Origin of the sequence: Janthinobacterium aquaticum, from assembly GCF_009208565.1 — a bacterium.
GTDB lineage: Bacteria > Pseudomonadota > Gammaproteobacteria > Burkholderiales > Burkholderiaceae_D > Janthinobacterium.
The window spans coordinates 1-54,363 of the sequence record NZ_WFLK01000012.1 but is presented as its reverse complement, the minus strand read 5'-3'; the positions used below and the strand labels follow the sequence as shown (position 1 = coordinate 54,363).

General features: G+C 62.4%; 61 protein-coding genes (1 of these 61 only partly in view). 21 read left to right on the top strand and 40 right to left on the bottom strand.

The annotated features are described in order from the left end of the window. From GCM43_RS18245 to GCM43_RS18220, 6 genes are all read left to right on the top strand, one after another. A protein-coding gene (locus GCM43_RS18245) for an HNH endonuclease (RefSeq protein WP_152246897.1) crosses the window boundary here: on the top strand, window positions 1-13 show its 3' portion. The gene continues 290 nt to the left of window position 1, outside the view; the window shows 13 of its 303 coding nt (coding positions 291-303); its start codon lies beyond the left edge, outside the window; the stop codon is at window positions 11-13. A 249-nt stretch (window positions 14-262) separates the two neighbouring features. Next, window positions 263-634, top strand: coding sequence for a c-type cytochrome (locus GCM43_RS18240; protein WP_152246895.1), 372 nt, complete (start codon window positions 263-265; stop codon window positions 632-634). 264 nt (window positions 635-898) lie between these two features. Next, complete coding sequence (locus GCM43_RS18235) at window positions 899-1,408, top strand: hypothetical protein (RefSeq protein WP_152246893.1); 510 nt, start codon at window positions 899-901, stop codon at window positions 1,406-1,408. Next, window positions 1,408-1,791 (top strand): hypothetical protein, encoded by a 384-nt coding sequence (locus tag GCM43_RS18230; RefSeq protein WP_152246891.1) that lies wholly within the window; start codon window positions 1,408-1,410, stop codon window positions 1,789-1,791. Before GCM43_RS18235 ends, GCM43_RS18230 begins: the two co-directional genes overlap by 1 nt. Window positions 1,792-1,818: 27 nt before the next feature. Further along, the gene (locus tag GCM43_RS18225) at window positions 1,819-2,229 is read left to right on the top strand and encodes a hypothetical protein (protein WP_152246889.1); all 411 of its coding nucleotides are present in this window, start codon (window positions 1,819-1,821) and stop codon (window positions 2,227-2,229) included. 206 nt (window positions 2,230-2,435) lie between these two features. Further along, complete coding sequence (locus GCM43_RS18220) at window positions 2,436-3,281, top strand: hypothetical protein (protein WP_152246886.1); 846 nt, start codon at window positions 2,436-2,438, stop codon at window positions 3,279-3,281. Between the two features lie 12 nt (window positions 3,282-3,293). Here the strand turns inward: GCM43_RS18220 and GCM43_RS18215 are convergent, their stop codons facing one another. Beyond that, window positions 3,294-4,118: a hypothetical protein gene (locus GCM43_RS18215; RefSeq protein ID WP_152246884.1), complete on the bottom strand. Its 825-nt coding sequence runs from the start codon at window positions 4,116-4,118 to the stop codon at window positions 3,294-3,296. Window positions 4,119-4,236: 118 nt separating this feature from the next. After that, on the bottom strand, window positions 4,237-4,491 hold the full coding sequence (locus GCM43_RS18210; protein WP_152246883.1) for a hypothetical protein: 255 nt from the start codon (window positions 4,489-4,491) through the stop codon (window positions 4,237-4,239). Between the two features lie 198 nt (window positions 4,492-4,689). Between GCM43_RS18210 and GCM43_RS18205 the strand changes: the two genes are divergently transcribed. After that, window positions 4,690-5,646, top strand: coding sequence for an SMP-30/gluconolactonase/LRE family protein (locus GCM43_RS18205; RefSeq protein ID WP_152246881.1), 957 nt, complete (start codon window positions 4,690-4,692; stop codon window positions 5,644-5,646). A gap of 95 nt (window positions 5,647-5,741) precedes the next feature. Here GCM43_RS18205 and GCM43_RS18200 read toward each other — a convergent pair whose 3' ends face one another. After that, window positions 5,742-6,806 (bottom strand): SDR family oxidoreductase, encoded by a 1,065-nt coding sequence (locus GCM43_RS18200; RefSeq protein WP_152246879.1) that lies wholly within the window; start codon window positions 6,804-6,806, stop codon window positions 5,742-5,744. A gap of 99 nt (window positions 6,807-6,905) precedes the next feature. Between GCM43_RS18200 and GCM43_RS18195 the strand changes: the two genes are divergently transcribed. Beyond that, window positions 6,906-7,820, top strand: a complete 915-nt coding sequence (locus GCM43_RS18195) for a LysR family transcriptional regulator (RefSeq protein ID WP_152246877.1) — start codon at window positions 6,906-6,908, stop codon at window positions 7,818-7,820. On the opposite strand, the gene GCM43_RS18190 is transcribed toward GCM43_RS18195, so the two are convergent. From GCM43_RS18190 to GCM43_RS18130, 13 genes are all read right to left on the bottom strand, one after another. Further along, window positions 7,817-8,725, bottom strand: coding sequence for an ABC transporter substrate-binding protein (locus GCM43_RS18190; protein ID WP_413770966.1), 909 nt, complete (start codon window positions 8,723-8,725; stop codon window positions 7,817-7,819). The two genes, GCM43_RS18195 and GCM43_RS18190, sit on opposite strands and share 4 nt — an antisense overlap. Before the next feature lie 162 nt (window positions 8,726-8,887). Then, complete coding sequence (locus GCM43_RS18185) at window positions 8,888-9,868, bottom strand: ABC transporter permease (RefSeq protein WP_413770965.1); 981 nt, start codon at window positions 9,866-9,868, stop codon at window positions 8,888-8,890. A gap of 22 nt (window positions 9,869-9,890) precedes the next feature. Next, a complete protein-coding gene (locus tag GCM43_RS18180; RefSeq protein ID WP_152246871.1) occupies window positions 9,891-11,441 on the bottom strand; it encodes a sugar ABC transporter ATP-binding protein in 1,551 nt (516 codons plus the stop codon). Between the two features lie 77 nt (window positions 11,442-11,518). Then, window positions 11,519-12,385, bottom strand: a complete 867-nt coding sequence (locus tag GCM43_RS18175; protein WP_152246869.1) for a fumarylacetoacetate hydrolase family protein — start codon at window positions 12,383-12,385, stop codon at window positions 11,519-11,521. A 21-nt stretch (window positions 12,386-12,406) separates the two neighbouring features. Further along, window positions 12,407-13,162, bottom strand: coding sequence for an SDR family oxidoreductase (locus GCM43_RS18170; RefSeq protein ID WP_152246867.1), 756 nt, complete (start codon window positions 13,160-13,162; stop codon window positions 12,407-12,409). A 59-nt stretch (window positions 13,163-13,221) separates the two neighbouring features. Then, entirely contained in the window at window positions 13,222-13,551 is a 330-nt protein-coding gene (locus GCM43_RS18165) for an L-rhamnose mutarotase (RefSeq protein WP_152246865.1), read from the bottom strand. Between the two features lie 135 nt (window positions 13,552-13,686). After that, window positions 13,687-14,517 carry an amidohydrolase family protein gene (locus GCM43_RS18160; RefSeq protein ID WP_226929547.1) on the bottom strand — a complete coding sequence of 277 codons (831 nt, stop codon included), beginning with the start codon at window positions 14,515-14,517 and terminating at the stop codon, window positions 13,687-13,689. Then, window positions 14,514-15,542, bottom strand: a complete 1,029-nt coding sequence (locus GCM43_RS18155; RefSeq protein ID WP_152246863.1) for an aldo/keto reductase — start codon at window positions 15,540-15,542, stop codon at window positions 14,514-14,516. Before GCM43_RS18155 ends, GCM43_RS18160 begins: the two co-directional genes overlap by 4 nt. An 11-nt stretch (window positions 15,543-15,553) precedes the next feature. Next, window positions 15,554-16,807, bottom strand: coding sequence for a UxaA family hydrolase (locus tag GCM43_RS18150; protein ID WP_193315670.1), 1,254 nt, complete (start codon window positions 16,805-16,807; stop codon window positions 15,554-15,556). Further along, on the bottom strand, window positions 16,807-17,139 hold the full coding sequence (locus GCM43_RS18145; protein WP_152246861.1) for a UxaA family hydrolase: 333 nt from the start codon (window positions 17,137-17,139) through the stop codon (window positions 16,807-16,809). The genes GCM43_RS18150 and GCM43_RS18145 overlap by 1 nt, the downstream gene beginning before the upstream one ends. 43 nt (window positions 17,140-17,182) lie before the next feature. Next, window positions 17,183-18,109 (bottom strand): GntR family transcriptional regulator, encoded by a 927-nt coding sequence (locus GCM43_RS18140; protein ID WP_152246859.1) that lies wholly within the window; start codon window positions 18,107-18,109, stop codon window positions 17,183-17,185. A gap of 123 nt (window positions 18,110-18,232) precedes the next feature. Next, entirely contained in the window at window positions 18,233-19,375 is a 1,143-nt protein-coding gene (locus tag GCM43_RS18135) for a mannitol dehydrogenase family protein (protein WP_152246857.1), read from the bottom strand. Between the two features lies 1 nt (window position 19,376). Continuing rightward, entirely contained in the window at window positions 19,377-20,387 is a 1,011-nt protein-coding gene (locus GCM43_RS18130) for a zinc-binding alcohol dehydrogenase family protein (RefSeq protein WP_152247167.1), read from the bottom strand. A gap of 405 nt (window positions 20,388-20,792) precedes the next feature. Here GCM43_RS18130 and GCM43_RS18125 point away from each other — a divergent pair, with 405 nt between their 5' ends. After that, window positions 20,793-21,815 carry a MerR family transcriptional regulator gene (locus GCM43_RS18125; protein ID WP_152246855.1) on the top strand — a complete coding sequence of 341 codons (1,023 nt, stop codon included), beginning with the start codon at window positions 20,793-20,795 and terminating at the stop codon, window positions 21,813-21,815. A gap of 48 nt (window positions 21,816-21,863) precedes the next feature. Beyond that, window positions 21,864-22,931: a hypothetical protein gene (locus GCM43_RS18120; RefSeq protein WP_152246847.1), complete on the top strand. Its 1,068-nt coding sequence runs from the start codon at window positions 21,864-21,866 to the stop codon at window positions 22,929-22,931. A gap of 574 nt (window positions 22,932-23,505) precedes the next feature. On the opposite strand, the gene GCM43_RS18115 is transcribed toward GCM43_RS18120, so the two are convergent. Continuing rightward, complete coding sequence (locus tag GCM43_RS18115; protein ID WP_152246845.1) at window positions 23,506-24,708, bottom strand: D-amino acid dehydrogenase; 1,203 nt, start codon at window positions 24,706-24,708, stop codon at window positions 23,506-23,508. Continuing rightward, entirely contained in the window at window positions 24,705-25,154 is a 450-nt protein-coding gene (locus GCM43_RS18110) for a winged helix-turn-helix transcriptional regulator (RefSeq protein ID WP_193315669.1), read from the bottom strand. The genes GCM43_RS18115 and GCM43_RS18110 overlap by 4 nt, the downstream gene beginning before the upstream one ends. Before the next feature lie 88 nt (window positions 25,155-25,242). On the opposite strand from GCM43_RS18110, the gene GCM43_RS18105 reads away from it, so the two are divergent. Continuing rightward, window positions 25,243-26,424, top strand: a complete 1,182-nt coding sequence (locus GCM43_RS18105) for an MFS transporter (RefSeq protein ID WP_152246841.1) — start codon at window positions 25,243-25,245, stop codon at window positions 26,422-26,424. Between the two features lie 202 nt (window positions 26,425-26,626). Here the strand turns inward: GCM43_RS18105 and GCM43_RS18100 are convergent, their stop codons facing one another. The 4 genes from GCM43_RS18100 to GCM43_RS18085 all read right to left on the bottom strand — a co-directional run bounded on the left by GCM43_RS18100 (window position 26,627) and on the right by GCM43_RS18085 (window position 30,048). Continuing rightward, window positions 26,627-27,322, bottom strand: a complete 696-nt coding sequence (locus GCM43_RS18100; RefSeq protein WP_152246839.1) for a Crp/Fnr family transcriptional regulator — start codon at window positions 27,320-27,322, stop codon at window positions 26,627-26,629. Window positions 27,323-27,487: 165 nt separating this feature from the next. After that, window positions 27,488-28,135 (bottom strand): response regulator, encoded by a 648-nt coding sequence (locus GCM43_RS18095; RefSeq protein WP_152246837.1) that lies wholly within the window; start codon window positions 28,133-28,135, stop codon window positions 27,488-27,490. Window positions 28,136-28,170: 35 nt separating this feature from the next. Further along, window positions 28,171-29,403: a GAF domain-containing sensor histidine kinase gene (locus tag GCM43_RS18090; protein ID WP_152246835.1), complete on the bottom strand. Its 1,233-nt coding sequence runs from the start codon at window positions 29,401-29,403 to the stop codon at window positions 28,171-28,173. A 63-nt stretch (window positions 29,404-29,466) separates the two neighbouring features. Continuing rightward, window positions 29,467-30,048 carry a DJ-1/PfpI family protein gene (locus tag GCM43_RS18085; RefSeq protein WP_152246833.1) on the bottom strand — a complete coding sequence of 194 codons (582 nt, stop codon included), beginning with the start codon at window positions 30,046-30,048 and terminating at the stop codon, window positions 29,467-29,469. Between the two features lie 205 nt (window positions 30,049-30,253). Here GCM43_RS18085 and GCM43_RS18080 point away from each other — a divergent pair, with 205 nt between their 5' ends. Further along, window positions 30,254-30,553: an antibiotic biosynthesis monooxygenase family protein gene (locus tag GCM43_RS18080; RefSeq protein WP_152246831.1), complete on the top strand. Its 300-nt coding sequence runs from the start codon at window positions 30,254-30,256 to the stop codon at window positions 30,551-30,553. A gap of 23 nt (window positions 30,554-30,576) precedes the next feature. On the opposite strand, the gene pncB is transcribed toward GCM43_RS18080, so the two are convergent. Together pncB and GCM43_RS18070 are read right to left on the bottom strand one after the other, a co-directional pair. Then, entirely contained in the window at window positions 30,577-31,767 is a 1,191-nt protein-coding gene (pncB, locus tag GCM43_RS18075; RefSeq protein ID WP_152246829.1) for a nicotinate phosphoribosyltransferase, read from the bottom strand. A gap of 85 nt (window positions 31,768-31,852) precedes the next feature. Further along, window positions 31,853-32,716 (bottom strand): cysteine hydrolase family protein, encoded by an 864-nt coding sequence (locus tag GCM43_RS18070; protein WP_152246827.1) that lies wholly within the window; start codon window positions 32,714-32,716, stop codon window positions 31,853-31,855. Between the two features lie 73 nt (window positions 32,717-32,789). Here GCM43_RS18070 and GCM43_RS18065 point away from each other — a divergent pair, with 73 nt between their 5' ends. Then, entirely contained in the window at window positions 32,790-33,026 is a 237-nt protein-coding gene (locus GCM43_RS18065) for a TIGR02450 family Trp-rich protein (RefSeq protein ID WP_193315668.1), read from the top strand. A 19-nt stretch (window positions 33,027-33,045) separates the two neighbouring features. Here GCM43_RS18065 and GCM43_RS18060 read toward each other — a convergent pair whose 3' ends face one another. Then, the gene (locus GCM43_RS18060) at window positions 33,046-33,300 is read right to left on the bottom strand and encodes a hypothetical protein (RefSeq protein ID WP_152246825.1); all 255 of its coding nucleotides are present in this window, start codon (window positions 33,298-33,300) and stop codon (window positions 33,046-33,048) included. Window positions 33,301-33,611: 311 nt separating this feature from the next. Further along, window positions 33,612-34,217 (bottom strand): FMN-dependent NADH-azoreductase, encoded by a 606-nt coding sequence (locus GCM43_RS18055; RefSeq protein WP_152246823.1) that lies wholly within the window; start codon window positions 34,215-34,217, stop codon window positions 33,612-33,614. 127 nt (window positions 34,218-34,344) lie between these two features. Here GCM43_RS18055 and GCM43_RS18050 point away from each other — a divergent pair, with 127 nt between their 5' ends. Together GCM43_RS18050 and GCM43_RS18045 are read left to right on the top strand one after the other, a co-directional pair. Next, on the top strand, window positions 34,345-35,298 hold the full coding sequence (locus GCM43_RS18050; RefSeq protein WP_152246821.1) for a LysR family transcriptional regulator: 954 nt from the start codon (window positions 34,345-34,347) through the stop codon (window positions 35,296-35,298). Between the two features lie 10 nt (window positions 35,299-35,308). Continuing rightward, window positions 35,309-35,536, top strand: a complete 228-nt coding sequence (locus GCM43_RS18045) for a hypothetical protein (protein WP_152246819.1) — start codon at window positions 35,309-35,311, stop codon at window positions 35,534-35,536. A gap of 4 nt (window positions 35,537-35,540) precedes the next feature. Here GCM43_RS18045 and GCM43_RS18040 read toward each other — a convergent pair whose 3' ends face one another. The 4 genes from GCM43_RS18040 to GCM43_RS18025 form a co-directional block, all read right to left on the bottom strand. Continuing rightward, window positions 35,541-35,855: a MerR family transcriptional regulator gene (locus GCM43_RS18040; protein ID WP_413770964.1), complete on the bottom strand. Its 315-nt coding sequence runs from the start codon at window positions 35,853-35,855 to the stop codon at window positions 35,541-35,543. A 2-nt stretch (window positions 35,856-35,857) separates the two neighbouring features. After that, window positions 35,858-36,781: a DnaJ C-terminal domain-containing protein gene (locus GCM43_RS18035; protein ID WP_152246817.1), complete on the bottom strand. Its 924-nt coding sequence runs from the start codon at window positions 36,779-36,781 to the stop codon at window positions 35,858-35,860. Between the two features lie 132 nt (window positions 36,782-36,913). Next, window positions 36,914-37,561 carry a beta/gamma crystallin-related protein gene (locus tag GCM43_RS18030; RefSeq protein ID WP_193315666.1) on the bottom strand — a complete coding sequence of 216 codons (648 nt, stop codon included), beginning with the start codon at window positions 37,559-37,561 and terminating at the stop codon, window positions 36,914-36,916. Window positions 37,562-37,666: 105 nt separating this feature from the next. After that, window positions 37,667-38,641: a beta/gamma crystallin-related protein gene (locus tag GCM43_RS18025; RefSeq protein WP_152246813.1), complete on the bottom strand. Its 975-nt coding sequence runs from the start codon at window positions 38,639-38,641 to the stop codon at window positions 37,667-37,669. Window positions 38,642-38,817: 176 nt separating this feature from the next. On the opposite strand from GCM43_RS18025, the gene GCM43_RS18020 reads away from it, so the two are divergent. Continuing rightward, window positions 38,818-40,206 carry an MATE family efflux transporter gene (locus GCM43_RS18020; RefSeq protein ID WP_152246811.1) on the top strand — a complete coding sequence of 463 codons (1,389 nt, stop codon included), beginning with the start codon at window positions 38,818-38,820 and terminating at the stop codon, window positions 40,204-40,206. 154 nt (window positions 40,207-40,360) lie between these two features. Further along, on the top strand, window positions 40,361-42,577 hold the full coding sequence (locus tag GCM43_RS18015; protein ID WP_152246809.1) for a S9 family peptidase: 2,217 nt from the start codon (window positions 40,361-40,363) through the stop codon (window positions 42,575-42,577). Between the two features lie 88 nt (window positions 42,578-42,665). Here the strand turns inward: GCM43_RS18015 and GCM43_RS18010 are convergent, their stop codons facing one another. The 3 genes from GCM43_RS18010 to GCM43_RS18000 form a co-directional block, all read right to left on the bottom strand. Continuing rightward, window positions 42,666-42,851 (bottom strand): CsbD family protein, encoded by a 186-nt coding sequence (locus tag GCM43_RS18010; protein WP_152246807.1) that lies wholly within the window; start codon window positions 42,849-42,851, stop codon window positions 42,666-42,668. Between the two features lie 179 nt (window positions 42,852-43,030). Continuing rightward, window positions 43,031-43,669, bottom strand: a complete 639-nt coding sequence (locus GCM43_RS18005; RefSeq protein WP_152246805.1) for a class I SAM-dependent methyltransferase — start codon at window positions 43,667-43,669, stop codon at window positions 43,031-43,033. A 6-nt stretch (window positions 43,670-43,675) separates the two neighbouring features. Beyond that, on the bottom strand, window positions 43,676-45,742 hold the full coding sequence (locus GCM43_RS18000; protein ID WP_152246804.1) for a M13 family metallopeptidase: 2,067 nt from the start codon (window positions 45,740-45,742) through the stop codon (window positions 43,676-43,678). 196 nt (window positions 45,743-45,938) lie between these two features. Between GCM43_RS18000 and GCM43_RS17995 the strand changes: the two genes are divergently transcribed. Next, the gene (locus tag GCM43_RS17995; RefSeq protein WP_152246803.1) at window positions 45,939-46,235 is read left to right on the top strand and encodes a flagellar protein FliT; all 297 of its coding nucleotides are present in this window, start codon (window positions 45,939-45,941) and stop codon (window positions 46,233-46,235) included. 377 nt (window positions 46,236-46,612) lie between these two features. Here GCM43_RS17995 and GCM43_RS17990 read toward each other — a convergent pair whose 3' ends face one another. Continuing rightward, entirely contained in the window at window positions 46,613-47,686 is a 1,074-nt protein-coding gene (locus GCM43_RS17990) for a type IV pilus assembly protein FimV (RefSeq protein ID WP_152246802.1), read from the bottom strand. A gap of 143 nt (window positions 47,687-47,829) precedes the next feature. On the opposite strand from GCM43_RS17990, the gene fumC reads away from it, so the two are divergent. The 3 genes from fumC to GCM43_RS17975 all read left to right on the top strand — a co-directional run bounded on the left by fumC (window position 47,830) and on the right by GCM43_RS17975 (window position 49,940). Beyond that, window positions 47,830-49,224: a class II fumarate hydratase gene (gene fumC, locus GCM43_RS17985; RefSeq protein ID WP_152246801.1), complete on the top strand. Its 1,395-nt coding sequence runs from the start codon at window positions 47,830-47,832 to the stop codon at window positions 49,222-49,224. Window positions 49,225-49,320: 96 nt separating this feature from the next. Further along, a complete protein-coding gene (locus GCM43_RS17980; protein ID WP_152246800.1) occupies window positions 49,321-49,542 on the top strand; it encodes an RNA-binding S4 domain-containing protein in 222 nt (73 codons plus the stop codon). Window positions 49,543-49,643: 101 nt separating this feature from the next. Further along, window positions 49,644-49,940: a hypothetical protein gene (locus GCM43_RS17975; protein WP_152246798.1), complete on the top strand. Its 297-nt coding sequence runs from the start codon at window positions 49,644-49,646 to the stop codon at window positions 49,938-49,940. Here GCM43_RS17975 and bufB read toward each other — a convergent pair. The 6 genes from bufB to GCM43_RS17945 form a co-directional block, all read right to left on the bottom strand. Further along, the gene (bufB, locus tag GCM43_RS17970) at window positions 49,937-51,574 is read right to left on the bottom strand and encodes an MNIO family bufferin maturase (RefSeq protein WP_152246796.1); all 1,638 of its coding nucleotides are present in this window, start codon (window positions 51,572-51,574) and stop codon (window positions 49,937-49,939) included. The genes GCM43_RS17975 and bufB overlap by 4 nt on opposite strands. Before the next feature lie 20 nt (window positions 51,575-51,594). Then, window positions 51,595-51,897 (bottom strand): BufA1 family periplasmic bufferin-type metallophore, encoded by a 303-nt coding sequence (locus tag GCM43_RS17965; RefSeq protein ID WP_152246794.1) that lies wholly within the window; start codon window positions 51,895-51,897, stop codon window positions 51,595-51,597. A 370-nt stretch (window positions 51,898-52,267) separates the two neighbouring features. Beyond that, window positions 52,268-52,468: a YjfB family protein gene (locus GCM43_RS17960; RefSeq protein ID WP_152246792.1), complete on the bottom strand. Its 201-nt coding sequence runs from the start codon at window positions 52,466-52,468 to the stop codon at window positions 52,268-52,270. A 50-nt stretch (window positions 52,469-52,518) separates the two neighbouring features. Next, window positions 52,519-53,043, bottom strand: a complete 525-nt coding sequence (gene mobB, locus GCM43_RS17955) for a molybdopterin-guanine dinucleotide biosynthesis protein B (RefSeq protein ID WP_152246790.1) — start codon at window positions 53,041-53,043, stop codon at window positions 52,519-52,521. A gap of 28 nt (window positions 53,044-53,071) precedes the next feature. Next, window positions 53,072-53,722 (bottom strand): general secretion pathway protein GspB, encoded by a 651-nt coding sequence (locus GCM43_RS17950; protein WP_152246788.1) that lies wholly within the window; start codon window positions 53,720-53,722, stop codon window positions 53,072-53,074. A 1-nt stretch (window position 53,723) separates the two neighbouring features. Continuing rightward, window positions 53,724-54,363 (bottom strand): peptidoglycan-binding protein (locus tag GCM43_RS17945; protein ID WP_193315665.1); only part of this gene is annotated, 640 nt, incomplete at its 5' end.

Genomic DNA, 54,363 nt, shown 5'->3' with positions numbered 1-54,363 from the left:
ATTGCCGCGCTGAGTATCGCGATCTTGATCTACTGGCGGCGACTCACAGCACTAATTGCCTATATCCGCTGTCGCCTACGGCTGTATTGAAAACGCAGAAAACTTCGAGCATTCAAAAATCAGCCGTTCAAGATGCCAAGGTGGCATCTGCCAACATTCATGCAATTCCCCGCACGCTACACAGTGCACAGAAACATTGGTCTGAAAGCAATGCCGATAGCTATAATGCCCGGCTTGCATCGTCCAATAAAATCTCAAGCAAATGAAAACAGCATTTATCGCCACGCTGGGCTTCCTGTCGCTGCTCGGCACCACAACCGCCCTTGCAGAAAATCTCAACGGCAAAAATCTGTACGTGCAGCGATGCGCCATGTGTCATGGAGCAGATATCAAAGGGACGGGGCCATTGGCCAAAAAAAGCAGCCCTCCCACGCCTGATCTGACCACTGCCACGTTCAAAAAGCGCCTCAGGGACTATCCTGGCGTGATCGTGTCGTCGGTCATACTGCGCCCCAATGGTGACCTGATTCCAAAGACCCTGAAAGAGAATGGCGTCAAAGTGCCGCCGCACGCCTGGACGGTCAAGGATTTTCGCGATTTGAATCACTACATGACTGGCGTGATTTTGAAGTAAACGCAGGCACGAAAATTAAGCAGCAATGTGATGGCACACGTCTGATTGCGGTATCCATGTCGGAATGACGCCTGCAGCGGCGATAGTGCTGAGTTACTTTAGCTATCAATGCAATTGAGTGGACGTCGATATGACCGATTGCGCTGATACAGCGCAAGTCGTTTTTCTGCTTAATGATGAATACTCCATGTTCAAGAAGTAATTCCAAGACTCATTTCGACGAGTGAGGACAAGGCACTGTATAGCCTAAAGGGGGATTTCTCCATGCTTGAACTTCAACCTAAAGATACACGCGGCTACTACATTCTCCCCCAAGCGCCTGAAGACGCCGGCTACTATGTCTATGGGAATTTCAATCGGAGACCTGACTCAGGTCATATGGCACAACACGCCCACCCAAGAATGTTATCGCTGATTTTCTATATTGAACATGCCTGGCAAGCCGTTGATGACCGCAAATTTGGGATTGGAAATATCAGTGCCGCTGGCGGGATATCTTACGATAATCATAAGACCCATCGGAAAGGAATTGAGATGGATATCAGGCCTGTTCGCAAAGACAGACTGATAGGACAAGCTGCCGGTCTGACTTATTTTGACGCACTGTATGATCGCGATGCCACGATCAAACTTGTTCGTTTGTTTTTACAGCACCCTATGGTCACGAAAGTGTTTTTCAACGATGAAAAACTGCAAAAGCAAGTAGGTGGTGGACGCGTGCGTTCGCTGATAGGTCACAATAACCACCTGCACATCGAAATCAGAGGCCATTGATGAATTTGCGCATGGCTTGTTTTTTCATCGCTGCGTTCTTCATCTCTTTTGCAACCGCTACCGACATGCCGCCAACAGCGACTGGCGAACCAAAGCTCATTCGCGGCCACTATCAGATGTATGGCGGCGATTTTGCGGAAATGCTGCCACCCGCTCGGGGCGATACAAAATTGGCGATCACGCTCAAAGGGTCGCTGGCAAAAGAGCTGTTTGCCCAGATCGGTCCCAATGTAAAGAGAATCGACGCCTGCAGTTCTGATGCCGATTACAAAGAGCGGCGCAGAGGAGACCTTTCTTGCATCTACACGAAAAAAGATGGCCATACCTGCTATTTCGGCCTCGATTTAAATACCGGCAAGAGCACGAACGGCGCTATCTGCTAAGACTAACTTTGATCATCTTGAGTAACCATGCCGATCATTCCCGTGTCGATGCCAAGCCAACCTACAATCAGACGCGTCCAACTTGGCGCGTTTGTGCTGGCACTGATGTCAGCCACTTTTGCCATTGCACAGGAGCTCTGGCCAGCCCCAGCCAAGCCCCTCAAAGCACAATACAACATCTATTCCGGCGAGCTGCACAATGCCCAGCCACCGACCAGAACCGAGCGCAAGCTTGCAATCGAGATCAGCGGTCAGGCAGCAAAGGACATTTTTGCATCGCTTTATCCTGACGCCAAAGTGACCTGTAGCGGTGAGCCAGGCGAGCGGCTGCGTGCCAAAGGCGAACTATGGTGCTCGTTCTCGCCCAGTTCAGGCTATCGCTGCTGGTTGGGCTATGATTTGCGAGCAGGCAAAGTCATCGGCGGCGCCAGCTGCTGAAAGAAGCAGCAAAGGCCTGCGAGACCATGCCGAGAGGTGATTTGCTGGAGAGTATGCGGTTACGCGCCTGAGCGTTGCCTTACGCTACGCTAAGGTGACCTACGCCACCGCCACAGGCGTTACACCCGCACCGCCACCCCGCGCACAATTGAAAAAATAATAACCTCGTGCTAGCGTAGGGCTCTGATTATTTTTCCGGAGCTGCCATGCTACACCGCACTGCCCTGCTGTCCGCCATGACTTTTGCCTTGCTGCTCGGCGCCTGCAGCAACAAGGATGACGCCAATACCGACGATGCGACGGCGCAGGCTTCTGCCGAAGCCCAGGCGGCACAGGAAGCGCCGGTGGAGGCGGACAAGCCGCAACCCAAACTCGATGTCTGGCAATATGTCGGCCCGTTGCTGGCCGGCAGCTACAGCGGCGCCTGCCTGCGCATGCCGGACGCGCGCAAGCTTGACGGCACGATCAGCATCGGCGCCGATGGCAAAGTGTCGGCCAGCGACCTCAACGTCGACTTCCGCTCGTCCAAACTCGCTTCGCTGATACGCCACCACGAAGCACAAGGGCACTACCGCACGATTGCCACGCTGTCGATCGACGACACCAAGGCCGGCCTGCTGTCGCTGGTGTCCGACGGTTCGGGCAAGGAAAATACCGTGTCGCTGGCGCGCGAGGACGTGGGGCTGATCTGCAGCGAAGTCAAGGGTAGCGAGAAACTCAATGCACAGCCGCTGTACCTGGCGGTGGCTAAGCTGATCGAAGGCAAGAAGCAGAGCGTCGGCTGCCTCGATACCAAAAACCTGCTGACCAAACGCGATACCGATATTTCTGTTGAAAACGGCGTAATCAAGGTGGGCGACGACAAGTTCGATATGAAAACGGCCGTCAGCGAAGGCTTTATCTTTTCCGATGACGGCAGCACACTGTCACTGTCAGTGGTGATGCCGGAAGAGCGCACCATCAATGTCAGCTACGACGGCGCCGGCAAGCTGGTCAGCGTGATGGCGCACCACAAACAGGAAAGCACGCATTTTTGCAGCATCAAGAGCTGACGCTGCAGTTCTTTAGCGGCGTAGCGCCACCCAGCCGCGCCGCTGCAGATGGCACACACTCAGGCACAGCAGCGCCGGCAGCAGCAGGTTAAGCACTGGAACAAGCATCGTCAGGCACAGCAGCAAGCCCAGGCAATAAATGGCCGGCCGCTGGGCCTGGCACAAGCGCTTTTGCTGATCGGCATCGAGCACGCCGTCGGCTGCCGCGCCATAGATAAACCACACATTCCAGGCCAGCAGCGTGGCAACCACAACCAGCATGGCCCAGACCGGGATCAGCAGCGAGAACACCAGCAAGATGCGCTTGAACCAGCTGGGCTTGCTGCCCGCAGCGGCGGCCTCCGGCGACAGCTGCCACTGCGGATAACGGCGCGCCACTACTTCCTTGGCGCGTGCCAGAAACAGCCAGCGCAGCGGCAGGCGTGCCGTACTGATGGCGCCCACAATAAAGACCAGCACATAGAAAAAACCAGCCAGCGCCAGCAGGGCCATGACAAATTGTCCAATCGACAGCAGCGACTTGGCCACACCGCCCAGGCTGCCCGCAATATTGCCCATCTGCGAAATCGTCGGCGCGCCAGTGGTGACGGAACCGATGCCATCCATCAACCCCAATCCCAGCAAGCCCGCCACCGACACCATCGCCAACCTGCCGGCCAGTTCAAGGAAAAACTTGCCGTAGCCGATATACAGCGCAATCCACAAGCCCACCACCACCGTGCACCAGAGCGCCGAGCGCCACCATAACCCGGCGTGGCGCGCGTCGCGCAGCGCCAGGCCCAGGCACAACCATGCTTCGCCGAAGCCCAGCGACCAGTTTTTCAGTGTGTGTTTCAAGATCGGTACGACTCCATGCAAGGCTGAGCTTTTTCCGCAATATTGCCGATTGTAACTAGATCAGCTATCGGACATCGCACGAATGCCACGCAGGAAACGCGCCAATACTACTATCAACTCAGCTGATATTCTGCCGCCGGCTCAATGGCACATATTCACCGGGCAAACCGGCCACCTCCAGCGCATCGGCAAACGCCAGCAGGAATTTGGCCGGCCCGTGTTCGGACACCAGCAGCGACGCGCCCTTGTGACGCAGCAGTTTGAGCACCTCCTGCTGGTGCGCATGGTACTCGCTGGAGTTGCCGTAAAAAGTCTGGTACATCTCCAGCGTTTCCATGGCTTTCGCAGCCAGGATAAATTCGGGTTTGTCCATGGTCTTTCCTCCTTGTGGGTCGGTGGCAAAAACAGCGGTTACAGCCATCATACGCCTCAAGCTAGCGCAGTGGTTAGCTCGCCCATCTCACGTAGGTCGGATTAGCCTGGCAAAGCCAGGCGTAATCCGACAACACCGCTGCCCCCTGGATTTAAGTCTCCTCGGTTACCATACCCGCTTCCCATTCAAGGATCACCCATGCCCCTGACAAGAACCGCCCTGCCCTGGCTGCGCGCTGCCGCGCTGGCGCTGCCGCTGGCCAGCCTGTCTGCGTGCGCCAGTCCGCCTGCGCAGGAGATCCTGTTCCAGGCCACCGCACTGACGCCGTCGCAGTCATTTACCAAGGGGATCGAAGGGCCGGCCGTCGATGCGGACGGCAATATCTATGCGGTCAACTTTGCGCAGCAGCAGACCATCGGCAAGGTCACGCCAGATGGCAAGGGCGAGGTCTACCTGACGCTGCCCGGCGCCAGCATCGCCAACGGCATCCGTTTCGGCAGCCGTGGCCAGATGTATCTGGCCGACTATATCGAACACACGATCTATGTGGTCGACCCGGCCACGCGAGCGCTGACCATCCACGCGCGCGATGCGCGCATGACGCAGCCCAACGATATCGCCATTACCGCCAACGACGTGCTCTATGCGAGCGACCCGAACTGGAAAGCCAATACCGGCCGCGTGTGGCGCATCGATCCCGACGGTACCGTCACGCTGGCATTGGACACCATGGGCACGGCCAACGGCATCGAGGTCAGCCCCGATGGCGCCACGCTGTATGTCAACGAAAGCGTGCAGCGCAATATCTGGGCCTACGATATCGCGCCCGATGGCAGCTTGAGCAACAAGCGTCTGCTGATCAAGTTCGACGACTTCGGCATGGACGGCATGCGCGTCGACGTGGACGGCAATCTGTACGTGACGCGCTATGGCAAGAGCACGGTGGTCAAGCTGTCTGCGCAAGGCAAGCTGCTGCGCGAAATCAGCGTACCCGGCGCCAAGCCCAGCAACATCACCTTTGGCGGCCCCGACGGGCGCACTGCGTATGTGACGGAAGTGGTGCAAGGCCGGCTGCTGCAGTTTCGCGTCGACCGGCCGGGACTGGAGTGGCAAAGAGCGCAGGAGCGCGGGGCAAACACGGTTGGGAACCGTTAAATATCGCGTAGGTCGGATTAGGCCGCAGGCCGTAATCCGACAACATTGTTGGCCTCGATGGTGTTGTCGGATTACGCGCTGCGCGCTAATCCGACCTACGGGATGACACGCTCCGCCTTCAACCGCTCAAACAGCCTGAAAAAAGCATCAGGCGTATCCTGATAGTCGAGGAAACCAGCCTTGCGGCTCTTGCTCATGTCGGTCATCACTTCCATCGGCCGGCCCAGGTCGGCGTCGGTGTGCCACCAAGAAGCGAGGCGGCTGATATCGGCTTCGACCAGGCCGTGTTCGGCCGCGATGGCGCGCCACTGCGCATCGGCGTCCTGCATGCGCCCGGCTAGCGGCGAGATGGTATCGGGCAGGTCTGCTGCCTCCACGCCAAAATAAGCGGCCAGGCGCGGCCACAGCCACTTCCAGCGGAACACGTCGCCATTGACGATATTGAAGTCTTCATTGCGCGCTGCCAGGCTGTCGGCGGCCCAGGCCAGCTGGCGGGCAATTTGCGTGGCGTCGGTCACGTCGGACAAACCATGCCACTGCGCGGACGAACCGGGGAACACGAACGGCTGGCCGCTGGCCTTGCACAGGTTGGCGTAGACGGCCAGCGTCAGGCCCATGTTCATGGCGTTGCCCAGCGCGTAGCCGATAATGGTGTGCGGGCGGTGCACGCTCCAGCTGAAACCGTATTGCGCAGCGGCCGCGAACAAACGGTCTTCCTGCTCATAGTAGAAATTTTCCACCTCCTGGCGGCCCTGCTCTTCGCGAAACGGCGTGACCGGCACGCTGCCCTTGCCGTAGGCGTCAAACGGCCCCAGGTAATGCTTCAGGCCCGTCACCAGCGCCGCATGCTGCAGATGGCCCTGCGGTCCCAGCGCGGCCAGCACATTGCTGACCATGGCGCCATTGACGCGGATATTTTCCTGCTCGGTCGGCTGGCGCGCCCAGGCGGTAAAGAAGACATGGCTGGCAGTCACGCCGGCAAGTGCGGCGCTGGTCGCTGCCGCATCGGTAGCGTCGAACTGCAGCGCGGCGCAGCCGGCCGGCACCGGTGTGCGGCCGCGCGAGGCGCCGGTTACCTGCCAGCCCTGCGCCAGCAGATGCTCGACCAGGTTGCTGCCGATAACGCCGCTGGCGCCGATAATCAATGCATGTTTGCTCATGGTGAATGCTCCTCTGATTCTGAACTATCATCATAGTCGTGATTGAAATTCTTATCCGCGATACTATTTCAGACTATTCGTGAATCAATTTCTCAAATCATGTACGCCACCGACCATCTCAAGGGCGTTGCCCCATTTCTTGCCACGGCTGAAGCCGGCAGTTTTACCAGCGCGGCAGAACGGCTGCACCTGACCAGTTCGGCCGTCAGCAAAAGCGTGGCGCGCCTGGAGCAGCGACTTGGCGTGCTGCTGTTCGAGCGCAGCACGCGCCGCCTGGCGCTGAGCGACGCGGGGCGCGCCTATTACGCCACCTGCAAACGCGTGCTGCAGGAACTGGCCGACGCCGAACACGTGCTGACAGAGCAGACGACCGAACTGGCGGGCAAGGTGCGCATCGCCGTGCCAGCGTCTTACGGGCGCCTGCGCGTGATGCCGGTGTTGCAGCAGCTGTGCGTGCAGTATCCACAGCTGCAGCCGGCGGTCAGCTTTTCCGACCGCTTTGTCGATATGATTGAAGAGCGCATCGACATTGCCGTGCGCATCGGCGCGCCAGGCATCGCGCCGGCCGCGCTAGGGCAGCTGCAGCTGGGTTTCGAGCGGCTGATTTTCTGCGCGGCGCCGGCCTATCTGGCGCGGCGCGGCACGCCGCAGTCGCTGGTACAGCTGGAGCAGCATGACTGCATCGCCTATGGTCGTGCCGACGGCACGGCCCAGCCATGGCGCCATGCCGATGGCAGCGCACAGGGACAGGGAGAGTACCGTATCGCCGCGCCGCGCCTGATCCTCGGCGACGCCGAAGCGCGCACGGCCGCCGTGCTGGCAGGCCTGGGGATAGCGCAGGTGGCCACCTGGCTGGTGCAGCCCTATCTGGCCAGCGGCGAGCTGGTTGAGATACTGCCAGAGCTGGCCACGCCAGGCTTGCCGCTATGCCTGGCGTGGCCGCTGGCGCGCCAGCTGACGCCGAAAACCGGCGTGCTGCTGCAGGCGCTCAAGCAGACCCTGACGATCAATTAATACAGCACGTTCTTCGCTTCTGGCAGATCGACGTTTGCCTTGGTCACGATCACCACGCCGGTATTGACGAAGGGCTCGACTTTTTTGCCTTCGATCAGCTTGACCAGGGTTTTCACGCCCAGCGCGCCCATCGAGTACGAACCTTGCACGGCGGTCGCATACAGGGTGCCGTCCTTGACGAAGTTTTTCAGGTCTTCGTTGCCGTCAAAGCCCACGGCGATCACCTTGCCAGCCTTGCCAGCCTGGGCGATCGCGCGGCCCATGCCCACGGCGGTCGGCTCGTTGGCGCCGAAGATGCCTTTCAGGTCAGGGTTCGAGGCGAGCACGTCGGTGGTCTGGTTCAGCGCGGTGGCCATCTGCGACTGCGAGTAATAGGTGCCAACGATCTGCAGCTGCGAGTTCTTCTCGATATAGCGCTTGAAGCCGCCCACGCGGCCCGTCTCCGAACCGGCGCCGGCCACATACGACATCACGGCGATCTTGCCGGTCTTGCCCACCTGCGAGATCAGCGCCTTGGCACTGGCTTCGCCGGCCGCTTCATTGTCGGTCGACAGGAAGGACTGGTAGTAGCGCTTGCCGCTGTCGGCCACCAGGGAGTCGATCAGCACCACGGGAATCTTGGCTTCCCAGGCTTTTTTCAGCGCTGGCACCAGTGCGTCCGGGTCGGACGCTGCCAGCACGATGCCAGCCACTTTGCGCGTGACGGCGTTTTCCACCATGCTGACCTGGTCGGCAATCGCCGACTCCGAAGCCGGGCCCTGGAAGGTCATGCTGTAGCCCTTGGCGTCAGCCATGCTGGCGGTGGCGCCCTTCTTCACGTTCTGCCAGTAGTTCGAGTTAGTGGTCTTGACGATCACCGCGATTTCCTTCGGTGCAGCGAAAGCGGCGCCGGCCGACAGCGTCATGGCGGCGGCCAAGAGGCCGAGGGAAGTTGCTTTGATGGTGTTGATGGCTTTCATTGTCGTCCTCATTTGGTTTTAGATTTATGGGTGGGTCAAACTAACGAACATCACTGCAGGTACTACTGAAACGCCGCCGGCGTGTCTCACGCGCCGGCAGCTTCCAACTCAGGCGCGGTTGCGCTTCTGATCGATCCAGACGGTCAGCAGGATGACCAGTCCGATAATGATTTGCTGGATAAAGCTCGATACGCCATTCATGTTCAGGCCATTGCGCAAAATGCCGATCACGAACGAGCCGATCACGGTGCCGGAAATGGTGCCGATACCGCCGATCAGCGAGGCGCCGCCGATCACCGCACTGGCAATCGCATCGAGTTCATACATCACGCCTTCGTTCGGCTGCGCTGTCACCAGGCGCGACATCAGCACGCAGCCGGTCAGGCCGGACAAGGCACCCGACAGCGTGTACACCAGCAGCGTGACGCGATTGACCTTGACGCCCGACAGACGCGCCGCTTCGGCGTTCGAGCCGACCGCATAGATATGGCGGCCAAAGGTGGTACGGCTGAGCATGATGGATACGGCCACGGCGATGACCACCATCAGCACCACCGGATACGGAATACCGGGGAAGACCACTTCCGGGAACGTGCCGCCGGTATCGCGCTCGATGCGAAACAGCACGCCGTTACCGAGTTCGCCGAAGGACTCGCCCAGGCCGGAAATGGCGCGTGCACCGGTGACCTGCAGCGCCAGGCCGCGCGCGATCAGCATCATGCCCAGCGTGGCGATAAACGGCGGCAGCTTGAGGCGGGTAATGCAGAAACCGTTGACGGCGCCGCACATGGCGCCCACCATGATCCCGCCCAGCATGGCCAGCGGTACCGGCATGCCGCTCTTGACCAGCAGCGCAGCGGCCACGCCGGCCAGCGCCAGCACCGAGCCGGAACTCAGGTCAATGCCGCCGGTAATAATCACGCAGGTGGCGGCGATGCCCAGGTAGGCAATCGAGGTGACCTGCAGCGCCACGCTCATGCCGTTGCTGACCGAGAAGAAGGCGTCGCTGGTCAGCGAAAACACCAGCAGCAGCAAGGACAGGCTGCCGACAGCGGCAAATTTTTGTATCAGTTCTTTATTCATGTTCATGTTCATGACTGGCTTTCTTGTTTTAGTGGACTGCCTGATGATGTGTGCCTGCACCTGCACTGCTGCCAGCACCTGCGGTGCGGCCCGAGGCCAGATGCATGATCTCTTCCTGTGACGATTCGCGCGTGTTGACGATGCCGCTGATGCGCCCTTCGTGGAACACCGCCACGCGGTCGGTCATGCCCATGATTTCGGGCAGCTCGGAAGTGATCATCACCACCCCGATGCCTTCCGAGGCCAGTTTATCGAGCAGCTGATAGATGGCGAACTTGGCGCCCACATCAATGCCGCGCGTCGGTTCATCGAAAAAGATGATCTTCGATTCGCGGTATAGCCATTTGCTGATGACGATCTTCTGCTGGTTGCCGCCCGACAGATTCTTGGCGATCTGGCGCGAAGTCGGCGTCTTGATGCCGAGCGCCGCGATATACTTTTTCGCCACCGCCTCTTCGCGTGCAAAGTCGATAAAGCCGAAGCGGTTCGACAGGCCCGACACATTGGTCAGCGTCAGGTTCGAGGCAACCGACATGCGGATCGCCAGGCCATGCGTCTTGCGGTCTTCCGACAGGTAAGCGATGCCATGGTCGATGGCGTCGATGGGCGAGTCGACCGTAATGGCTTCGTCGCCAAGGTAGATCGCGCCGCTGGTCAACGGGTCGGCGCCAAAAATGGCGCGCGCCACCTCGGTGCGCCCGGCGCCCATCAGGCCCGAAAAACCGAGGATTTCGCCGCGGCGCAGGTCAAAGCTCAGCGGCCCGAATACATCCTTGCGGTACAGGTCTTTCACGCTCAGCAGCACTTGATCGGTCGGCACCGAGACGCGCTCGGGGAATTTTTCATCGAGCGTGCGGCCCACCATGCGCGCCACGATGGCGTCAAGCGTGGTGTCGGCAAAGGCGTCGGTACACACGTATTTGCCGTCGCGCAGGATCGTCACGCGGTCGATAATGTGCGCCATCTCTTCCAGTCGGTGCGAGATATAGACGATGCTCACGCCATTGCGCTTGATTTCATTGATGATCTCGAACAGCTGCACCGTCTCGCTTTCGGTCAGCGACGACGTCGGCTCGTCCATGATCAGCACTTCCGTATTGAGCGACAGCGCCTTGGCGATTTCCACCATCTGCTGCTGCGCACAAGACAGGTCCTTGACCAGCTGGCGCGGATCGATGCGCAGCTTGAGCCGGTCCAGCAGCGCCTGCGCGTCGGCGCGCATCTTCTTGCGGTCGATAAAAAAGCCGCGCACCGGTTCGCGCGCGAGAAAAATGTTTTCCGCCACGCTCAGGTGCGGGATCAGGTTCAGTTCCTGGTGAATGATGGCGATGCCGGCCGCTTCCGCGTCCACGCTGCAGGTAAAGCGGCAGGTCTTGCCCTTGTAGACCAGCTCGCCCTCGTCGGCCTGGTACACGCCGCTCATGACCTTCATCAGGGTCGACTTGCCGGCGCCGTTCTCGCCGCACAGCGCATGCGCCTCGCCGCGACGCAGGCTGAAGCTGACATTGTCGAGCGCCAGCACGCCGGGGAAGCGCTTGCTGACGTTCTTGAGCGCCAGGATCTCTTCGGATTGATTCATGGTGTGTCTCCTCCACTACGCTATAAGCGGCTGCGCCCATGTTCTATGCATGTTGATGGCGCAGCTTGTCGCAAACCTCAGCCGTCGATCAGCGCCGGGTTCCACGCATGCACGGTCTGCTGCTGCTCGCCCAGGCCTTCGATCCCCAGGCGCATGGTGTCGCCCGGTTTCAGGAACACGGCGGCCGGTTTCTGCCCCATGCCCACGCCCGGCGGCGTGCCGGTGCTGATAATGTCGCCCGGGTACAGCGTCATGAAGCGGCTGATATAGCTGACCAGCTGCGCCACGCCGAACACCATGGTCTTGGTCGAACCGTCCTGCACACGCTTGCCATTTACTTCCAGCCACAGGCCCAGTTTTTGCGGGTCGGCCACTTCATCGCTGGTCACCAGCCACGGGCCGACGGGACCGAAGGTATCGCAGCCCTTGCCCTTGTCCCACTGGCCGCCGCGCTCGAGCTGGTATTCGCGCTCGGAGACATCGTTGACGACACAGTAACCGGCCACGTGCGACAGTGCATCGGCTTCCGACACATAGCGCGCGGTGGTGCCGATCACCACACCGAGTTCAACTTCCCAGTCAGTCTTTTTCGAATCCTGCGGCATTACCACCGCATCGTTGGCGCCCACCACCGCGCTGGTCGCCTTCATGAACAACACCGGCTCGGCCGGCACCGCCATGCCCGATTCGGCTGCATGGTCGGCGTAGTTCAGGCCCACGCAAATGAACTTGCCCACGCCACTCCATGGCGGCGCAATGCGGCCAGGATTGGCCACCAGCGGCAGGCTGTCGATATCGAGTGCAGCCAGCTTGGCCAGGCCTTCCTTGCCCAGCGTGGCGCCGGTAATATCGGCCAGCACGCCCGACAGGTCGCGCACGCCGCCGTTGGCGTCCAACAGTGCAGGTTTTTCCGCGCCCTTGGCGCCTATACGCATCAGTTTCATTGCTATCTCTTTCTGTTGTAATTAGTTGGACCAGCCACCGTCGATGGTGTGGACCATGCCGGTGGTGAATGCCGATTCATCGGATGCCAGGTATAGCGCCAGCGCGGCGATTTCCTCGGCCTTGCCGACGCGGCCCATCGGCTGGCGCGCCACGAACGCGGCCTGCACTTCGGCCACTGTCTGGCCGCTAGCCTGGGCCTGGGCGGCGATACGCTCCTTGAGCGAAGGCGACTCGATGGTGCCGGGGCAGATCGCATTGCAGCGGATGCCGCGCGTGACAAAGTCAGCCGCCACCGATTTGGTCATGCCCACCACGGCCGCTTTCGAGGCGCCGTAGATAAAGCGGTTCGGTGCGCCTTTGACGCTGGAAGCCACCGACGACATATTGACGATCGAGCCGCCGCCCTTTTCCAGCATGCCCGGCAGTACGGCGCGCATCAGGTGGAACATCGAACGCGCATTGATATCGAACGAGCGGTCCCACGCCTCGTCGCTGCATTCGAGGATGGTTCCGCCGTCGACAAAACCGGCGCAGTTGAACAGGATATCGACCGGGCCGATTTCCTTGATCAGCGTGGCGATGGCGTCGCCATCGGTCACGTCAAGCAGGTGGGTGGTGCAGCCGGTCTGCTCCCTGAGCGTATCGAGCTGCGCCTGGTTGATATCGGTGGCGATCACGCGTGCGCCTTCTCGCACGAATGCCTCTGCCGTGGCGCGGCCGATGCCCTGGCCGGCGGCGGTCAGCAGTGCTGTTTTGCCTTGTAGTCTGGCGGTCATGCTGGTCTCCTTGGTACTGTTATTTTTTATGGCTGACCCTATGATTTCCGGGTCTGCTTTTAATCTACGTGAAAAACCTGTTCCATCATTGCCCAGTGCTCACCTTCGGCGCGCGAGGCCAGCGGCTGCTGGCATGGCGAACAGAAGGTCCACCAGCGGCGCGTTTCGGCATGGTCGGCAATCGCGGCCATATCGGCCTCGAAGTCGCTGCCGTGGTATTCCCAGTAACCGAACAGCAGGTTCTCAGGCTGGCGCAAGAAGATCGAATAATTTTTTACATGCGCCTGCGCGAGGCGTTCCAGCACCTGCGGCCAGACCGCCGCGTGCAGCGATTTGTATTCATCGATGCGTTCGGGTGCGATGCCGATGACCATTCCCATTCTTTGCATGCTGATTCCTCCAATAATTCATGTTGGTTTACGCCGTTCCGGCTAAACCAACCTACGGCCTGCGTCGTGTCGGCGTAGGTTGACGTAGGTTGGCTTAGCCGGCCCTGGCCGGCGTAAGCCAACACCACCACACCCTCATTCCAGCCCGTAAAACCGCACAGCATTCAAGCCAAAAATGCGCTCACGCTGCGCTTCAGGCAAATGCGCCAGCAGCGTTTCGCTTGCCGCCAGCCAGGCGCTGTAGCCGCCTGCCAAGTCGACCACCGGCCAGTCGCTGCCCCAGATCACGCGCTGTGGTCCGAACACGGCCAGCACATGCGATACGTAAGGGCGCAGGTCTTCCACGCGCCACTGCGGCTTTGCTTCCGTCACCAGCCCGGACATTTTGCAGTGCACGTTCGGCAGCGCCGCCAGTTGTGCCATGTCCTCGCGCCAGTTGCCAAACGCAGCGTCAAGAATCGGCGGCTTGGCGGCATGGTCGATCACGATGGGCAGCACCGGATAAGCGCGCGCCATCTGCAGCAGTGCCGGCAGGTGGCGCGGCAGCACCAGCGCGTCAAAGCGCAGGCCGTGTTCCACCATGGCGTCCAGTGCCGGCGCCAGGCGCGCATCGCCGATCCAGGCATCGTCGTCCAGGTCCTGCAGCATCGGGCGCAAGCCTTTCAACAGCGGCTGCGCGGCCAGGCGGGCAATGCGCTCCGGTGCGTCCTGCGCCAGCAAGTCGGTCCAGCCCACTACGGCGCGGATAAAAGCGGTTTTTTCAGCCAGCGCCAGCATCCAGTCGGTGTCCGATTCCAGCGGCATCGACTGCACCAGCACCGTGCCGTCCACGCCGTGTTCGGCCAGCAGCGGCGCCAGGTCGGCTGGTGCAAAGTCGCGGTAGATGGCGGCCAGCGAAGGCGGCGGCCAGCTGCCTGCACGCGCAGCCAGTTGCCAGCAGTGCTGGTGAGCGTCGATGCGCATCATGCGCCCTCTCCGGACACTGACAGCGGCAGCGGCGCGCGTGCATCGATCAGACCTGCATCGCGCAGCGCCAGCCACAATCCGTCCGGGATTGGCGTAGCAAACCACGCAAGGTTCTGGCGCAGCTGGGCCAGGTCCTGGCCGCCCGGAATGCAGGAGGCCACGACCGGGTGGGCCAGCGGGAACTGCAGCGCGGCCGCCTGCAGCGGCACCTTGAATTCGCGGCAGATGGCATCGAGCTGGGCAACGCGCGCCAGTACCGCTGGCGGTGCATCGGCGTAATTGAATTTGCCGTTACCGGCCAGCACGCCCGAATTGAACGGTCCGCCGATCACGATGGCGTTGCCGCGCTGTTCGCACAGGTCGAGCAGTGGCGACAGCGACTCCTGCTCGAGCAGCGTATAGCGCCCGGCCAGCAGCGTGCAGTCCAGATCGGCATATTCCATGGCGCGCAGCACTGCCGCGCTTTCATTGACGCCCAGGCCAAACGCCTTGATCTGGCCGCTGGCGCGCAGCTCTTCGAGCGCGCGAAAGCCGCCGCCGTCGATCAGCTGGCGCCAGTAGACATCATCGTTTTCGCCATGGGTGACGCGCCCGATATCGTGCACGAACAGGATATCGATGGACGCCAGGCCCAGGCGCTGCAGACTGTCTTCATGCGAGCGCAGCACGGCATCGTAAGAATAATCATAGTGCGGCCGAAACGGCAGCGGCGCAGCAAAGCCGTCGTCGCCCGGCTGCACGCTGGCATCGGCGCGCAGCAAGCGGCCCACCTTGGTGGCGATCACGAACTCGTGGCGAGGACGCTGGCGCAGGGCATTGCCCACGCGGCGCTCGGACAGCGTGTAGCCGTAGTACGGCGCCGTGTCGTAGAAGCGCACACCGGCGTCCCACGCGCCTTCCAGCGTGGCCTGCGCCTGCGCTTCGGTCACCGCGTGATACAGCCCGCCCAGCGGCGCGCAGCCCATGCCGATGCACGGCAGCGACAGGCCGCCGCGCGGTAAATTGATGCGTTGGTCGACATTCATCGCGCTCTCCTTCAGGCCGCGCGCAGCGGGAAGCAGCCCGGCCCGACCGCATCGAACTGCTTGTAGGTCAGCACGAACTCCTGGTGACCCAGGTCTTCCGAGCGGCTCATTTCACCGGCCGCCACGCGCAGCACGGCGTCGACGATTTCTGCGCCCACCTCTTCCAGGCTTGCTTCGCCGGTCAGGATCTTGCCGGCGTTGATATCCATGTCGTCGGACAGGCGCTCGAAGGTTTGCGGATTGGCGCAGACCTTGATCACCGGCGAGATGGCCGAGCCGACCACCGAACCGCGGCCGGTGGTAAACAAGGTGATGTGCGCGCCGCAGGAAATCAGTTCGACGATTTCCGCATTGTCGGACACGTTCGGAAAGCCGAAGCGCGGCTCGCCATCGGGCACCACGTCAAGCAGGTACAGGCCGCCACCGGCTGGCTGGTCGCCAGGCTTCAAAATGCCGACAATCGGTGAGGAACCGCTCTTGGCATAGGCGCCCAGCGACTTTTCCTCCTGCGTGGTCAGGCCGCCATCGGCGTTACCGGGCGAGAAGCTGCCATGGCCCATGATGGTGTAATAGCGCGCCGCCTTGGCCACGGTGGCCACGATGGCGTCGCCGAGACCCGGCGTCACGGCGCGGCGCTGCATATGGTATTCGCAGCCAACCAGCTCACCGGTTTCCTCGAAAATGCACGGGCTGCCGGCAGCAATCAGGGTGTCGAACGCCACGCCGACGGCCGGATTGGCGCTGATGCCACTGGTGCTGTCGGAGCCGCCGCAGATGGTGGCCACCACCAGTTCGTCAATGGCCATCGGCACGCGCTGCTGCTGCGCCAGGTGCTCCAGCGCCCAGCTGATCCACTCGACGCCGCTGCGCACACTGGGGCGCGTGCCGCTGTTTTCCTGGATGGTGATGGTATGGACCGGGCGGTCACTGTCGGCCACGGCGCTCGACAGGCCATATTTATTGAAGCCTTCGCAGCCGAGCGACACCAGCAGCACGGCGCCCACGTTCGGGTGCGTCAGCAGGCGGCGCATCACCTGGTCGGCATAGTCGTTCGGAAAGCAGCCGGTAAAGCCGATCAGGTGCACGTCCTGGCCGGGAAAGGCGTTGACCATCTGGCGCGCCACATGGTGCGCGCATTCGACCATATAGGCCACCACCACGATATTGCGGATGCCCTTGCGGCCATCGGCTCGTGGAAAGCCGGTCAGTTGCGACACCAGTGCGGCGTTGGCGGGAGCGACTGGATTGTGGGTAGGTGCGTTCATTATTTGGCTTCCTTGTCCAGGAAATGATGGCCGTCCTGGCCCAGCGTGTAAGTGGGGATGTAGTCGCTTTCCAGGTTATGCGTATGGATATGTTCGCCGATGCCGACCGGCGCGGTGATGCTGCCGATCAGGGCGCCATAGCGCAGCACCTTGTCGCCCACGGCCAGCGCGCGGCGCGCTACCTTGTGGCCGATCAGGATGTTTTGCGACAGTGTGACGGCCTGGCCGTCGATGGTGACGGTGTCACCCTTGGCAAGCGCGGTGCGCGCAATCATGCAGTTGTCCTCGGGGGACATCAGCAGCAGGCTCGATACTGGCGTGGCGATGCTCATGGCTGGCCCTCCGCGGTGATGCGGCAGGCCGTGACGGCGCTGCCTAGTGTTGGTCGGTTTTGTGCTGTGTCAGTGCGTCGCGCGTGCTGATCGAATCGAGCATGGTGCTGCGCGAAGAGTTCAGGTGCAACTTCATGGAATCGAGCGCCTTGGGCACGTCGTGCTCGGCCAGCGCCCGCAGGATGGCCAGGTGCTCCTGTACCGCATATTTGTTGCGGCCCTTTTCCTCGCCCTTGTCCCACTGGTAGTGATAGTGGAACACGAACGAGACGATATCGTAGAAGCCCTGCGCAAAGCGGTTGTTCAAGAGCCCGATCAGAAAAGTATGAAACTCGCGGTCCAGCGCCGGAAAGGCGTTGTGGCGCGTGTCGATTTTCTCCGCCAGCTTTTCGTGCTGGCGTATCAGCCGCGCCAGTTCCGCATACGCCGGATCGCCGGGCGGCAGGCTGCCAAATTTCTCTACGGCCGCCATCTCGAACATGCGCCGCATGTCGGCCAGCTCGGTGGCAAACGAGGGATCGAACGCACAGAGGCGCCAGCCGCCGCGCGGCTTCTTCTCGATCAGGCCAAAACGCGAAAAGCCGATCAGAAACTCGCGCACGCTGACCGTCGACGCACCGGCCTCGCGCGCCAGCTCGGCTTCCGAAAACTCGGCGCCCGGCGGCATGTCGCGCTGGTACACGCGTTCCATCAGCACCTGCTGGATGCGCTCCGCGCCCGACTGCAGCTCGGCGATATCGAAGTAGTCGCCCGGTATCGGCTTGCGCAGCAGGCGCCGTTCCGCCACGCTGGCAATGAGCCGCCGCGTGGCCAGGTAGGCAATCGCGCTCCGGATGGCGGTGCGGCTGCCCTGGCAGATCGTGCTCAGATAATGCTCCGTCGGCAGCATCTCGCCCACGGCCACATTCTCGGCCAGATATTGCAGTAGCAGGTTCGAACTGCGCTTGAAGACGGTGGCCGGTTTTGACATGGGATAGACGCGCTATGTCAGCGACTAGGGTAAGGAAAGAGGAAGGCATTTTAGTCGATATCGGTTGAAACCGGCATGGCTTGTGGCTTTCCGACCCATTGTGCGCAGTTGCTGGCAGGGCTGTCATTGCGCGCCACCCTTGAGCAGGGCATGCAGGCGCGGTTGCGCCAGGCCCGGGCACAGCTGATGCGCCAGCGCCACTACCGGCGCCATGCGGCGCGCGATTTTCTGTGCGTGGTTCTGCGCGATATCGGCCAGCCGGTGCGCCAGAAACGGATTGGCAAAGCGCTCCCTGACCTGGGCCAGATAGGCTACGCTGGCTTGTGCTTCGGCTTCGCCCATGGCGGCAAATACGGGCAGCACTTCATCCTGCCACAGCGACTCCAGTGCTGCCAGCATGGCCCCATCAGCCATCGCCTCGCGCACCGTCATGCCGGCCGGGCTGCCGCGATCCTGCCACAGCTGCGCCAGATACGTGTGGCCCAGATTGAGCAGGAACAGCTTGCGCTGCTCGTACTGTTGCAGGCTGTCGGTTACCACCACTTGCGGATGGGTGCACGGCAGCAGCATGCCGGGCTGCGCTTCGATGGCCCACAGCCCATACGGTTCGGCCACGGCTCCAATCGGCTCGATGGCTTCGGACACAATACGGTCAACCAGCGAATTGACCCAGATGCAGCCGCTTTCCAGGTAAGCGATGGCATCGAACGGCAGCTGCCAGTCGCGCGCCAGCGATACCACCAGCTCGCGCAAGACGCTGCCGTTGTCGACCACCAGTTCGCACGGGTAGAGCGTGATCGGCGCGGCGCCAGCCAGAAAGCGGCCGTACAGCAGCACCAGCAGCTTGGCCGGAAAACTGGCCGGTACGACGTCGCCGTCAAGCATGCCGGCATGATCGCCTTCGCTCAACTGATAGCCGGTGTCGCCGGTATTGGACAAAATAATGCGTGCATGGCTAGCCGCATGCCGGCGCACAGCTTGCCAGTCGCTGCCGGTCTGCCACGCCTGCGTGACTGCGGTTGCGCGGCGCTCTTCGTCGATCACGACGCCGTCCTGAAAGCCACGGATGCGCACCGGATAGCCGCCGCTCTGGCGAAACGCCGCCACACGACCGGCGCCTTGGGCGCTGCCAGTGGTCTGCACAATGGTGATCGGGCCCAGCGCGCGGCCTTCGGCCAGTGCTTCGCTGACAAACAGGTCGGCATGCGCCTGCAGAAAGCGGCTGGTGCCGAACTGCAGTATCGGATTGGTATCTGTCTGGCTCATCTCAGACCTCGACGATGGCCTTGATGACGCCGGCCGACGGCTGCATCCATTGCTCCAGCACGCCCGTGAATTCATCGAGCGTGGTGCGGTGCGTATTGAGCAAGCCGGTTGGCACCAGGCCCGCTTTCATGGCGACGACCACCTCTTCAAAATCTTCGGCCGTGGCGTTGCGGCTGCCCAGCAGATTGGTTTCGCGTTTGTGGAATTCAGGGTCGGAGAACGACAGGCGCTCGCGCACGATGGACACCAGCACATAGCTGCCGCCGTGGGCGACAAATTCCAGGCCGCGCTCCATGGCGGCGATATTGCCGGTGGCGTCAAACACCACGTCGAAAAACTCACCGTCGGTGGCCTCGCTTAACTGCGCCTTGTCCTGTTCGCCCAGTGCCACCGTGCGTGCAATGCCCAGCGCGTCCTGGCAGAACTGCAGGCGATCGGCGCGGCCGTCGAGCACCGTCACGTCAGCGCCTTTCAGGCGAGAGAACAGCATCACAGCCATGCCGATCGGACCGGCGCCCACCACCAGCACGCGCTTGCCGGCACCGACTGAACCCCGCTTGACGGCATGCATGCCGATGGCGAGGAACTCGATCATGGCCGCATCGTCGAGCGAAATGCCTTCGGTCTTGAAGACAAAGCGCGATGGCAGCGCCACGTATTCGGCCAGGCCGCCGTCGCGATGCACGCCCAGCACTTCGATGCGGGTGCAGCAGTTGGTCTTGCCCTGGCGGCAGGCCACGCAGGTACCGCACGACAGGTACGGCATGATGTAGACCTGGTCGCCTTCGGCCAGGTGCGAACCTGCCGGAGCGCTGGCTACATGGCCGGACAGCTCATGGCCCATCACGCGTGGATAAGTGAGAAATGGCTGCGTGCCACGGAAGATATGCATGTCGGTGCCGCAGATGCCAATGCGGCGGATGCGCACCAGCACTTCATCGCCGGTCGGCACGGGCAGCGGACGCTGCTCCATGCGCAGGGAACCCGGCGTATCGCAAACGATACTTTTCATCATGGTTGTCTCTCTCGCCATCCGGTCTTTGCCGGTGGCATATTATATTTAACGTACAAACCAACTGTGAAAAAAATCCGTCTGTGCGGATTGTCTTTCCAGTCTGCTGATGGCGCATCGAATCACGGAAGCTTTATCTCTTGCGTCTGATTCTTGCTGCGCCGCACAACGATTATTCCGTCATTCCATGTTGCACTTCATCGCGGCTTGCGGTCAGCGATCTGCGCCGCTGACCCATCTGCGATTTGGTTTTATAAATATACCGTACAAAAAAAATGGGGTCAACGGATTCTTTTCACTCATTTTTTTCTTACCGACTTGACACACGCGCCGTATATTCGCGCTTGACCATGACGCAGCGTCAGGCTGCAAGCTGCAAGCACGCACTGAAGAAAGGACACCGCCATGCTGTTGAAAATCGGCGAACTGGCCAGCCGCACCGGGCTGACCATCCGCACCCTGCATCACTACGACCGCATCGGCCTGCTCTCGCCTTCGGCGCGCACGCCGGCTGGCTACCGTCTGTACCAGCACAGCGACCTGGCTAGGTTGCACCGGATCATGGCGCTGCGCAAATTCGGATTGTCGCTGGCCGAAATTGCCACCTCGCTGGCCAAACCGGAGCTGCCCCTGGGCGCCATCGTGCAGCAGCAGATCGCCATGCTGGAGCAGCAGATTGCAAAGGCCAGCAGCCTGCGTGAACGGCTGCGCGACCTGCAGCAGCAACTGGCGCAGGGACAGGAACCGGAACTGGCCGAGTGGCTCACTACCATGGAGCAAATGACCATGTACGACAAATACTTTTCACCGCAAGAACTGCAGCAATTGCCGATGCTGTCGAACCCCACCATCGAACAGGAATGGCAGGCGCTGGTCGCGCGCGTGCGCGCACTGCAGGCATCCGGGGTTGACGCGCAAAGCGCACAGGCGCAGGCGATTGCCACCGAATGGATGGTCAAGCTGGCGCGCGACACCAATGCCGACCCCAGCCTGTTTGCAAAGCTCAACAGCATGCATCAACAGGAGCCGTCGCTGCAGTCGAGCACCGGCATCGATGCGGCGCTGATGGGCTTTGTCACCAGCGCTTTCAATGCCTCGCGCATTGCGCTGTACCGCCCTTATCTGAACGACGCCGAGTACGCGCACCTGGCCGCCAATTACGGTGCGCGCTCCGGTGAATGGCCGCCCCTGATTGCTGCCGTGCGCGCCAGCATGGACGCACAAGTGCCGGCGCAAGACGACCGCGTGCTGGCGCTGGCGCGGCAATGGCTGGCGCTGTTTCGCAGCTACGCCGGCCGTGATCCGGCCACGCAGCTGAAGTTCCGCCAGGCGCACCAGGAGGAACCGCGCCTGGCGCAGGGCAGCTTTGTCACGCCGCAGATGATGGCCTACCTGGCGCCGGCCATGGCGCGCGTGGCTGGCGAATAAAACCGCGCCGCGCATGTAGAATCGGCCATCTTGACTGAGGACACAACGATGCGCCGATTCTTTATTTTGCTGTCATGCCTGCCTGCTCTTGCGCAGGCAGCAATCGAACCTGCCAACGGCGAACTGGCCGGCGTCTGGCAGGGGAAACTCGGCAACGCCGACATTACTGCCTGCTTCAACCTGCCCAGCAAATACGACAACCGTGGCAACTACTACTATGCGCGCCACAAGACGCCGATCGGCCTGCTGCAAAGCGAGGGCCAGCGCGTCTGGAACGAAGTGACCGATGGCGATGCCAAGACCGGCAGCTGGCAACTGGCGCAGCCGAAAAACAATCAGGTCACGGGCACCTGGAAGCATCCGACCACTGGCAAGACACTGCCTGTTTCGCTGATGCTGGTGCGCCCTCCCACTGGCGAAGAGCAGCCGTGCGCCAGCGCTGCCTACAACACTGCGCTCGAGGATTTTCCCAAGTTGATCACCAGCCGCCCACTGCTGTTCAAGGATCGCCAGGACCGCCAGTTCCGCAGCCTGCGCCTGGCCGACCAGATGACGGTCGAACTGCTGGCGCCCGGCACACCGGTGGCAGCGATCAACCGCCAGCTGCGCGCGGTGCTGCCCAAGACCAAAAAAGACCTGGCCGAATATTTCGAGCAGCGCCGCAATTTCCTCGGCATGAATGGCATGATGATGGAAGACGAACTGCATGCCGAACCGTCCTTCTGGTCCGCGCGCCATGTAACAGTCAGCTTCTACCGCTGGGCCGCCGGCATGGGACGCAACGGCATCAGCAACGACTTTCGCACCTGGGATCTGCAGACGGGCAAGGAGGTCGATGTGTGGAGCTGGTTCGGCAGCAAATCGCAGGAAGGCACCAGCGACATGAGCCCCCTGCCACCCAAATTGCGCGCGCTGCTGTTCAAGGACGTGGTGCAGGATGACGAATGCAAAACCGACTACCAGGGCCGCGGCAACTACCACCTGAGCTTGACCGACAGCGGCGTGCGCTTCTGGGAAGAAGCTTATGGCAGCGGCTGCGAGCAGGAGTTCACGCTACCCTATGCGAAACTGGCGGCGCTCATGACGCCGCAGGGCAAGGCAGCGCTGCTGCCTTGAATCCAACCAAGCCAGGCAGCATCGTAGGTTGGATTAGCCGGAACGGCGTAATCCAACGATCAGGCGAGGCCGCCGAAGCGCTTCGGGTCGTAATCCGGCAGCATGGTTGGCGCCTGCGCTGTTGTCGGATTACGCGGCTTTGCCGCTAATCCGACCTACGTACCCTCCCCCAAGGTCGTTGCCGCCGCCGAGGTCCACGCGCGGCAGCATGGCGGGCAGCATCGTAGGTTGGATTAGCCGGAACGGCGTAATCCAACGATCAGGCGGGGCCGCCAAAGCGCTTCGGGTCGCAATCCGGCACCATGGTTGGCGCCTGCGCTGTTGTCGGATTACGCGGCTTTGCCGCTAATCCGACCTACGTGCTCTCCCTCGAGGTCGTTGCCGCCGCCGAGGTCCACGCGCGGCAACATGGCGGGCAGCATCGTAGGTTGGATTAGCCGGAACGGCGTAATCCAACGATCAGGCGAGGCCGCCAAAGCGCTTCGGGTCGCAATCCGGCACCATGGTTGGCGCCTGCGCTGTTGTCGGATTACGCGGCTTTGCCGCTAATCCGACCTACTTGCTCCCCCCTCAGTTACACAGGCGCCACCAGCCCCGCCACCATCTCCGCCGTGGCTGCCGCCAGCGTCCATCCCAGGTGGCCATGGCCGGTATTGTAGAACACGCCGGGGGCGCGGCCGGGGCCGACGCGCGGCAGCATGGCGGGCAGCATCGGGCGCAGGCCGGCCCAGGGAATGACACGGCGGGTGTTCACACCGGGGAAATGCTGCTCCACCCAATGCAGCAGCGGGGCGATGCGGTCGGCGCGGATGTCGCGGTTCATGCCGTTGAATTCTGCCGTGCCGGCCACGCGCAGGCGGTCTTCGCCGAGGCGGCTGCTGACCAGCTTGGTGGCGTCGTCGAGCAGGCTGACGGTGGGCGCGCCAGCGCGGCTGGCGGCGTCGTCCAGGTGCACGGTAATCGAATAGCCTTTGACCGGATAGACATTGACCCGGTCACCCAGCATGGCGGCAAGACGGCGGCTGGCCGCGCCGGCGCAGATCACCACGGCGTCGAATACGGCGCTATCGCCCTCGGTCGCAACGCGCACCTGTCCTCCTTCGCGCGTCAGCGCGGTGACGTTGCTGCCATAGCGACAGTCGACGCCGCGTCGCACGCAGGCGTCGGCCAGGCCGCTGGTAAATTTGTGGATATCGCCGGTGGAATCGCTGTCGGTGTAGTAGCCTCCATAAAACTTCCCGGCCAGCGTCGGCTCAATGGCGCGCATTTCTGCCGGCGTGACGGCGCGGCGCACCAGACCGGCCCTGGCCAGCAGCTGTGAAACGCCGGCGGCGCGCTCGAAGCTGGCGCGCTCGCGGTAGACATGCAGGATGCCGGCGCGGCGATGGTCAAAATCGATGCCCTCTTCTTCGGCCCACGCAAACAGATGCGCGCGCGCGGCAATGGCCATGCGCGCGGTGGCCACCGTATTGCGCTCGTAGTGCGGCATGGCGGCCAGGAACTGGGCAAACCACGACAGCTTGTGCCAGGTCGGCTGCGGATGCAGCAGCAGCGGCGCATCGCGCCTGGCCATCCATTTCAGGGCGTTGATCATGGTGGCCTTGTGGTTCCACGCTTCCGCGTGCGAGGCCGACAGCTGGCCGCCATTGGCAAACGAAGTTTCCATGGCGGCGTAGCGGTGCTGCTCGATCAGCGTGACCTCCACCCCGCGCCGCACAAGTGCATAGGCGGTGGTCACGCCGGTAATGCCGCCACCGATCACCGCCACGCGCGTCATGGCTGCACCTTGCGCACGACGGTATCGCTTGCCTGCAGCACATGACCGTCTTCAGCCTGTACCGCCAGCGTACGCAGCGCGGCGCCGCTGCCCTGCTCGAGCAACTGCGAATGCGCTTCGCCGGGCGCAAACAGCTGCGCCTCGCTCCACTGCCGCAGGGCCACCACCACCGGGAACAGGCTGCGCCCCTTGTCGGTCAGCACATACTCCTGGTAGGCGGTACCGTCCGACGCTGGCGCCACCGAAAAAATCCCCTCCTCGACCAGCGCCTGCAGACGGTCGGCCAAAATGTTGCGCGCCACGCCCAGGCTTTTCTGGAACTGGCCGAAGCGGCGCATGCCGTCAAAGGCGTCGCGCACGATCAGCAGCGACCAGCGCTCGCCGACCACATCGAGCGCGCGCGCGACGGGACAGCTATCGGTTTTCAGGCTCTTGCGTTTTGCCACAGCGTGCCTCCTGTTGAGTGGTTGCATTTTAAAACTTCCTGGCATAGACTCCAACTGGTTTTAATTTGCAACCACTTTAGGATACCTGATGTCTTCTTCTATTTCCCTGTCCAAGCCGCTGGTGTGGCTGTTTGCCGTTGCCAGCGGCTTGTCGGTAGCCAATGTGTACTATGCCCAGCCCCTGCTCGATGTGCTGGCGCGCGAATTCGGCCTGACGCAGTCGAACAGCGGCCTGGTGATCAGCGCCACCCAGCTCGGCTGCGCGCTGGCGCTGCTGTTGCTGGTACCACTGGGCGACATGCTGAACCGGCGCCGCCTGATGCTGGCGCAGCTGGCACTGCTATGCCTGGCGCTGGCCGCCCTGTCCGGTGCGACGTCGACTGCCGCCCTGCTGGCCGGCATGCTGCTGGCCGGCTTGCTGGGCACGGCCATGACACAGGGCCTGATTGCCTACGCCGCCAGCGCCGCCGGCGCGCACGAACGAGGCAGTGTGGTGGGCACGGCGCAGGCCGGTGTCGTGATCGGCCTGCTGCTGGCGCGCACGCTGTCCGGCCTGGTGGCGCAATGGGCCAGCTGGCGCGCCGTCTATCTGCTGTCGGCTGCCATCTCGCTGGCGCTGCTGATGCTGTTGTGGCGTATGCTGCCGCCGGTGCAGGTGCCACAGAAAAAGCTGTCGTATGGTGCGCTGCTGGCGTCGATGCTGTCGATGCTGGCGACCCACCGCGTGCTGCAGGTGCGCGGCATGCTGGCCATGCTGATGTTTGCCGCCTTCAGCATCTTCTGGAGCGCGCTGGTGTTCCCGTTGACGGCGCACGGTTACGGCCATGCGGCGGTGGGCGCTTTCGGACTGGTGGGGGTGTTCGGGGCACTCGGCGCGGCGCGCGCCGGCGCGCTGGCCGACCGCGGTCGCGCCCAGTGGACTACAGGCGCAGCGCTGTTGCTGCTGCTGGCCTCGTGGCTGCCATTGAGCTTTGCCGGCAGCGCCCTGTGGCCGCTGGTGATCGGCATTATCGCGCTCGACCTGGCCGGCCAGGCCATCCATGTGACCAACCAGAGCCTGATTTTCAAGGACGGCAGCGACGCGCACAGCCGGCTGGTGGCCTGCTATATGCTGTTTTATGCGGTGGGGAGCGGGCTGGGGGCGATTGCTGCCACCAGCGCCTATGCGGCTGGCGGGTGGCAGGCGGTGTGTGCGCTGGGGGCGGCGGTCAGTGCGGTGGCACTGGGGTTCTGGCGGGCGACGCTGGAGCACGCCAACACGGCGGCGTAAGTACCGGGCCTGGCCCTGAGGGTACAGGCGAGTTCGTTCGACCTTATGCCGCAGCTTAGCGTATATCAGGTAGGTCGGATTAGCCGCGCAGCGGCGTAATCCGACAACATTGTTGGCGCTAGTGGTGTTGTCGGATTACGGCCCCGCAGGGGCCTAATCCGACCTACGCGACTCGATGCGCCCTCCACGACAGCGTAAGCGCTTAGTTCAGCAGCGCCGTTGTCGCCCCATGCCGGTAAGTCTTCAGCGCGTCGGGCTGGATCTGGATCAGCGAGCCGCTGACCTTGATCAGGTGCAGGTCGGTCAGTTGGTGCAGCACGCGCGACAGGGTGGCCGGCGCCAGGTTCAGGAAAGAAGCCAGCAGGCTTTTCTTGAGGTCCAGCTTGACCTCGTTCGAACGCTGCTGGTCCGACGCCTGCAGCAGATATTCAACCACGCGCTGGGTGGCGTTCTGCACCGAGCAGCGCTCGACGTTGCGGATAAAGCCCATCAGATGATGCGACAGGCTGTTCATCATCTGGCGCGCAATGCGCGGCGACTGATCCAGGAGGCGCAGCAGCGCGTGCGGCGGAATGCGCAGCAGCAGGCAGTGTTCCAGTGCTTCGGCGCAGAATGGATACGGTTCATCGAGGAAGATCATGGCTTCGCCGAAGCTCTGGCCCGGGCGGATCAGTTCAAGCACCTTGTCGGTGCCTTCCATGGAAAACACGCTCAGCTTGACCAGGCCAAACACCACCACGTAAGCGCCTTCCGGGATTTCGCCCTTGCGGAACAGGACTTTGCCTTTTTCCAGCTCCACGCGCACCACATCCTGGCGCAATTGCTCCAGCTGCGAAGGGGAAATATGGCGAAACAGAGCCTGGCTCGATAGCAGACCGTCGACGTTGACCTTATGCATGACATTCTCTTCATTGGATTAGCGATTAACTAAGTGTAATGGGAGGACATCGTCAAGACCATACGTCAAAGGGAGTAGGGCAAACTAGGCTAAAACGCTATCGAGATCAATTTTTCGCCAATCTGCATCACGCTGCTGTATTTCCCTTATTTGTAAAACTTATCACTACTTGCCCAAATTGCGCTCGACCGCATACACGGCGATCTGCACGCGGCTGGTCAGCTTGAGCTTTTTCAGGATGTTCTGTACATGGATCTTGACCGTGCTTTCAGCCACATCGAGCTGGCGTGCAATCTCCTTGTTGCTCTGGCCGCGCGCCAGGCAGGCCATCGCTTCGCGTTCGCGCGGCGTCAGTTTTTCATAGTCGGCTTCGGGCGCGCTCTGGCCGGCGCGGAACTGCGACACCAGCTTGGCCGTCATGGCGTCGGCAATCACCGATTCGCCAGCTGCAGCGCGGCGTATCGCCTGTGCCAGCTGCTCTGCTTCGATATTTTTCAGCAGGTAGCCGCGCGCACCGGCGCGCAGCGCCGCGCCCAAGTCGGCCGCGTTTTCCGACACGGTCAGCATCAGCACCACCATCTCGGGCCACTGCTGCAATATCTGCTGCAGCGCCTCGACGCCGGACAGACCGGGCATGTTCAGGTCCATCAGCACCACGTCCGGCTGCAGCTGGCCGGCCAGGCGCACACCGTCGATGCCATTGGCCGCCTCGCCGACGACCTGGAATTGAGTATTGCGCTGCAACAGCATCTTGACGCCGCTGCGCAGCAGGGTGTGGTCATCGACCAGCAGGATAGTTATGGGTGAATTCACTGTAGGCTTGGGTCCTGGTTTGATGCGGCCGTCGTTCAGGCGGCCTGGCGCTTCGCTTCGGGCAGCGCCAACGAAATGGTGGTGCCGCTGCCCTGCGCGCTGGCGATGGAGAACTGCGCGCCCAGGCGTTCGGCGCGCTCCTGCATGATGCGCAGTCCGATCTGCACCTCGGTTTTCTTGTCGCGCAAATGGGTGGCAAAACCGGCGCCGTTGTCGCGCACCTGCAGCGAAAAATCGCGGCCGTTATCGACCCGCACTTCCACCGTGCTGGCCTGCGCGTGCTTGCGGATATTCGACAGTGCTTCCTGCACGATAAACATCACCTGCAGCTGCTGCTCGGGCGCCAGCGGCGCACCGGCGCCGGCCATGTGCAAGGTGCCCTGCACGCCGGTCTGCAGCGCGAATTTTTCCAGCACCTCATCGAGCTTGCCTTCGAGGTCGCTGCCATGCCAGCGCGTGCGAAAGTTCACCAGCAGCTCACGCACATCCTGGTAGCTTTGCTCGACGCCCATGCGCATCAGGGGCAGCACTTCGGCCGCCTCGCCCAGTTCGCCGCGGCGTACCGAATCGTCGAGCATCTGCACCTGCAGGCTGATGAAGTTCAGGCTTTGTGCGATGCTGTCATGCAGGCCTTCGGCCAGCAGGCTGCGCTCGCGCGCCACCGCAAACTCCTTCTCGCGCGCGATCAGGCGCTGGTTTTCAATCGCAATGCCCAGGCTCTGGCCCAGCGTTTCAAGCCAGCCATGCTGCTGCACGCTGATCGCCTGCGGCTGCGCATAGTGCAGCGAAAAGCTGCCGATCACCTGCTCGCGCACCGAGATGGGAAACACGGCAACGGCGCGAAAGCCTTCGTCTTCGCAGCGGAAATGCTGCTGCGGATCGGTCCTGCGAAAATCGCGGAACTGGATCACGCCTTGCGTCACGGCTGCACCGCACAGGCAGTCGTTCTTGTGGATGCAGTGCTCTTCCTCGATCATCGCCTCGGAAATACCTTCGTGGACGATGATGTGCACCGTATCGTTGTGCGGATCGAGTATGCGCACGGTACCACCCTGCGCCTGGGCAAACGCCATCACATGGCGCAGAAAACTGCGGCACAGCTCATCGATCGCATGCTGGCCGGCCAGCAGCGTGGAGATATCGTGCAGCGTGGCCAACTGGCGCTGCTGCGCGGCCGACAGGCCGGACGGCGCCTGTGCCTGGCGGCGCTGGCGCCAGCGCGACGCTGGCAGTTGTTTGCGGGTGGGATGACTACGCGGCGCTTGCATGAACACTCGAATCAGGTAAAGAAAAAACGCCTGCCGTGGCAGACGGCTTGCATCGATGGGGCATCAAAGGCGAATCTCGGTGCCCAGCAGTTTGACGAACTGCGCCAGCCAGGCCGGATGCGCAGGCCAGGCCGGTGCGGTGACAAACTGGCCGTCGGTGACCGCATCGGTCACGGCAATGTCGGCATACTCGCCGCCGGCCAGGCGCACTTCGGGCGCGCAGGCCGGATAGGCCGAAATGCGCTTGCCGCGGATGACTTCGGCCGCAGCGAGCAACTGCGCGCCATGGCAGACGGCGGCAACCGGCTTGCCGGCATCGGCAAAGTGGCGCACGGCGGCAATCACCTTCTCGTTCAGGCGCAGGTACTCGGGGGCGCGGCCGCCGGCGATCATCAGCGCGTCATAGCTGGCCACATCGACGTCGTCAAACGCCGCGTTGAGCGCAAACAGATGGCCGGGCTTTTCCGTGTAGGTCTGGTCGCCCTCGAAGTCGTGAATGGCGGTCTTGATGGTGTCGCCGCTTTTTTTGCCAGGGCAGACCGCATGCACGATGTGGCCCAGCATCTGCAGAGCCTGGAAAGGCACCATCGTTTCATAATCTTCTGCAAAATCGCCGGTCAAAAACAGAATTTTTTTCGCTGCCATTTGGTTTTCCCATGAAAGAGTGCCCTGCATCCTGGCGTGCAGGCAACGCCTGAAGAACTCCACAGGGTGTATCTTACTGCCACTTGCATGCCGATCACGAGTTTTATCAAATAAATGCACCAAAATGGTGTGTGCAGGGATTGCCACCGCCGCTGAAAACTGTGGCAAGATCGGATTCCCTCATCTTTCGCGGAAAAACAGCACCATGATTTTTGAAATTGCCCATATCCAGATTCAGCCCGATACCCACGCCGCCTTTGAAGCGGCTGTCACGCAGGCCGTGCCGCTGTTCAAGGGCGCACAGGGCTGCCAGTCCATGCACCTGGAACGCTCGATTGAAAACGGCGACCACTACCGGCTGGTGGTCGGCTGGAATACGCTGGAAGACCATACCGTGCATTTCCGCGGAAGCGAAGCGTTCCAGACCTGGCGCGGGCTGGTCGGCGGCTTTTTTGCCGTGCCGCCGCAGGTCGAGCATATGAATACGGTGGTGACGGGGTTTTGAAGCAAGCCCACGGCAGGTATTGTTTACGAAGCAGGATGGTGAAACACCTGCCGCAAATACGCCAGGAACGTCTCGTCCTTGCACAGCGTCTTGCCGGGCGAATCGGACAGCTTGGCCACTGACTGGCCATTGCAGCGCATTAGCTTCATAACGATATTCAAGGGCGTCAGGCCGACGTCGTTGGTCAGGTTGGTACCGATGCCAAAGCCGGTCATGATGCGGTCGGCAAAGTGCTGGTACAGCGAGAACGCCTTGTCCAGGTCCAGGCCATCGGAGAACACCAGGCGCTTGGTGTTGGCGTCGATGCGCAGCGCCGCGTAGTGGGCCAGCGCCTTTTCGCCCCACTCGACCGGATCGCCCGAGTCGTGGCGCAGGCCGTCAAAGAGCTTGGCAAAATACAGGTCGAAGTCGGCCAGAAAAGCGTCCATGCCGACCACGTCGGTCAGCGCGATACCGAGGTCGCCGCGGTATTCCTGCACCCAGTCTTCCAGCGCCGCTTTTTGAAAATCGCGCAGGCGTACGCCGAACGACTGGAACGACTGCATGTATTCATGCGCCATAGTGCCGATCGGCACCATCCCCAGTTGCTTGGCCAGGTAGACGTTCGAGGTACCCTTGAAATACTCGGGCACTTCGCGCGCCAGGTGCTGCACCACTTCATCATGCCAGGCGCCGGAAAAGCGCCGGCGCACGCCAAAATCGGAGAACTCGAAAGGATGCTTGCGGCGTGGCAGCTTGCCGAACTCCTTGACCGCCACCACCTTGGCGGCCAGGCGGCGGCGCCCTTCCGCCATGGCGGCGTCGTGGTCGAAGCGGCGGAAATACAGCTCGTTGATGATGTACAGCACGAAGATTTCAAAGCCCATTACATGCACCTGCGGGCCGGCCGCATGCACCTGCAAGGTATCGCCATCGGTACTGACGTCGATGAACTTGCGCTGGAAACGGAACACCGTCAGGAAGTCGACAAAGTCGCTTTTCATGAAGCGCAGCGTGCGCAAGTAGGCCAGTTCGTCATCGGCAAACGACATCGAACACAGATGGTCGAGCTGCTCTTCCAGTTCTTCTTTGAGCAAGGCCAGTGGATACGCGGGCGTATTGCGGCAGACAAACTCGTATTCGGTATGGGTATTGGGGTGACCATGCAGCAGGGCCTGCCACATGGTGAATTTGTATAAATCGGTTTCCAGCAAACTGCGCACTATCGGGGTCATCTTGTTTTTCTCCAGCTTCCTCTATCTACAAGCGAGCATAGTACGCCACTGCCGCCATTTCGGCAGTGGGGACTTTCAGGCAAGTTCAGGCCGCAGCGTTGGCGCGCAGCTCGGGCGCTACTTCGGCAGCCGTGGCCAGGCGCGCGCCGCGTGCCTGCATGGCTGCCAGAAAGCCGCGCTGCTGTTCTTCAAAACCCGTAACAGGGCTCATGCAGTCGGTCAGCAGCACCAATTTCCGCACCGCATGCGCGCCCTGCTGCTGCGTCAGATAGTCGGCAATATGTTCGGTGCTGGCCTTCACGCAATGGCTGCCGGCCTCGCCGCAGATGTAGATTTGCTGCGCCGGCAGCAAGGTAGCGAGAAAGTCGGTGTTCTGCTGAGTGGCCGGATCCTGCGGATCGGGCACTTCGGCCATCACGGCCGAGTAATGCTCGGTCCACGGATTGGAACCTTTGGACAGCTTGGCCACCACCTGCAGCTGCGCCACTTCCCATGCGTTGTAGGCGGCGCGCACGGCGCCATGCACGTTCTGGCCCCAGGAGCCGATCTCGCAATGCACGGGCCAGACCATCAGCTGGTAGCGGCCGGCCTGCTCCAGCGCGTCGAGATAAGCCTGTGCACGGGCGCCGGCATCGGGCGCGGCAGGCCGATAGCGGCCGTCGCGCAGCGCCTGCGCGCTGATCTCGGTAAATGGCGCGACCGGCCCGCCGTCGCTGGTGCGCCAGAAGGTCGGATGGGCGATATCGTAGCGGTGATGGGCGTCGAGCGTGATGCTGATCTGCGTCAGGCCAGCGCCAGCGTCGCCGATCAGCTGCGCCACGCGCAGCATGTCCTGGTGCGCGCCAGGCACCGGCAACGTTGGCGCCTGGCCGGCCGGCAGCGAGTCGGCCGGCAGGTCGCAAAAATCGTTTTGCGGATCGATCACGAGCAGATGCAGCGGGCGTTTCATGGCACTCCTTGAAGTTGGCGACGATAATTTGCATCATAATGGCAAATTCCAAAAGCGCGCGTCCACATTCATCATGCTTGAGTCGAATATCAACCCCATACGCCCGAACAAGCTGTTTCACAGCAAATGGACGGCCGTCTCGCCCGTCAACAAGGAAAAGCACTTCCTGGTCATCAAGCTGTGCCAGCCACCCGAGCCCGATGCGCCGATGACGCTGGTCGAACTGCAGGCCGTCCATTCAGGACGGATACAACAGATTGCATGGCGCGAACTGCAAGACAAGTCACACTGGCATCAGGGCTGGCTGTGAGGCCCGCCGCAGCCTGGCGTCACAGGCCGGTGGAATAGCGCTGCTGGCGATGCTCGACCAGCGCCTTGGCTGCGTCGGCTGCCTGCTGCTCGGCCTCGGCTTCGGTGGCAAACAGATGGTCGGCATGCACGCGCTGCTTTTGCGACACGTTATAGCGATGCATGGGATTGGGCGACTGCGTATAGATGGCAACATACGCACCCCAGGTACCGCAGCCGCGCAAGCGCTCGGCGGTGTAATCGATCTCGTAACAACCTACGTATTTTATCGGCACGATGCTGGCTCCAAAAAGCAATAACCGGGCAGCCGGCTTCGTGGGCCGTCCCGGTGAAAAATGGAATTGATTCAATCGCGCTGGGCTAAATCAGAAACAATAGCAATAAAATACCCTTTTTTTGCAGTGCGGCATAGGGCGCAGGAAAAGAAATTGGGGATTACTTGATTTGGCGGAGCGGTGTTGTCGGATTACGGCCCTTGGGGCTTAATTCAGGCGTCAACGGTGTTGTCGGATTACGGCCCCTTGGGGCCTGATCCGACCTACGTGATATGCGTCGATGGAACCGCAACAACAATAACAATCAGCGATCAGGCAGCAATCGCTTCAATGGTGCTGCGGCCCTTGGCCAGGGTGGCGGCAACCGCGTCTTCACCCATTGCCACGCCTTCGGCTTGCACGAAGGTGATGTCGGTGATGCCCAGGAAGCCCAGTGCGGCGCGCAGATAGGTGCTCAGGTGGTCGTAGGCGGCGGCAGGGCCTTCGCTGTAGACGCCGCCGCTGGCCGTAAAGATATAGGCTTTCTTGCCAGTGGCCAGGCCGACCGGGCCGGTCGCGGTGTACTGGAAGGTACGACCGGCGCGCGCGATATGGTCGATCCATGCTTTCAGCGTCGACGGTACCGAGAAGTTGTACATCGGTGCAGCCAGTACCAGCACGTCGGCGGCCAGCAGCTCATCGACCAGGGTATCGGACAGCGCGATGGTGGCAGCCGCTTCGGCGCTGCGTTGCTCGACTGGGGTGAAGAAGGCGCCCATCATCGCTTCGGTCAGGTGCGGCACCGGCTGTGCAGCCAGGTCGCGTTCGACGATGGTGTTGCCCTGGGCGGCCAGCTTGGCCACCAGTTCGCCCGACAATTGACGCGACAAAGAACCGTTGCTGCGCACGCTGCTGTTGATATACAAAACCTTGGCCATGATGAACTCCTTGAGAGGGTGAGGTGCGCAGGTTTGCGCTTGCCTCTATCATAGTTCGACTCTAATATCGATGAAACCATGTAAAATTAAATGGTTAATATCGATTTTCTGGATATAGGTTAATACAATGAGAGAACCAGGCCAGCCCTCACTGGACCAGCTGCGCGTGTTCGTGGCGGTGATCGACGCCGGCGGCTTTGCCCATGCGGCGCGCCAGCTGCACCGCACGCAGTCGGTCATCAGCTACACCATCGCCAACCTCGAAGAACAGCTCAACGTGGTGCTGCTTGACCGCAGCAAGCGCAAGCCCACCCTGACCGACGCCGGCAAGGCGCTGCTGGCCGATGCGCGCACGGTAGCGCAGAATGTCGACGGCATGCGCGCACGCGCCAAGGCGCTCGCTGGCGGGCTGGAAGCGGAAGTGTCGGTAGTGGTCGATGTGATGTTCCCGACCTGCATGCTGGTCCGCATCCTGCACGCGTTCCAGGCGCAGTTCCCCACCGTCTCGCTGCGCCTGCGCATTGAGGCGATGGGCGCGGTGATCCAGCAGGTGCTCGACGGCCAGTGCCATATCGGCGTAGGCAGCTGGATGGCGGCCAGCGTCAGTGGCCTCGACCGGCTGGCTGTGGGCCATGTGCAGCTCATTCCGGTGGCCTCGCCCACCCACGCGCTGGCGCAACTGCCCGGCCCGATCGCCTCGGCGGTAGCGCGCGAACACGTCCAGCTGGTGCTGAGCGACCGCAGTGCGCTGACCGAAGGCCAGGACTTCGGCGTGCTGGGTCTGCGCAACTGGCGCCTGGGCGACCTGGGATCGAAACATGCGCTGCTGCGCGCAGGACTGGGCTGGGGCAATATGCCCGAAACGATGGTGCGCGACGATATCCGCGCCGGACGCCTGGTCGAACTGCCGCTGGCCGTCGACAAGGGCGAGCTGTATCCGATCTACCTGATCCAGCGCACCGACACGGCACCCGGCCAGGCCGGCAAGTGGCTGACCGAACGCTTTGCCGAGGAGCTGCCGACCATGCTCGAACTTGAAAGCAGCGCCAACCCGTACGCCGCCCTTGGCATCACCCACTGAAAGGACACGCATGACCCGTATCGACGACTTTATCAACAAGCAAAAACCCGGCGCGCGCTTTGTCATTACCGCGCAGATGCTGCGCATGACGCCGCAGCAGTTCGACCAGCAGGCCCAGGAATGGATCGACGATGGCGGCCCCGGTTTCGATGTCGCCGGCATACCGCATCGAGTGGTGGTGGACGGCCAGTTCTATATCAGCCGCCTGACCGTGCAGCGGCACGGCGAGGCGGCCTGAGGTACTACTCGACGCCCAGTACCTGCAGGCGGCGGCGCAGGCGCGCCACCTCTTCCGACAGATCGACCACCAGCGCCGCCAGTTCATCGTTGGCGTCAAACACTGATTCAACTTCGCGCAGGCGGCGCGCACGCACCAGGTCGACGCTGGTAAAACGCCAGGCAGCTGTTTGTCCGGCCGGGCCCTCCTGCAGCAGCGTGCCCGTTTCCACATGGCGCACCACCCAGTCCGGCTCGACCGCGCAGGCGCGCGCCAGTTCTTCGAGGCTGAGCGCCGCGTCCTCCAGCAAAACGCCGATCACCTTGTCTGTCACGTTCATGCTCATGCTCCCGTCTTCTGGCGCGGATTGAAGGCCATCTCGCGCGCCATGGTTTCATACAGTTCGCGTGCTTTCGCGTCGTTCGCCGGCGGCAGCACCACTTCCAGCAGCAAATACAAATCGCCTGGCTGGGCGGCCGGAATGCCGCGCCCTTTCAGACGCAGCTTGCGGCCCGACTGCGAGCCGGCCGGCACCGTCACCGACACCGTGCCCGATGGCGTCTGCACATCGATGGCGCCGCCCAGCGCCGCCTCCCACGGCGCCACCGGCACCGTCTGGAATACGTCGCGCCCTTCGGTTTTGAAGCGGGCGTCGGCCTGGAAGCGGATTTCCAGATACAGGTCGCCGGCCGGCGCACCGCCGCTGCCAGGCTGGCCCTGGCCTTTCATGCGCAGCTGCTGGCCTTCCGTCACGCCCTTCGGTATCGTCACCTCCAGCGTGCGCTCGCGCGACACCATGCGACCCTGTTCGTCGGCCTGCGGCGCGCGCATGACGATATGGCGCCGCGCGCCCTGGTAGCTGTCATGCAGCTCGATGGTGATAGTTGCGTGGCTGTCTTCGCCGGCCATCTGGTAGCCGCCGCCGGCGCGGCGACGTCCGCCCACGTGGGCAAACAGGTCGGCAAAGAAGTCGCTGTCGTCCATGCCCGGCGACGATTCGTAGGACGAGCCCCAGTCCGGTGGTGGACGGAACTGCTCGCCCTGCGGCCGTGGATTGCGTCCCAGTTCATCGTAGGCAGCGCGCTTTTCCGCATCACCCAGCACGCCATAGGCTTCATTGAGCTCCTTGGTGCGCTGGTCGGCGTCGGGCTCCTTGCTGACATCGGGATGGTATTTGCGCACCAGCTTGCGGTACGCCTTCTTGATCTCGGCCTCGGTGGCCGTTTTGGCCACGCCAAGTTCCTTGTAATAGTCCTTGTATTCCACTGCGCGCTCCCATGGTTGTACCTTGTAGCCAAGATTACACCAATTGAATCGGCGCTGCCGTACGCCTGCGACCATGAAAAAACGCCTGCACGGGCAGGCGTTCTTCAGTGTATGCAGTAAATGCGAAAGCGCTTAGCGTACCCGGCGCACGGAAGAAATGCGGCGATCGAGATTGCCTTGCAAGCGGCCATAGCTGCCCGGCCCCATGACTTCACAACGGCCACGGAAGTTGGCGTCGGCGCAGAACTCCCAGCGGCCATAATTGACCACGATGGACTGCGCGCGGTCGTTGAAGCCGTAGCGGTTCAGGTCGCGCACTTCCGAGTCCAGGCGCACCGGACGGCCGCGCATGCCGCTATCTGGGAACAGCAGCACGGCGCCGCTGGCGTTGTTGCCACCATGGCCTGCATCAGGACGGCCAGGTTCCGGGCGCGGTGGTGGACGCTGGCCACCACCATGGCCGCGATTGTCAATCTCGCGTACCGATGAAATGGCGTCGTTCATGCCCGGCAGATTGCTATAGCGGCCCGGCTGCAGCGTGCGGCAGCTGCCACGATAATTGGCGTCCTTGCACACTTCCCAGGTTCCCGAGCGCACGATAATGCTGGAGGTCTTGTCGTTAAAGCTCAGGCGCGAAAGATCGTTTACTTCGGAGCGCACCGCAACGGCGCGGCCACGGAAATCGGCATCCTGGAACAGGGTGATTTCACCAGCGCTGGCGGCAGCGCTGGCAAACAGGGTGGCAGTGCAAAAAAGGGCTTGTTTCATCGTGCTGGACATTTCAGACTCCATTCGTTTCCATGACGCCAGTGTAGTCTGGACGCCGCGCGCGGAGTGTAACAAATGGCAAGCAAATGTCAGCGCACTGCTGGCACCCGAATCACATCAGCGCACGCGGCGCAACGATGAAATCTTGTTGTCGAGCGCATTGAGGCGGGCATACTGGCCCGGCCCGATCACTTCGCAGCGGCCACGAAAATTGGCATCGCTGCATACCTCCCACTGGCCATCATTGACGACGATGGAACCGGCACGGTCGTTGAAATTGAAGCGTACCAGGTCTTCGGCGTTACGGTCCAGCGCCAGCGGCTCGCCACGCATGTCGCTGTCGGGGAACAGCAGAATCGCACCGCGCTGCGGATATTGGGGCTGGTTGTACTGCGGCTGATTGTATTGCGGCTGCTGGTACTGCTGTTCATACTGCTGGCGCCGCGCTTCGCGCTCATCGACCTGGCGCGCTGACGACACGCGCCCATCGAGTCCGCGACCCAGATCATCATGGCGGCCCGGTCCGAAAATGCGGCAGGTACCTTCATAGTTTGCGTCGCTGCACAACTGCCAGTAGCCGTTCGGGATATAGATACTGGTGGTGCGGTCATTGAAGCCGATGGTGACGAAATTGTCGTTGTCGCGGTTCAGGCGCGCCGAACCGCCATTCTGGCCGGCGCCCGAATACAGTTCCAGCGAACCGCCACGCCCATAGCCGCCGCCATTGTCGCGGTCGGGATCGCGGCCCGGACGCCAGCCGTGGTTGTCGTTGCCACGGCTATCTTCGCGCACCGAGGTAATGGCGTCGTTCATGCCTGGCAGCGAACGGTACTCGCCCGGCGTCAGCGTCTTGCAGTTGCCACGAAAACCGGCGTCGGTACACACTTCCCATATGCCTGAGCGCACCATGATGCTCGATGTCTTGTCGTTGAAACCGAGGCGCGACAGGTCATCGATGGTGTCGCGCACATTGACGGCGCGGCCGCGGAAATTGTCATCCTCAAACAAGGTCAGTTCGCCGGCGTGTGCGCCCAGATGGAAAAACAAGGAAGCGCCGGACAGCAGCGCCAGTTTCAGTACAGATTTCATCATGATTCCCCGAGAAGATTTTTATATTGCCAGTGTAGCCTCACCGCGCACGACTCGCTGTAACAGATTATGAGAAAGACACAATAAATTGTTACCAAAAGCAATCGCCCCAGGCTGCGCGACAACTTGGCACAATGTCAGTAGAATCACTCGTTTGTCTTACCGTTCCGGATGCACCCATGCCGCACACACCTTCTTTTACCCTCCCTGCCGTTCGCGCGGAAGTCTCCTCTTTATGGAAACTGGCCTGGCCCATTCTGATCGGCCAGCTGGCCACCGTGGGCATGGGCGCAGCCGATGTGGCCATGACGGGCCATACCAATCCCGAAGAGCTGGCGGCGGTGTCGCTGGGCGCGGCCATCTGGTCGATCGTGCTGGTCACGGTCAGCGGCATCATGATGTCGGTCAATACGCTGGTGGCGCATGAAATCGGCGCGGCGCGTCATGACCGCGTGCCCCATATCGTGCGCCAGTCGTTGTGGAAGGCGCTGCTGATCGGCCTGGTCGCCTGCGTGCTGACCAATATCGCCGCGCTGGTGTTCGACCATCTGATGCTCGAACCTGCCGTAGCGGCCAAGGCCAAGCTGTTCGTGCACATTATCAGCGCCGCGCTGCCGGCCTTTACCACCTACCGCGCGCTGTACGGCTACAGCACCAGCATCAACCAGACCAAGCCGGTGATGGTGATTGCGCTGGCGGCGCTGGCGCTCAACATCTTTATCAACTATCTGCTGATCTACGGCCACTGGGGCATGCCGCGCCTGGGCGGCATCGGCTGTGCGGTGGCCACCACCTGCTGCGTGTGGATGATGCTGGCGGCGATGGTGCTGTGGATACGGCGTGCCCCCGCCTACCGCGCGACCTTCCCGTTCGGCCAGTGGGAAGCGCCGCAGTGGGCCAGCATCGCGCCGATGCTGCGCCTGGGCCTGCCGATCGGCGTGACTTATTTTGCCGAAGTCAGTGCGTTCGGCGTGATCAGCCTGCTGGTGGCGCGCTTTGGCGTGGTGCAGGTTTCGGCGCACCAGATCGCGCTCAATTTTTCCTCGGTGGTGTTCATGGTGCCGCTGACGTTCGGCATTGCACTGGTCACGCGCGTGGGCCATGCGGTGGGCGAGGCCGACCTGCACCGCGCACGCTTTATTTCGTGGGTGGGCGTGGCCATGTCGCTCGCTGCCGCCGTGGCCTCGGCCATCTTTATCACGCTGTTTCGCCACCAGATTGCCGCGGGGTACACGTCCGATCCGCAGGTGCAGGCGCTGTGCGCGCAGCTGCTGCTGTTTGCCGCGCTGTTCCAGTTGTCGGATGCGACTCAGGTGGCCACCTCGAGCGCGATACGCGGCTACAAAGTCACGCGCCAGCCGATGCTGATCCAGCTGCTGGCGTTCTGGGGCTTTTCGCTGCCGATCGGCTATGTGCTGGGCCTGGCGCCACAAGGCTTTGCCTGGTCGCCGCCAGCGCCGATGGGCGCGGCCGGCTTCTGGATCGGCCTGGTGACCGGCCTGACGGTGGCGGCCGTACTGTTGACGTGGTATCTGAACCGGCTGTCGCTGCGACGCCTGCACGGCTGACAAAGCATCAGCCATGCAGGCCGATGGCCGAAGGAAAGCCGGCAATTTGCCCGGTATTCCGTGGTTCAGCCTATCGCATTAATGCCGGTGCTCTGGTATCGTCTGTTGCCCTCCTCATCTGGCTGGGCATCCCTTTACCATCACCGAGACATCCATGCGTTTTCTTCTCTGTTTCCTGGCCGCGATGGCCAGCGTTCCCGCATCGGCTGAAAAGCTGACGCTCGAACGCATCCATGCCGATCCGGCGCTGGCCGGCCCCGGCGTGCGCAATCTGAAAGTGTCGCCCGATGGCGAACGCGTCACGTTCTTGCGCGGCCGCGCCGACAACCAGTTCCAGCTCGACCTATGGGAATTCAAGCTCAAGGACAAGAGCACGCATCGCCTGATCGACTCCAAGGCGCTGGTGCCCAACGAAGTCATCTCGCCGGAAGAGCAGGCGCGCCGCGAACGCGAGCGCACGGCCAGCCTGAACGGCATTCTCAATTACAGCTGGTCGCCGGACGGCAAGCAGCTGCTGGTGCCGCTGGGCGGCAATCTATACCTGGTCGATGCAGCCCACCCTGACAAGGCGCGCCTGGTCGCCAAGGGCAATGTGCTCGATCCGAAGATTTCGCCCAAGGGCCGCTATGTGTCCTTCGTGCGCGACCAGAATATCGTCGTGCTGGACCTCAAATCAGGCCAGGAGCGCCAGCTGACCAGCGACGGCAAGGGCACCATCCATAACGGCGAAGCCGAATTCGTGGCGCAGGAAGAAATGGGCCAGCGCACCGGCTACTACTGGGCGCCCGACGACTCGGCGATTGCCTACAAGCGCTATGACGAAGCACCGGTGCCGGTGGTGCGCCGCTTTGAAATTTTTGCCGACCGCACCGACGTGGTCGAGCAGCGCTACCCGGCTGCCGGCGACCCGAACGTGCTGGTGCAGCTGCGCATCGTGTCTCCCGAAACCGGCGCGCAGCGCGAGGTGAGTCTGGGCAGCAATCCCGATATCTACCTGGTGCGCGCCGACTGGAGCGCGGACAGCAAATCGCTGCTGTACCAGCGCCAGTCGCGCGACCAGAAAACGCTGGAACTGGTGGCCGTCGACGCGGCCACGCTGGCGCAGCGCACGGTGCTGACGGAATCATCGAAAACCTGGGTCAGCATCCATGACGACCTGCGCTTCCTCGCCGATGGCAAATCGTTCCTCTGGTCGTCCGAACGCACAGGCCGCAACCACCTGTACCTGTATAGCCTGGACGGCACGCTGCGCCACGCCATCAGCAGCGGCGAGTGGGGCATCGACAATGTGCTGGCGGTCAACGAAAAAACCGGCAAGGTCTATGTGTCGTCCAACCGCGATGCGGTGATCGACAAGCAGACCTACGCGCTGGCGCTCGACGGCAGCACGGCCGACAAACCGCAGCGCGTAACCAAAGCCGACGGCTGGCACGACACCACTTTTGCCCGCAACGGCGCGGTGTTTGTCGACACGTTTTCCGATCCGGCCACGCCACCACAGGTCAGCATCCGCCGCCCGGACGGCAGCATGGTCGGCTGGCTGGAAGAAAACGCACTGAACGAAACGCACCCGTACGCGAAATACAAGGCCGATCACCTGCCGACCGAATACGGCAGCATGCTGTCCAACGATGGGCAGAAGCTGTACTACTCGCTGGTCAAACCATCGAACTTCAATCCGTCCAAACGCTATCCGGTGTTCCTGTCGACCTATGGCGGTCCGCACTCGCAGCACGTGGCGCGCCGCTGGGGCAACAACTTCGACCAATACATGGCGCAGCAGGGCTTTGTGGTGTTCCGCCTCGATAACCGTGGCTCGTCGCGCCGCGAACGCGCCTTTACCGACGCGATTTACCATAACCTGGGTGCGACCGAAGTGAACGACCAACTGACCGGCATCGACTGGCTGGCCAAACAGAGCTTTGTCGATCCGAAGCGTATCGGCGTATTCGGCTGGAGCTATGGCGGTTTCATGAGCCTGCGCCTGCTGTCGGCTGCATCAGACAAGATCGCCATGGGTGTGTCGGTAGCGCCAGTGACCGACTGGTCGCTGTACGACACCCACTACACCGAACAGTTCCTCGGCATGCCGAAAGAAAACGTCGATGGCTACCAGCAAAGCACGGTGTTTGCGCACCTGGACGGTTTGCGCTCGCCACTGCTGCTGATCCATGGCATGGCCGATGACAATGTGCTGTTTACCAATACCACGCGCCTGATCGACGCGCTGGTCAACCGCGGCGTGCAATTCGATCTGATGACCTACCCCGGCGCCAAGCACGGCATCTCGTCGCGCGCCGGACAGCGCCACGTGTATGCAAAGATCGCGGGCTTCTTCAAGAAGAACCTGATTGACGACGCCGCAAAGTAAACCGCTGCGCCCAATGAAAACCGCCGCCAGTCGCAATGACTGGCGGCGGTTTTTTTATGGCAGCCCGCTCGTCAGCGGGCCACGGCCATTATGGCTTGCGGGTGACGGTTTCAACGGCGTCCTTGACGTCGCCAACCTTCTTCTGCACTTTGCCTTCAGCCTGGTTTGCCAGGCCCTTGGCTTGCTGTTCTTCGCTGCCGACCACTTTACCGGCGGCTTCCTGGATTTTACCGCCGACTTCTTTCAGTTTACCTTCGACTTGATCCTTGTTCATGATGATTTCCTCTCTAGGTTTTTACATCTGATTTGCAGTTCCGCTGTAGTGAAGAACCGCTTCGGGGGTGTCGGACACTGCATGTTGCGTGTCCATGTGCAAATAGTATCCCGAGGCGGCTATCTTCTCTGTACGGTTGCTAACACAAATCCAAAACCCGTCATCATGCACGTCTGGCGTTACTGTTTGCGCCAGACCGTGGCCAGCCACGGCTGCTGTGCGCGCGGCAAACCGGGTGGACGGTAGTAATGATCGAGCAGCACAAAGCCGGCTTGCTGCACCAGTTCGCTCCAGTGCTCAAGGTCATAGTAGCTGCCGTAGCGCGGCCCGTTCCAGCCCTCCTGGTTCTGGCCGCGCGGGTTCGAGCAGAACAGCACGCCGCCCGGTTTCAGGCAGGCATGCAGGGCCGCCAGCACGCCGGCAATCGCGCGGCTGGGCACATGAAACAGCACGGCGTTGGCAAACACGCCGTCGAACTGCTGCGCCGGCAGGTCCAGCGCCAGGAAATCCTGCTGCCAGACGGTGCAGCCGCTCCAGGCGCGCGCCATCTCGACAAAGCGCTCGGAGCCATCGACGCCGACCGGCGCGTGGCCCATGTCGCGCAGCGCCTTCAGGTCGCGCCCCGGCCCGCAGCCGAGGTCAAGGATGGCGAACGGCGCGTGCCGCCCACCCGCTTCGATGGCGTCCAGCAGCGCGCTGATATTCTGGCGCACGTCGTGGTCGCGCGTGCCTTCGAAAAACTGCTCGGCGCTGGCGTTGTAGTGGGCCAGCGTGCGATTGCTGATCGCTTGCAGTGCCTCGTCCGGTTGCTCGCTCATGGCCGCTTACCAGACGCGTACGCGCTCGGCCGGCGCCAGATACGGCTGCTGGCCCGGTTTGACATCAAAAGCCGGGTACCAGCCGTCGAGATTGCGCACGGTGTCGGCGCGATACTGCGCCGGCGCGTGGCCGTCGGTCAGTATCTGCTGGCGCGCTGCCGCCTCGCGCGCCTTGCTGCGCCAGCTGATGCCGTAGCCGGTAAAGAAGTCGCGCTGCGCCTGCAGTTGCTCCGGCTGCGCCTTGCCCTGCTGCGTGAGCATAAAGGCGTCGTAGGCGGCCGACAGGCCGGCCAGGTCGGCCAGGTTCTCGCTGAGCGTCAGCTGGCCATTGACGGCCAGGTCGGGAAACGGCTTGTAGGCCGAGAACTGCGCGACCAGTTGCTTGGATGCGCCCTGGAAATGCGCCAGGTCAGCCGGCGTCCACCAGTCGCGCAGCTTGCCCTGGGCGTCGAACTGCGCGCCCTGGTCATCGAAGCTGTGGCTGATCTCATGGCCGATGGTCGCGCCGATGCCGCCATAGTTGACCGCGTCCGACGCCTGCGGATCGAAAAACGGCGGCTGCAAAATTGCCGCCGGGAAGTTCAGCGCATTTTGCAGCGGCAGGTTGACGGCGTTGACCAGTTGCGCCGGCATCGCCCATTGTTTGCGGTCGACCGGCTGGCGCAGCTTGGCCAGCTCCTGGCGGGTGTGGAACTGTTCGGCGCGCAGCGCATTGCCCAGCGCGTCGCCGCGTACCACCTGCAGGCCTTGGTAGCTGGTCCACTTTTCAGGATAAGCCACGCCCACGTACAGGGTCTTGAGCTTTTCCTGCGCCTGCGCCTTGGTTGCCGGCGCCATCCAGTCGAGCTGGTCGATGCGGCGCGAAAATGCGGTCACGATGTTGCCGACCATCTGCTGCACACGCGCCTTCGACTCGGGCGAGAAATAGCGCTCGACATACAGCTTGCCCACTGCGTCGCTCAGGGCCGCATTGGTGGCGGCCAGCGCGCGCTTGCTGCGCGACGACTGCTGCGGCGTGCCGCTCAGCGCGCTGCCGTAAAAGGCAAAACGCTGGTCGGCAGCGACCTTGGGCAAGGTGGTGCTGAAATGGTTGATGGTGTGGAACGCCAGAAAGTCTTTCCAGGTGGTCAGCGGCACTTTGGCGACCAGCGCGGCGCTGCCGGTCAGCGCACCCGGATGCCAGACGATAAAGTCCTGCTGGGCGGTCAAACCTGCCGACTGGAAGAAGGCCTTCCAGTCCAGCCCTGGCGCCTTGCTGGCAAAGTCCTGCGCGCGCCAGGCGTTATTGCCCTTGGCGACATCGGCCGAATCCTCGCGCGTGGCGTGGCTGGCAGCAATCTGCTGTTCCAGCGCGAAGACGCGCGCGGCGCGCTCTTCAGGCTGGCTGTAGCCGGCCAGTTTCAACATGGCGGCAATATGCGCCTGGTAGCTGGTGCGCAGGCTCTGCATGCGCGGCGAATCGGTCAGGTAGTAGGCGCGGTCGGGCATGCCCAGGCCGCCCTGCAGCAGATAGGCCACGTTGCGGCTGGTGTCGTTCAGGTCCTGCGCAACCCACAGGCCAAACAGGTTTTCGGTAAAGAAGTTGGTGGCGTTGAGCGGATCGACATCGGCGCGCAGGCTCTCGCCCAAGGCGCGCGCCAGGCCGGCCTGGTCATGCAGCTGGTCGATTTTTTTCAGCAGCGGCTTGATCGGCGCCCAGCCTTTGGCTTCGATGGCAGCCTCATCCATGTAGGTGCGGTAGAAGTCGCCGATCTGCGCCGCTTCCGTGCCGGCCACAGCGTTTTTCGGCAGGGCCTCGACCAGCCCCAGGATGCGCGCATTGGTCGCTTCGGCCAGGCTGGCAAACGAACCCCAGCTGCTGCGGTCGGCGGGAATGTCGGTAGTACGCATCCACTCGCCATTGACGTAGCCGTAGAAATCGTCGCCCGGCAAGACCGCAGCCGGCGCCTGGGCCGCCGGTGTGCCACCTGGTTGCGCCTGCACCGGCAGGCTGGCCAGGGTCGCGACGGACAGGGCAGCAATCAACGCAGCGCGCAGCGGCGTCTTGCGCCAGAGGGGACGGGAAACTTGCATGGCGAACCTTTCAGGAACAAACAATGAGATGAACAAAATCATAGCCGGTTTGGAGCAGGCAGCGCTGTGCTTGTGTGGGCCTGCGCAAAAAACTTCAGATTATTTTCATTTATTTTGAAAAAAACCCTAAAGTTCCCCGCCAGGGCGCCGTTAATCAAGACAAGCAGCAGTCCCTTTACTACCGACAGGTGTGCTCATGATCTCCAAAGACGTTCTCTCGATGTACGAAAATATTGCCGACTTGACCAATAAAATGGTGGTGGCCGCTCGTACCAGCAACTGGGATGGTCTGGAGCACCTGGAAAAACAATGCGCCAGCGAGGCCGTTGCCACCGTCGGCGGGTCGGCACCAGCACTGTCAGGTGCCAAGCGCCAGCGCAAGATCGACCTGCTCAAGCAGATCCTGGCCAATGACCGCGAAATTCGCAACATCACCGAACCATGGATGATGCAGCTGTCCAGTGCAATACCAGGCGCACGCGCAGGGCGCTGAGCTTTTCGCCCTGCCCACTTCGGCATACGAGGCGCCTGCGGGCGCTTTTTTTACGCCGCTGCACTTTGCAGCGACCAGAAATGATCAAGGCGAGTCCCAGGTATCCCTGAGCTCGCCTCGCTGCCGGTTGCCTCCGGCGTCCGCGAGCACATTGTCGGCATCGCAGACCGCTTCCAGACCCGGGCGCCAGCCATGCTGTGCGCTACCCCTGCTTGACCGCGCCACACTATCGTTGGTGACTGCGCCAGGCCGGACCTGTTGGTGGAGCAACTCCACGTAAATAAGTATAAAACAAACTTTTAGAATTTTGCAATATGCGCACGACAGGCGTGCGGCAAAATCTTTATCCAGGTCAGTTTGCCGCCAATCTGCTGCGCCTAACGTGAAAACGGCTCCGGCTCCGGCTCCGCTTCTGGCGTCACCATATCTGCCGGCTCGGTCACCATCACCGGCACAGTCTTGCGCCCGAATGGCTTGCGCAGCAGCACCCAGTATTTCGATGGCGCCCGGTTGCCCGCCGCTTGCTTGCGTTTGCGCAGCCACAGCAGCACGGCTGCCAGCACGGCCAGCAGCAAGGCGCCACCGAGCCAGACCCACCAGATGCTACCGGCACTGACGCTGGCGGCCTTTTTTTCCTTGGCAGAAAGCGGCTTGGACCTGGCGTGCGGCTGGGCCGGGTCGGCAGTGGCCGCCGCTGCCGGCGCAGCCAGTGCTTTTTGCAGCGCGCCAACCTTGCCTTCCAATACACCAAGCTTGTCGTTGAGCTCGGCATTTTGCTGATCGAGCGCCACGCATTCGGCGGCCGCCATGCCCGCCGACTGCGGTGCGCAGGAGGCGGCCGGCTTGGCCTGGCGCGCCGACGGTGCGCGCGGCAACGTTACTGGGCGCACGACGGCAGGCTGCACAAAGATGGCAGGCGGGCGCACCATGCCTTCGGCACGCGCCCTGGCGGCCAGCGCCGCCGCGTCAATCGTGCTGGCTGGCCTGGCGGCTGCCACGGGCCTGGCCGGCGCTGGCGACAACGCCGACGCGGGTGCAGGCGCGGGCGCCGGGGGTGCAGGCGGCGCCGGTGTCAGCATCACGGTGGCCAGGCGGATAATCGCGCGGCTGCCGCTGCCCATCTGGAAATACAGGTGTACATGGCCGGCATTGATCGGCTGCTCGGTCGCGAGTTGCAGATAACGGCGCCCATCGCGCTGCACCTGGCTGATCCGCAGGCTTTGCAGCGCCGGGTCCAGCGCTATCCGACCGCTCTGATAGACATCGGGCGAGGCCAGGCGTACCGGCAGGCCATCGACCTCGTCCGGCGCCAGCGCCGTCAGTTCGATCTGCGCCGACAGCGGCTGGCCACTGTGCGAGCTCACCTGAATGTCGCCCAGTTCGGCGGCCAGCGAGCAAGGTGCAGCCAGGCAGGCGGCGATGGTCAAAGGTAAATAGGCACTGCTGCGCATGGATCGGTCGCTTTGCATCGGATAAATGGAAACTCGTCTTTTATTAACGGCAGGAAATGGAAAATCGTTAGGCGCAGCCGCCATCCTGTGCTTTTTTGACAGCTGGAGTACACTGGTCCACCACCATCGATGAAAGGGATGCCATGAGTAGCAGAATCGAACGCGACAGTTTCGGCCCGATCGACGTACCGGCCGACCGGCTATGGGGCGCGCAAACGCAACGTTCGCTGGAGCACTTCCATATTTCCACGGAAAAAATGCCGCCGGAGCTGATTGCCGCGCTGGCCACCGTCAAGCGCGCCGCCGCCCATGTCAACCTGGAACTCGGCCTGCTCAGCGGCACCAAGGCCGTGGCCATTACCCAGGCCGCCGATGAAGTGTTGGCAGGCAAGCATGCGAGCGAGTTCCCGCTGGCCGTGTGGCAGACCGGCTCGGGCACGCAAAGCAATATGAACATGAACGAAGTGCTGGCCAACCGCGGCTCGGAAATGATGGGCGGCCTGCGCGGCGCCGAGCGCCTGCTGCATCCGAACGACGACGTCAACCTGGGCCAGTCGTCCAACGATATTTTCCCCACTGCCATCCATGTGGCCGCTGCGCTGGCGGTGGCCAATACCGTCCTGCCGCCGCTACGCCAGCTGCGCGCCACGCTCGACGCCAAGGCTACCGCCTTTGCCGATATCGTCAAGATCGGCCGCACCCACCTGCAGGACGCTACGCCGCTGACGCTGGGCCAGGAGTTTTCCGGCTATGTGGCCCAGCTCGACTTTGCCGAACACGTGATCAAGGCCGCGCTGCCGCCGCTGCTGCAGCTGGCGGCTGGCGGCACCGCCGTGGGCACGGGCCTGAACGCCCATGCGCGCTTTGCCGACGATATTGCCGCCGAACTGGCGCGCCTGACCGGCCTGCCGTTTGCCAGCGCCAGTAACAAGTTTGCCGCACTGGCTGCGCATGACGCGCTGGTGGCCGCCCATGGCGCACTGAAAACCCTGGCCACGGCGCTGATGAAAATCGCCAACGATGTGCGCTGGATGGCGTCCGGCCCACGCTCGGGCCTTGGCGAGATCACCATCCCGGAAAACGAGCCGGGCAGCTCGATCATGCCGGGCAAGGTCAATCCGACCCAGTGCGAAGCGCTGACCATGCTGTGCTGCCAGGTATTCGGCAACGACGTGGCCATTACGGTAGGCGGCGCCTCGGGCAATTTCGAGCTGAACGTCTTCAAGCCGCTGATTGCCCACAATTTCCTGCAAAGCGCGCGCCTGCTCGGCGACGGCATGCAAAGCTTCGACGAGCATTGCGCGCACGGCATCGAGCCGAACCGCGAGCGCATCGCCGAACTGATGGAGCGTTCGCTGATGCTGGTCACGGCGCTGGCGCCGCATATCGGCTACGACAAGGCAGCGCAGATCGCAAAGCAGGCCCAGCACGAAGGTACCACCCTGAAAGAAGCAGCCTTGAGCCTGGGATTTGTCACGGAAGAACAATTTGCCGAATGGATCGTGCCGCTCGACATGACACGACCAAACCAGAGCTGATCACGCGGCCACAGGGCAGCCGTCACTAGCGTACACTACACGGTTTGGCCCATCGGGGCCGAATCGTGTTCAAGCATAGGACGGCAAAGGAATAGAATGCAAAAAGTAACTTTTGATTTAAGCGGCGAATTCGTCGAACTGAACCAGCTGCTCAAGCTCGTGGGCCTGTGCGACAGCGGCGGCGCCGGCAAGGTGATGGTCGACAGCGGCGTGGTCAAGGTCGACGGCAAGAAGGAATTGCGCAAGACGGCCAAGATCCGCGCCGGCCAGGTGGTCAGCGTTGCTGACGTACGTATTACGGTGCAGGCAGGCGCTTGACGGTCTGACGATGCGTGACGATGCGGTTTGCGCCGCATCAAGCCTGGCGCGCGCTGCATCGCAGGTGTTTCGTCTATTCTTTAGCAATGAAGGAGGATGCCATGGAGACGTCGGGACAAACCGTGCAAGGCCAGGAACGCCTGATCGGCGACTTGCGCCAGGTCATAGAAAACGCCGAAGAATTGCTGCGCAATACCGAAAAATACACCAGCAACCTGTACCAGCACGCGCGCACGCGGCTCGAAGCGGCGTTGGTGGCGGCCACCACCGAACTGGCCCGCTGCGAAGACGAGCAGCTTGAGCGCATGATGCAGGCCACGCTGGCGGCGAACGCCGCGCATGGCGACCTGAGTGGCGAAGCCAGATTGCTGCGCGCGTTCCAGCCCTCGGCAGGCTAGGCGGCCAGCACGCCATGCGCCAGCCACTGCTGCAAGTGGCGGCCCAGGTCAAAATCTTCATCGAGCGCAAACGCGGCGTCCAGCGCCGCGCCAAAACACGCTCCCTGCTGCAATTGTTGCAGCGCTGCGTGGCTGGCCGCATCCAGCTGCAACACCTGCGCCTGCCATTGCGGCCGGCAGACCAGGCAGTGGTCAGGCTGCTGCAACTGCTGCGGAAAGCAGCCGGCCCCCTCCCCTTGTTGCTGATGCGCCTGCCATAGCTGCGCCACCTGCCAGCGCGAAGACAGCAACGTGCAGGCCGGATGCATGGTGAAATACCGTGCTTCCAGCTGCGCCGGCGTCAGCGCCGCCAACGCTTCTGCCGCCAGAGCTGGCGTATCGGGCGCCAGCCAGGCGCAATGCAAGGCCCATTCCAGCCGGGCCATATCGGGCAGATACGACAACTGCGCCGCCGGCGCAAAATCATCGAGGAAAGCGGCAAAGTTCCCGCCAAAACGATTGAGATCGGGCGAATCGGACCGACTATGCCGTCCGTAGGCGCGCGCCAGGCCGCCAAAAAATTCCGCCCCCACCAGCGCCAGCACCACCGGATAAGCATTGGCCAGCGCGCGGTGCCAGGTGGCGTGCAGATTGCCGCGATATAACGCCAGGCGCGCCGGCGCCGCCTTGCCGTACAGGTCAGGCGCTACCGCATCGGGCGCGCTTGGGTCCAGCAGCGCCTGCGCAAACGCCTGCTGGCTGGCGGCCAGCTCGGAGGCATCGGGTAGCGCCGGCACGGCGTGCCAAGGGGCCAGGCACAGTTGCGCCGCGACGCTATCTTGCTGCATGGTGCGCGCACGGTCCGCCTCACCCAGCAGTACTTCCAGCGCCGGCAGGTCGGTATCCCATTCGATCAGCGTGGGCACGCGGCCAAAGCGCTGCAGCGCGGCCTGGTACAGCGCCCATACCGGCTCGGCCACGGCGGCGCCATGGTGATCGATCACCGACAGCGGCGTAACCAGATGGCCGCCCAAGTGCAGCTCGCCCACCGTGTCCACGGCAATCGCCTGCAGCGCGGCGAGCGCCTCCTCGCCATGGTTGCATTGGTTGACATACAGATTATTGATATCGAGCACAATGCCGCAGCCGCTGCGCCGCGCCAGCTCGGCCAGGAACTGCGCCTCGCTCATGGCGTCACCGCAAAAGCGCACATGGGTTGCAACGTTTTCCAGCAAGATAGGCCGCTTGAGCACCTCCTGTACCTGGGCCACCCGCGTGCACAGCAGCGCCAGCGCCACATGATCGAGGCGCAGCGGCAGCAAATCGTTGAGTTGATGCGCTGCCACCGCGCCCCAGCACAGGTGCTCGGACACCAGCGCCGGCTCGATGCGCTCGACAAGCTGGCGCACGCGCTCCAGGTGCTGCGGCGAAAAACCACGCGCCGACCCCAGTCCCAGGCCCACCCCATGCAGGCTCAGCGCATAGTCTTGGCGCACCTGCTGCAGCACCTGCCAGTCGCGCCCAGAGCACGATAGATAGTTTTCAGTATGAACTTCCAGCCAGTCAACGCGCGGCCGTTGCGCCAGGAAATGCTGGTAATGGCCCGCGCGCAGGCCGACGCCGACGCCGGTCAGTGCATGATCCGGTCGCTTCATGGCGTGCAGGAAAGAGCGGCTCAGGACGACTTGGCCGGCGCGGCTTTTTTCGCCGCCTTGATCGGCTTCAGGCTGCCGCCGGCCTGCTCGCAAGTGCCTTTGGGCACATACGCCCATTCGGTCGGCAGCTTGTCGGCCACCGCCTGGCCGGCGCACGAGTGCGCACCATCGGACGAAGCGCAGTCATTCTGGCCGGCTTTCGCCACGCCATAGCACTTTTCCTTGTCGCTGCCGGCCGGTGCATCGTGAGCCGATACAGCAGTAGCAGCAGTGGCGCACAGGCCCGCCAGGGCGGCGGCAACGAGAGCTTGACGTTTATTCATAAAAAATCCTCCAGACAATAGATGCACTGCCACGATGGCGGCGCAGGGAGGGATTTTACTGAAAAGATGGCAGGAGCGTTTTAACGAGCTGCGCGCGCTATTCTGCCGTGACTAAATTACCTGGTCGGGCCGTGATACCGCGAACTTAACGTCACAGCACCACAAGCACACTACTAAAAGTGGGCGCCAGCAGGGGAGTTTCGGGCCAAGCGGGGCTGAAAAATGTCGAGGGCAAGGCGCAGCGACGAAGACAGTACGAATGTACGGCGAGGAGCTGCAACGCCGCCATCGGCATTTTCTCAGCCTCGCGTCTCCGGCCCGCCATTTTAACTTTCAATGCTTGAAAAAACTTAACTTAGCGGGATCACAGTCAGGCCGTGGTATTAATCCGGTTACCCAAATGCGACGGCAAATTCGGCGCCGACGGCACCGGCGGCAGCGCCTCGATCAGGGCAGTGGCGGTCGAGCTCTGGATATCCTGGGCCTTTTTCAGCACGGCCATGCCGACCTCGTTGCGGGTGCCCGTTTCTGCCATCGTGGTTGACAGCTGTGCAATGCTTCCGACGTCCATATGTTCCTCCTGTGGGGTTCATGCAGTTAACGGCAGCTAAAACCCAAACTTTAACCTTCCAGCCGATGCAACAACCAGCTTAGCACCGTCTCGCGCTGATTCAAGTCCAACCAGACAACACCGGCGCGCAGATCGGCTGGCGCCGGCGCATCGGACGCGACCGCAATCACGTGTTCGTCATGCGGGTACAACGGTGCTTGCCCGACCTCGGGACGAAACACTTCGAGCTTGGCGATCGGGTCGGTCTTGAAGCCCTCCACCAGCGTCAGATCGGCCGGCCCCATGCGCGCCAGCTGCTGCGCCAGCGTCGGTTCGGGCGCGCCGCGCAGTTCATGCACAATCGCAAACCGATACGGCGACGCCACCAGCACTTCGGCAGCACCGGCCATGCGCAGGCGCGCGCTGTCCTTTTGCGGCGGCTCGATCACCAGGTCATGGTGGCTGTGCTTGATCAGGTTGACGCGCAGGCCGCGCGCGGCCAGTTGCTTGACCACAAACTCCAGCAAGGTGGTCTTGCCGCTGCCGGAACGGCCGATAACGCCGAGAACCGGATGGGCAGGTATGGCGTGATGCATCGTGGGTTTTCCTTTGAGATTCTGTGAATTAGTAGGGGCTGCGATAGCGATAGCCCTTGAAGCTGAAAATGGCCGCTTTCGGTTGCAGCTTTTCCAGCACCAGGCCGGGCGCCACCTCTTCGCCTTCGTGGCGCAGCACCTTGTCGATCAGCAGCAGGCGGTCGGCCGGATTGCTCGAATACATATAACCGCCCATTACCAAAGGCGGAATCTGGCGCTGTATGGGCTCGGGCAGCTCGCGCAGCGACGGCAGATTGTCGTCGGACGGCGCGGTCACTGGCGCCGGCGTTGCCGCCAGGACCGGGCCAGGCGGTGCAGTGCTGGCCACCGGTGCCGGCACGGGTGCAGGGACCGGTGCCGGTGCGGGCTCAGGCAATGCAGCAACAGGGGGTGGCGCAGGTTCGACCGATGCCGGCGGCACAGCCGCAACGGCCGCAGCAGCTGCCGGTGCCGGCGCCGCGACAGGCGGCTGCAGCGGCACCTGCCAGGGCCGCCATGCCAGCAGCACCAGCGCCAGCACTACGGTCAAGCCGCCCATACCGAGCCACAATGGCAGGCGCGCCACGCCGCCATTGCCCGGCGCCGGCGGCAAAGGCAACTGCGGCGCGTGGATGGTGGGCGTGTCGCCCAGCTGGCGCTCGGCCTGTGATTTTTTCAGTGCTTCCAGAATATACGACATCTTATTTCCCCGCTACCAACGAAGCTGGCGCCGACAGGCGCGGCTCCGTGTTGTTATCCATCAGCATCAAGCGCATAAAGGTCTTGGGCCCGGCCAGGCCATCGGCCTTCAGGTGCTGGCTTTGCTGGAATTGCAGCAGCGTGCGCTGCATGGCCGCATCGAACGGCGCATTGACTGCCGGCAGCGGCACGCCGCGCCATTGCGCCAGGTGCGTCGCCAGCCAGTCGACATCGGCGCCGCGCGCACCAAGCGGCACTTCATCGCGCCAGTGACGCGGCGCACGCCAGAACGTGGTGAAGTCGCTGTCGCTGCGCTGTGCCAACTCGCCCAGCGGCAGGCTGAGCGGCTTGCCGTCGATGACAATATGCGCCTGTTCGCCCTCCACCTTGCTCAGCAGGGCCGATTGGGGCTTGCCGGCCGCATCGTGCAGCGTCAGCAGGGCCGGCCGGTCCAGCACGCGCACTTCGGCCACGCCGCCCCGGCTATGCAGGCAACGCAGGCCGGCGCGCGCCGCCGCCTGGCACACATCGCCCTCGCCTATCTGCTCGCCCCACAGGGCGGCCAGCTGGCGTAGCATGCTGTCGCGGTCAGGCGTGGCGGCCGGCGCCGGTTCGGCTGGCCCTGGCGCAGGCGCTGCTGCA

Bases quoted from the DNA above. Each gene is read 5' to 3' on its own strand.
- GCM43_RS18115 (WP_152246845.1), bottom strand. From the start codon at position 24,708: ATGACGCGCGTGGCGGTGATCGGTGGCGGCATTACCGGCGTGACCACC.
- GCM43_RS18105 (WP_152246841.1), top strand. From the start codon at position 25,243: ATGTCTTCTTCTATTTCCCTGTCCAAGCCGCTGGTGTGGCTGTTTGCC.
- GCM43_RS18150 (WP_193315670.1), bottom strand. From the start codon at position 16,807: ATGAACGCACCTACCCACAATCCAGTCGCTCCCGCCAACGCCGCACTG.
- GCM43_RS18180 (WP_152246871.1), bottom strand. From the start codon at position 11,441: ATGAATCAATCCGAAGAGATCCTGGCGCTCAAGAACGTCAGCAAGCGC.
- GCM43_RS18070 (WP_152246827.1), bottom strand. From the start codon at position 32,716: ATGAAACGCCCGCTGCATCTGCTCGTGATCGATCCGCAAAACGATTTT.
- bufB (WP_152246796.1), bottom strand. From the start codon at position 51,574: ATGAAGCGACCGGATCATGCACTGACCGGCGTCGGCGTCGGCCTGCGC.
- GCM43_RS18170 (WP_152246867.1), bottom strand. From the start codon at position 13,162: ATGACCGCCAGACTACAAGGCAAAACAGCACTGCTGACCGCCGCCGGC.
- GCM43_RS17965 (WP_152246794.1), bottom strand. From the start codon at position 51,897: ATGAATAAACGTCAAGCTCTCGTTGCCGCCGCCCTGGCGGGCCTGTGC.
- GCM43_RS18085 (WP_152246833.1), bottom strand. From the start codon at position 30,048: ATGGCAGCGAAAAAAATTCTGTTTTTGACCGGCGATTTTGCAGAAGAT.
- GCM43_RS18090 (WP_152246835.1), bottom strand. From the start codon at position 29,403: ATGCAAGCGCCGCGTAGTCATCCCACCCGCAAACAACTGCCAGCGTCG.
- pncB (WP_152246829.1), bottom strand. From the start codon at position 31,767: ATGACCCCGATAGTGCGCAGTTTGCTGGAAACCGATTTATACAAATTC.
- GCM43_RS18080 (WP_152246831.1), top strand. From the start codon at position 30,254: ATGATTTTTGAAATTGCCCATATCCAGATTCAGCCCGATACCCACGCC.
- GCM43_RS18195 (WP_152246877.1), top strand. From the start codon at position 6,906: ATGTACGCCACCGACCATCTCAAGGGCGTTGCCCCATTTCTTGCCACG.
- GCM43_RS18135 (WP_152246857.1), bottom strand. From the start codon at position 19,375: ATGAGCCAGACAGATACCAATCCGATACTGCAGTTCGGCACCAGCCGC.
- GCM43_RS18040 (WP_413770964.1), bottom strand. From the start codon at position 35,855: ATGAACGTGACAGACAAGGTGATCGGCGTTTTGCTGGAGGACGCGGCG.
- GCM43_RS18175 (WP_152246869.1), bottom strand. From the start codon at position 12,385: ATGAAACTGATGCGTATAGGCGCCAAGGGCGCGGAAAAACCTGCACTG.
- GCM43_RS18100 (WP_152246839.1), bottom strand. From the start codon at position 27,322: ATGCATAAGGTCAACGTCGACGGTCTGCTATCGAGCCAGGCTCTGTTT.
- GCM43_RS18125 (WP_152246855.1), top strand. From the start codon at position 20,793: ATGCTGTTGAAAATCGGCGAACTGGCCAGCCGCACCGGGCTGACCATC.
- GCM43_RS18165 (WP_152246865.1), bottom strand. From the start codon at position 13,551: ATGCAAAGAATGGGAATGGTCATCGGCATCGCACCCGAACGCATCGAT.
- GCM43_RS18015 (WP_152246809.1), top strand. From the start codon at position 40,361: ATGCGTTTTCTTCTCTGTTTCCTGGCCGCGATGGCCAGCGTTCCCGCA.
- GCM43_RS18190 (WP_413770966.1), bottom strand. From the start codon at position 8,725: ATGACGCTGTCGGCCGGCGCCGCTTTCGCTGCACCGAAGGAAATCGCG.
- GCM43_RS18200 (WP_152246879.1), bottom strand. From the start codon at position 6,806: ATGAGCAAACATGCATTGATTATCGGCGCCAGCGGCGTTATCGGCAGC.
- GCM43_RS18065 (WP_193315668.1), top strand. From the start codon at position 32,790: ATGCTTGAGTCGAATATCAACCCCATACGCCCGAACAAGCTGTTTCAC.
- GCM43_RS18020 (WP_152246811.1), top strand. From the start codon at position 38,818: ATGCCGCACACACCTTCTTTTACCCTCCCTGCCGTTCGCGCGGAAGTC.
- GCM43_RS18155 (WP_152246863.1), bottom strand. From the start codon at position 15,542: ATGAATGTCGACCAACGCATCAATTTACCGCGCGGCGGCCTGTCGCTG.
- GCM43_RS18130 (WP_152247167.1), bottom strand. From the start codon at position 20,387: ATGAAAAGTATCGTTTGCGATACGCCGGGTTCCCTGCGCATGGAGCAG.
- GCM43_RS18120 (WP_152246847.1), top strand. From the start codon at position 21,864: ATGCGCCGATTCTTTATTTTGCTGTCATGCCTGCCTGCTCTTGCGCAG.
- GCM43_RS17975 (WP_152246798.1), top strand. From the start codon at position 49,644: ATGGAGACGTCGGGACAAACCGTGCAAGGCCAGGAACGCCTGATCGGC.
- GCM43_RS17995 (WP_152246803.1), top strand. From the start codon at position 45,939: ATGATCTCCAAAGACGTTCTCTCGATGTACGAAAATATTGCCGACTTG.
- GCM43_RS18185 (WP_413770965.1), bottom strand. From the start codon at position 9,868: ATGAACATGAATAAAGAACTGATACAAAAATTTGCCGCTGTCGGCAGC.
- GCM43_RS17960 (WP_152246792.1), bottom strand. From the start codon at position 52,468: ATGGACGTCGGAAGCATTGCACAGCTGTCAACCACGATGGCAGAAACG.
- GCM43_RS18220 (WP_152246886.1), top strand. From the start codon at position 2,436: ATGCTACACCGCACTGCCCTGCTGTCCGCCATGACTTTTGCCTTGCTG.
- GCM43_RS18225 (WP_152246889.1), top strand. From the start codon at position 1,819: ATGCCGATCATTCCCGTGTCGATGCCAAGCCAACCTACAATCAGACGC.
- GCM43_RS18140 (WP_152246859.1), bottom strand. From the start codon at position 18,109: ATGTCAAAACCGGCCACCGTCTTCAAGCGCAGTTCGAACCTGCTACTG.
- GCM43_RS18030 (WP_193315666.1), bottom strand. From the start codon at position 37,561: ATGTCCAGCACGATGAAACAAGCCCTTTTTTGCACTGCCACCCTGTTT.
- fumC (WP_152246801.1), top strand. From the start codon at position 47,830: ATGAGTAGCAGAATCGAACGCGACAGTTTCGGCCCGATCGACGTACCG.
- GCM43_RS18160 (WP_226929547.1), bottom strand. From the start codon at position 14,517: ATGATGCGCATCGACGCTCACCAGCACTGCTGGCAACTGGCTGCGCGT.
- GCM43_RS18145 (WP_152246861.1), bottom strand. From the start codon at position 17,139: ATGAGCATCGCCACGCCAGTATCGAGCCTGCTGCTGATGTCCCCCGAG.
- GCM43_RS18050 (WP_152246821.1), top strand. From the start codon at position 34,345: ATGAGAGAACCAGGCCAGCCCTCACTGGACCAGCTGCGCGTGTTCGTG.
- GCM43_RS18205 (WP_152246881.1), top strand. From the start codon at position 4,690: ATGCCCCTGACAAGAACCGCCCTGCCCTGGCTGCGCGCTGCCGCGCTG.
- GCM43_RS18235 (WP_152246893.1), top strand. From the start codon at position 899: ATGCTTGAACTTCAACCTAAAGATACACGCGGCTACTACATTCTCCCC.
- GCM43_RS18045 (WP_152246819.1), top strand. From the start codon at position 35,309: ATGACCCGTATCGACGACTTTATCAACAAGCAAAAACCCGGCGCGCGC.
- GCM43_RS17980 (WP_152246800.1), top strand. From the start codon at position 49,321: ATGCAAAAAGTAACTTTTGATTTAAGCGGCGAATTCGTCGAACTGAAC.
- GCM43_RS18240 (WP_152246895.1), top strand. From the start codon at position 263: ATGAAAACAGCATTTATCGCCACGCTGGGCTTCCTGTCGCTGCTCGGC.
- GCM43_RS18055 (WP_152246823.1), bottom strand. From the start codon at position 34,217: ATGGCCAAGGTTTTGTATATCAACAGCAGCGTGCGCAGCAACGGTTCT.
- GCM43_RS18005 (WP_152246805.1), bottom strand. From the start codon at position 43,669: ATGAGCGAGCAACCGGACGAGGCACTGCAAGCGATCAGCAATCGCACG.
- GCM43_RS17990 (WP_152246802.1), bottom strand. From the start codon at position 47,686: ATGCGCAGCAGTGCCTATTTACCTTTGACCATCGCCGCCTGCCTGGCT.
- GCM43_RS18230 (WP_152246891.1), top strand. From the start codon at position 1,408: ATGAATTTGCGCATGGCTTGTTTTTTCATCGCTGCGTTCTTCATCTCT.
- GCM43_RS18025 (WP_152246813.1), bottom strand. From the start codon at position 38,641: ATGATGAAATCTGTACTGAAACTGGCGCTGCTGTCCGGCGCTTCCTTG.
- GCM43_RS17950 (WP_152246788.1), bottom strand. From the start codon at position 53,722: ATGTCGTATATTCTGGAAGCACTGAAAAAATCACAGGCCGAGCGCCAG.
- mobB (WP_152246790.1), bottom strand. From the start codon at position 53,043: ATGCATCACGCCATACCTGCCCATCCGGTTCTCGGCGTTATCGGCCGT.
- GCM43_RS18010 (WP_152246807.1), bottom strand. From the start codon at position 42,851: ATGAACAAGGATCAAGTCGAAGGTAAACTGAAAGAAGTCGGCGGTAAA.
- GCM43_RS18210 (WP_152246883.1), bottom strand. From the start codon at position 4,491: ATGGACAAACCCGAATTTATCCTGGCTGCGAAAGCCATGGAAACGCTG.
- GCM43_RS18000 (WP_152246804.1), bottom strand. From the start codon at position 45,742: ATGCAAGTTTCCCGTCCCCTCTGGCGCAAGACGCCGCTGCGCGCTGCG.